The sequence below is a fragment of the Novosphingobium mississippiense genome, assembly GCF_044029535.1.
In the GTDB taxonomy this organism is placed as follows: domain Bacteria; phylum Pseudomonadota; class Alphaproteobacteria; order Sphingomonadales; family Sphingomonadaceae; genus Novosphingobium.
In genome coordinates, this window is record NZ_CP147001.1 from 2,501 (window position 1) to 60,171 (window position 57,671).

45 protein-coding genes, 1 tRNA gene and 2 rRNA genes (1 of these 48 cut by a window edge) are annotated in these 57,671 nt (G+C 64.9%); 26 read left to right on the forward strand and 22 right to left on the reverse strand.

Features of this window, described 5'->3' with window-relative positions; translation table 11 throughout:
- Nucleotides 1-55: 55 nt before the first annotated feature.
- The 8 genes from WBP06_RS00020 to WBP06_RS00055 all read left to right on the forward strand — a co-directional run bounded on the left by WBP06_RS00020 (nucleotide 56) and on the right by WBP06_RS00055 (nucleotide 10,491).
- Nucleotides 56-2,849, forward strand: a 23S ribosomal RNA gene (locus WBP06_RS00020).
- Between the two features lie 139 nt (nucleotides 2,850-2,988).
- Nucleotides 2,989-3,103, forward strand: a 5S ribosomal RNA gene (gene rrf / locus WBP06_RS00025).
- 110 nt (nucleotides 3,104-3,213) lie between these two features.
- Nucleotides 3,214-3,290 (forward strand) — tRNA-Met (locus WBP06_RS00030).
- 194 nt (nucleotides 3,291-3,484) lie between these two features.
- Complete coding sequence (locus WBP06_RS00035) at nucleotides 3,485-5,167, forward strand: M28 family metallopeptidase (protein WP_395330586.1); 1,683 nt, start codon at nucleotides 3,485-3,487, stop codon at nucleotides 5,165-5,167.
- Nucleotides 5,168-5,430: 263 nt separating this feature from the next.
- A complete protein-coding gene (locus WBP06_RS00040; RefSeq protein WP_395330588.1) occupies nucleotides 5,431-7,917 on the forward strand; it encodes a TonB-dependent receptor in 2,487 nt (828 codons plus the stop codon).
- Nucleotides 7,918-8,007: 90 nt separating this feature from the next.
- Nucleotides 8,008-8,352, forward strand: a complete 345-nt coding sequence (gene rpoZ, locus WBP06_RS00045) for a DNA-directed RNA polymerase subunit omega (RefSeq protein WP_395330590.1) — start codon at nucleotides 8,008-8,010, stop codon at nucleotides 8,350-8,352.
- A gap of 169 nt (nucleotides 8,353-8,521) precedes the next feature.
- The gene (locus WBP06_RS00050; RefSeq protein ID WP_395330592.1) at nucleotides 8,522-9,310 is read left to right on the forward strand and encodes a ParA family protein; all 789 of its coding nucleotides are present in this window, start codon (nucleotides 8,522-8,524) and stop codon (nucleotides 9,308-9,310) included.
- 131 nt (nucleotides 9,311-9,441) lie between these two features.
- On the forward strand, nucleotides 9,442-10,491 hold the full coding sequence (locus tag WBP06_RS00055; RefSeq protein ID WP_395330594.1) for a DUF3667 domain-containing protein: 1,050 nt from the start codon (nucleotides 9,442-9,444) through the stop codon (nucleotides 10,489-10,491).
- 522 nt (nucleotides 10,492-11,013) lie between these two features.
- On the opposite strand, the gene ftsH is transcribed toward WBP06_RS00055, so the two are convergent.
- The 4 genes from ftsH to WBP06_RS00075 form a co-directional block, all read right to left on the reverse strand.
- On the reverse strand, nucleotides 11,014-12,945 hold the full coding sequence (gene ftsH / locus WBP06_RS00060) for an ATP-dependent zinc metalloprotease FtsH (RefSeq protein WP_395330596.1): 1,932 nt from the start codon (nucleotides 12,943-12,945) through the stop codon (nucleotides 11,014-11,016).
- A 123-nt stretch (nucleotides 12,946-13,068) separates the two neighbouring features.
- The gene (locus WBP06_RS00065; RefSeq protein WP_395330598.1) at nucleotides 13,069-14,148 is read right to left on the reverse strand and encodes a sensor histidine kinase; all 1,080 of its coding nucleotides are present in this window, start codon (nucleotides 14,146-14,148) and stop codon (nucleotides 13,069-13,071) included.
- 117 nt (nucleotides 14,149-14,265) lie between these two features.
- Nucleotides 14,266-16,338: a hydantoinase/oxoprolinase family protein gene (locus tag WBP06_RS00070; RefSeq protein WP_395330600.1), complete on the reverse strand. Its 2,073-nt coding sequence runs from the start codon at nucleotides 16,336-16,338 to the stop codon at nucleotides 14,266-14,268.
- 158 nt (nucleotides 16,339-16,496) lie between these two features.
- Nucleotides 16,497-18,317 (reverse strand): hydantoinase B/oxoprolinase family protein, encoded by a 1,821-nt coding sequence (locus WBP06_RS00075; RefSeq protein WP_395330602.1) that lies wholly within the window; start codon nucleotides 18,315-18,317, stop codon nucleotides 16,497-16,499.
- 137 nt (nucleotides 18,318-18,454) lie between these two features.
- Between WBP06_RS00075 and WBP06_RS00080 the strand changes: the two genes are divergently transcribed.
- Nucleotides 18,455-19,681: an aminotransferase gene (locus WBP06_RS00080; RefSeq protein ID WP_395330604.1), complete on the forward strand. Its 1,227-nt coding sequence runs from the start codon at nucleotides 18,455-18,457 to the stop codon at nucleotides 19,679-19,681.
- A 202-nt stretch (nucleotides 19,682-19,883) separates the two neighbouring features.
- Here WBP06_RS00080 and WBP06_RS00085 read toward each other — a convergent pair whose 3' ends face one another.
- Entirely contained in the window at nucleotides 19,884-21,395 is a 1,512-nt protein-coding gene (locus WBP06_RS00085; RefSeq protein WP_395330606.1) for a replicative DNA helicase, read from the reverse strand.
- Nucleotides 21,396-21,684: 289 nt separating this feature from the next.
- On the opposite strand from WBP06_RS00085, the gene WBP06_RS00090 reads away from it, so the two are divergent.
- The 4 genes from WBP06_RS00090 to WBP06_RS00105 all read left to right on the forward strand — a co-directional run bounded on the left by WBP06_RS00090 (nucleotide 21,685) and on the right by WBP06_RS00105 (nucleotide 24,146).
- Entirely contained in the window at nucleotides 21,685-22,167 is a 483-nt protein-coding gene (locus WBP06_RS00090; protein ID WP_395330608.1) for a UPF0262 family protein, read from the forward strand.
- 13 nt (nucleotides 22,168-22,180) lie between these two features.
- The gene (locus WBP06_RS00095) at nucleotides 22,181-22,906 is read left to right on the forward strand and encodes a glycoside hydrolase family 25 protein (RefSeq protein ID WP_395330610.1); all 726 of its coding nucleotides are present in this window, start codon (nucleotides 22,181-22,183) and stop codon (nucleotides 22,904-22,906) included.
- A complete protein-coding gene (locus tag WBP06_RS00100) occupies nucleotides 22,903-23,346 on the forward strand; it encodes a cytidine deaminase (protein ID WP_395330612.1) in 444 nt (147 codons plus the stop codon). Before WBP06_RS00095 ends, WBP06_RS00100 begins: the two co-directional genes overlap by 4 nt.
- Before the next feature lie 167 nt (nucleotides 23,347-23,513).
- Entirely contained in the window at nucleotides 23,514-24,146 is a 633-nt protein-coding gene (locus WBP06_RS00105) for an RBBP9/YdeN family alpha/beta hydrolase (RefSeq protein ID WP_395330614.1), read from the forward strand.
- A 226-nt stretch (nucleotides 24,147-24,372) separates the two neighbouring features.
- Here the strand turns inward: WBP06_RS00105 and WBP06_RS00110 are convergent, their stop codons facing one another.
- From WBP06_RS00110 to WBP06_RS00120, 3 genes are all read right to left on the reverse strand, one after another.
- Nucleotides 24,373-25,521 carry a M14-type cytosolic carboxypeptidase gene (locus tag WBP06_RS00110; protein WP_395330616.1) on the reverse strand — a complete coding sequence of 383 codons (1,149 nt, stop codon included), beginning with the start codon at nucleotides 25,519-25,521 and terminating at the stop codon, nucleotides 24,373-24,375.
- A complete protein-coding gene (locus WBP06_RS00115; protein WP_395330619.1) occupies nucleotides 25,518-26,132 on the reverse strand; it encodes a DUF4136 domain-containing protein in 615 nt (204 codons plus the stop codon). The genes WBP06_RS00110 and WBP06_RS00115 overlap by 4 nt, the downstream gene beginning before the upstream one ends.
- Before the next feature lie 231 nt (nucleotides 26,133-26,363).
- Nucleotides 26,364-27,116, reverse strand: coding sequence for a hypothetical protein (locus tag WBP06_RS00120; RefSeq protein WP_395330621.1), 753 nt, complete (start codon nucleotides 27,114-27,116; stop codon nucleotides 26,364-26,366).
- A 251-nt stretch (nucleotides 27,117-27,367) separates the two neighbouring features.
- Between WBP06_RS00120 and ykgO the strand changes: the two genes are divergently transcribed.
- The 6 genes from ykgO to WBP06_RS00150 all read left to right on the forward strand — a co-directional run bounded on the left by ykgO (nucleotide 27,368) and on the right by WBP06_RS00150 (nucleotide 32,511).
- Nucleotides 27,368-27,493, forward strand: a complete 126-nt coding sequence (gene ykgO / locus WBP06_RS00125; RefSeq protein WP_029724010.1) for a type B 50S ribosomal protein L36 — start codon at nucleotides 27,368-27,370, stop codon at nucleotides 27,491-27,493.
- A gap of 92 nt (nucleotides 27,494-27,585) precedes the next feature.
- Nucleotides 27,586-28,230, forward strand: coding sequence for an HAD family hydrolase (locus WBP06_RS00130; RefSeq protein WP_395330624.1), 645 nt, complete (start codon nucleotides 27,586-27,588; stop codon nucleotides 28,228-28,230).
- A gap of 139 nt (nucleotides 28,231-28,369) precedes the next feature.
- Nucleotides 28,370-29,806: a circularly permuted type 2 ATP-grasp protein gene (locus WBP06_RS00135; RefSeq protein ID WP_395330626.1), complete on the forward strand. Its 1,437-nt coding sequence runs from the start codon at nucleotides 28,370-28,372 to the stop codon at nucleotides 29,804-29,806.
- A complete protein-coding gene (locus WBP06_RS00140) occupies nucleotides 29,806-30,753 on the forward strand; it encodes an alpha-E domain-containing protein (protein WP_395330629.1) in 948 nt (315 codons plus the stop codon). Before WBP06_RS00135 ends, WBP06_RS00140 begins: the two co-directional genes overlap by 1 nt.
- 16 nt (nucleotides 30,754-30,769) lie before the next feature.
- A complete protein-coding gene (locus WBP06_RS00145) occupies nucleotides 30,770-31,630 on the forward strand; it encodes a transglutaminase domain-containing protein (protein WP_395330631.1) in 861 nt (286 codons plus the stop codon).
- Nucleotides 31,631-31,695: 65 nt separating this feature from the next.
- Complete coding sequence (locus WBP06_RS00150) at nucleotides 31,696-32,511, forward strand: peptidase (RefSeq protein ID WP_395330633.1); 816 nt, start codon at nucleotides 31,696-31,698, stop codon at nucleotides 32,509-32,511.
- Nucleotides 32,512-32,531: 20 nt separating this feature from the next.
- Here the strand turns inward: WBP06_RS00150 and WBP06_RS00155 are convergent, their stop codons facing one another.
- On the reverse strand, nucleotides 32,532-34,412 hold the full coding sequence (locus WBP06_RS00155) for an FUSC family protein (RefSeq protein WP_395330635.1): 1,881 nt from the start codon (nucleotides 34,410-34,412) through the stop codon (nucleotides 32,532-32,534).
- Nucleotides 34,413-34,576: 164 nt separating this feature from the next.
- Between WBP06_RS00155 and WBP06_RS00160 the strand changes: the two genes are divergently transcribed.
- Entirely contained in the window at nucleotides 34,577-35,092 is a 516-nt protein-coding gene (locus WBP06_RS00160; protein ID WP_395330637.1) for a GNAT family N-acetyltransferase, read from the forward strand.
- On the opposite strand, the gene WBP06_RS00165 is transcribed toward WBP06_RS00160, so the two are convergent.
- The 5 genes from WBP06_RS00165 to WBP06_RS00185 all read right to left on the reverse strand — a co-directional run bounded on the left by WBP06_RS00165 (nucleotide 35,089) and on the right by WBP06_RS00185 (nucleotide 43,539).
- On the reverse strand, nucleotides 35,089-36,483 hold the full coding sequence (locus WBP06_RS00165; protein ID WP_395330639.1) for a mannitol dehydrogenase family protein: 1,395 nt from the start codon (nucleotides 36,481-36,483) through the stop codon (nucleotides 35,089-35,091). The two genes, WBP06_RS00160 and WBP06_RS00165, sit on opposite strands and share 4 nt — an antisense overlap.
- Complete coding sequence (uxaC, locus tag WBP06_RS00170; protein WP_395330641.1) at nucleotides 36,480-37,898, reverse strand: glucuronate isomerase; 1,419 nt, start codon at nucleotides 37,896-37,898, stop codon at nucleotides 36,480-36,482. The genes WBP06_RS00165 and uxaC overlap by 4 nt, the downstream gene beginning before the upstream one ends.
- A complete protein-coding gene (locus tag WBP06_RS00175) occupies nucleotides 37,898-39,550 on the reverse strand; it encodes a family 43 glycosylhydrolase (RefSeq protein ID WP_395330643.1) in 1,653 nt (550 codons plus the stop codon). Before WBP06_RS00175 ends, uxaC begins: the two co-directional genes overlap by 1 nt.
- Nucleotides 39,551-39,568: 18 nt before the next feature.
- Nucleotides 39,569-40,570 (reverse strand): alpha/beta hydrolase, encoded by a 1,002-nt coding sequence (locus WBP06_RS00180; protein WP_395330645.1) that lies wholly within the window; start codon nucleotides 40,568-40,570, stop codon nucleotides 39,569-39,571.
- Nucleotides 40,571-40,644: 74 nt separating this feature from the next.
- Complete coding sequence (locus tag WBP06_RS00185; RefSeq protein ID WP_395330647.1) at nucleotides 40,645-43,539, reverse strand: TonB-dependent receptor; 2,895 nt, start codon at nucleotides 43,537-43,539, stop codon at nucleotides 40,645-40,647.
- A gap of 277 nt (nucleotides 43,540-43,816) precedes the next feature.
- Here WBP06_RS00185 and WBP06_RS00190 point away from each other — a divergent pair, with 277 nt between their 5' ends.
- On the forward strand, nucleotides 43,817-44,251 hold the full coding sequence (locus WBP06_RS00190) for a hypothetical protein (RefSeq protein WP_395330649.1): 435 nt from the start codon (nucleotides 43,817-43,819) through the stop codon (nucleotides 44,249-44,251).
- Nucleotides 44,248-44,649 (forward strand): cupin domain-containing protein, encoded by a 402-nt coding sequence (locus tag WBP06_RS00195; RefSeq protein WP_395330651.1) that lies wholly within the window; start codon nucleotides 44,248-44,250, stop codon nucleotides 44,647-44,649. The genes WBP06_RS00190 and WBP06_RS00195 overlap by 4 nt, the downstream gene beginning before the upstream one ends.
- A gap of 175 nt (nucleotides 44,650-44,824) precedes the next feature.
- Here WBP06_RS00195 and WBP06_RS00200 read toward each other — a convergent pair whose 3' ends face one another.
- From WBP06_RS00200 to WBP06_RS00220, 5 genes are all read right to left on the reverse strand, one after another.
- Nucleotides 44,825-46,417 (reverse strand): carboxylesterase/lipase family protein, encoded by a 1,593-nt coding sequence (locus tag WBP06_RS00200; RefSeq protein WP_395330654.1) that lies wholly within the window; start codon nucleotides 46,415-46,417, stop codon nucleotides 44,825-44,827.
- Nucleotides 46,380-47,390, reverse strand: coding sequence for a sugar kinase (locus tag WBP06_RS00205; RefSeq protein WP_395330656.1), 1,011 nt, complete (start codon nucleotides 47,388-47,390; stop codon nucleotides 46,380-46,382). The genes WBP06_RS00200 and WBP06_RS00205 overlap by 38 nt, the downstream gene beginning before the upstream one ends.
- A 9-nt stretch (nucleotides 47,391-47,399) precedes the next feature.
- The gene (gene kduD / locus WBP06_RS00210) at nucleotides 47,400-48,155 is read right to left on the reverse strand and encodes a 2-dehydro-3-deoxy-D-gluconate 5-dehydrogenase KduD (RefSeq protein WP_395330658.1); all 756 of its coding nucleotides are present in this window, start codon (nucleotides 48,153-48,155) and stop codon (nucleotides 47,400-47,402) included.
- A gap of 112 nt (nucleotides 48,156-48,267) precedes the next feature.
- Nucleotides 48,268-49,104 (reverse strand): 5-dehydro-4-deoxy-D-glucuronate isomerase, encoded by an 837-nt coding sequence (kduI, locus tag WBP06_RS00215; protein WP_395330660.1) that lies wholly within the window; start codon nucleotides 49,102-49,104, stop codon nucleotides 48,268-48,270.
- 193 nt (nucleotides 49,105-49,297) lie between these two features.
- Nucleotides 49,298-50,350: a LacI family DNA-binding transcriptional regulator gene (locus WBP06_RS00220; RefSeq protein WP_395330662.1), complete on the reverse strand. Its 1,053-nt coding sequence runs from the start codon at nucleotides 50,348-50,350 to the stop codon at nucleotides 49,298-49,300.
- Nucleotides 50,351-50,480: 130 nt separating this feature from the next.
- Between WBP06_RS00220 and WBP06_RS00225 the strand changes: the two genes are divergently transcribed.
- The 3 genes from WBP06_RS00225 (at nucleotide 50,481) to WBP06_RS00235 (ending at nucleotide 54,235) form a co-directional block, all read left to right on the forward strand.
- Nucleotides 50,481-51,983 (forward strand): UxaA family hydrolase, encoded by a 1,503-nt coding sequence (locus tag WBP06_RS00225; RefSeq protein WP_395330664.1) that lies wholly within the window; start codon nucleotides 50,481-50,483, stop codon nucleotides 51,981-51,983.
- Nucleotides 51,984-52,065: 82 nt separating this feature from the next.
- Entirely contained in the window at nucleotides 52,066-52,869 is an 804-nt protein-coding gene (locus tag WBP06_RS00230; protein WP_395330666.1) for a 2-keto-4-pentenoate hydratase, read from the forward strand.
- A gap of 55 nt (nucleotides 52,870-52,924) precedes the next feature.
- Nucleotides 52,925-54,235 carry an MFS transporter gene (locus WBP06_RS00235; RefSeq protein ID WP_395330668.1) on the forward strand — a complete coding sequence of 437 codons (1,311 nt, stop codon included), beginning with the start codon at nucleotides 52,925-52,927 and terminating at the stop codon, nucleotides 54,233-54,235.
- A 37-nt stretch (nucleotides 54,236-54,272) separates the two neighbouring features.
- On the opposite strand, the gene WBP06_RS00240 is transcribed toward WBP06_RS00235, so the two are convergent.
- The 3 genes from WBP06_RS00240 to WBP06_RS00250 all read right to left on the reverse strand — a co-directional run bounded on the left by WBP06_RS00240 (nucleotide 54,273) and on the right by WBP06_RS00250 (nucleotide 56,490).
- Nucleotides 54,273-54,617: an ArsR/SmtB family transcription factor gene (locus tag WBP06_RS00240; RefSeq protein ID WP_395330670.1), complete on the reverse strand. Its 345-nt coding sequence runs from the start codon at nucleotides 54,615-54,617 to the stop codon at nucleotides 54,273-54,275.
- Complete coding sequence (locus WBP06_RS00245; protein WP_395330672.1) at nucleotides 54,614-55,129, reverse strand: SRPBCC family protein; 516 nt, start codon at nucleotides 55,127-55,129, stop codon at nucleotides 54,614-54,616. The genes WBP06_RS00240 and WBP06_RS00245 overlap by 4 nt, the downstream gene beginning before the upstream one ends.
- 83 nt (nucleotides 55,130-55,212) lie before the next feature.
- Nucleotides 55,213-56,490 carry a cytochrome P450 gene (locus WBP06_RS00250; protein WP_395330674.1) on the reverse strand — a complete coding sequence of 426 codons (1,278 nt, stop codon included), beginning with the start codon at nucleotides 56,488-56,490 and terminating at the stop codon, nucleotides 55,213-55,215.
- Nucleotides 56,491-56,671: 181 nt separating this feature from the next.
- On the opposite strand from WBP06_RS00250, the gene WBP06_RS00255 reads away from it, so the two are divergent.
- On the forward strand, nucleotides 56,672-57,671 hold the 5' portion of the coding sequence (locus WBP06_RS00255) for an amidohydrolase family protein (protein ID WP_395330676.1). Its footprint extends 269 nt past the window's final position; the window shows 1,000 of its 1,269 coding nt (coding positions 1-1,000); it begins with the start codon at nucleotides 56,672-56,674; its stop codon lies off the right edge, out of view.

The window sequence follows — 57,671 nt, forward strand, 5'->3', positions numbered from 1 at the left end:
GCACCTGTAAACAGTGCGGCCTCTATGCAGGGCTGTCATTGATGGTGTGGATTCTCAAGCGTGAGGTAAGAGCATTTGGTGGATGCCTTGGCATGTACAGGCGAAGAAGGACGTGGCACGCTGCGATAAGCGTCGGGGAGTTGTGAGCAAACTTTGATCCGACGATTTCCGAATGGGGAAACCCACCTTCACCATTTCTCTCGATAATCGAGCGATCGATGATTGAGTGAGGTGGATAAGGTATCACCTTAGTGAATATATAGCTTTGGTGAAGCGAACCCGGGGAACTGAAACATCTAAGTACCCGGAGGAAAAGACATCAACCGAGATTCCGTTAGTAGTGGCGAGCGAACGCGGACCAGGCCAGTGCCTCATCTTCAGTTAGCAGAACACTTTGGAAAGAGTGGCCATAGCGGGTGACAGCCCCGTATGCGAAAACGATGGATGAGGACTCGAGTAGGGCGGGACACGTGAAATCCTGTCTGAACATGGGGGGACCACCCTCCAAGCCTAAATACTCGTACATGACCGATAGCGAACACAGTACCGTGAGGGAAAGGTGAAAAGCACCCCGATGAGGGGAGTGAAACAGTACCTGAAACCGAATGCTTACAAGCAGTAGGAGCCTCTTTAGGGGGTGACTGCGTACCTCTTGCATAATGGGTCAGTGACTTAATGTACCATGCGAGCTTAAGCCGTTAGGTGTAGGCGCAGCGAAAGCGAGTCTGAATAGGGCGACAGAGTATGGTGTATTAGACCCGAAACCCGGCGATCTAGGCATGACCAGGTTGAAGGTGCGGTAACACGCACTGGAGGACCGAACCGGTGAATGTTGAAAAATTCTCGGATGAGTTGTGTTTAGGGGTGAAAGGCCAATCAAGCCGGGAAATAGCTGGTTCTCCGCGAAATCTATTGAGGTAGAGCGTCGGATATTTGCCGTTGGGGGTAGAGCACTGGATGGTTGCGGGGGTCGCGAGATCTACCAATACTAACCAAACTCCGAATACCAACGAGTCTAGTCCGGCAGACAGACGGCGGGTGCTAAGGTCCGTCGTCAAAAGGGAAACAGCCCTAACCTACAGCTAAGGTCCCCAAGTCATCACTAAGTGGGAAAGCATGTGGGAATCCCAAAACAACCAGGAGGTTGGCTTAGAAGCAGCCATCCTTTAAAGAAAGCGTAACAGCTCACTGGTCTAAATAAGGGTTCCTGCGGCGAAAATGTAACGGGGCTAAAGTGATGCACCGAAGCTTAGGGTTCAGATCTTTGATCTGAGCGGTAGCGGAGCGTTCCGTAAGCGAGTGAAGCGGGAGGGTAACCGACCGTGGACGTATCGGAAGTGCGAATGCTGACATGAGTAGCGATAAAGAGGGTGAGATGCCCTCTCGCCGAAAGACCAAGGGTTCCTGCTTAAAGCTAATCTGAGCAGGGTGAGCCGGCCCCTAAGACGAGCCCGAAGGGGGTAGTCGATGGGAACCACGTTAATATTCGTGGGCCTGGTGGTGTGTGACGGATCTCGTGTATTGTACAACCTTATTGGATTGGTTGTGCTTTGAAGAGGTTCCAGGAAATAGCCCCACCGTATAGACCGTACCCGAAACCGACACAGGTGGTCAGGTAGAGTATACCAAGGCGCTTGAGAGAAGTATCCTGAAGGAACTCGGCAAATTGCCTCCGTACCTTCGGAAGAAGGAGGCCCCGTCTATGCGCAAGCACTGGCGGGGGGCACAGGCCAGGGGGTAGCGACTGTTTAGCAAAAACACAGGACTCTGCTAAGTCGGCTTCAAGACGACGTATAGGGTCTGACGCCTGCCCGGTGCCGGAAGGTTAAGAGGAGGAGTGCAAGCTCCGAATTGAAGCCCCGGTAAACGGCGGCCGTAACTATAACGGTCCTAAGGTAGCGAAATTCCTTGTCGGGTAAGTTCCGACCTGCACGAATGGCGTAACGACTTCCCCACTGTCTCCAGGATATGCTCAGCGAAATTGAATTCTCCGTGAAGATGCGGAGTACCCGCGGTTAGACGGAAAGACCCCGTGCACCTTTACTGCAGCTTCAGAGTGGCATTAGGATAGAATTGTGTAGCATAGGTGGGAGGCTTTGAAGCACCGGCGCCAGCTGGTGTGGAGCCATAGGTGAAATACCACCCTGTTATGTTCTGATGTCTAACCTCGCACCGTTATCCGGTGCAGGGACCCTCTGTGGCGGGTAGTTTGACTGGGGCGGTCGCCTCCTAAAGAGTAACGGAGGCGCGCGATGGTAGGCTCAGGCCGGTTGGAAACCGGCTGCAAGAGTGCAATGGCATAAGCCTGCCTGACTGCGAGATTGACGAATCGAGCAGAGACGAAAGTCGGTCATAGTGATCCGGTGGTCCCTCGTGGAAGGGCCATCGCTCAACGGATAAAAGGTACGCCGGGGATAACAGGCTGATGATTCCCAAGAGCTCATATCGACGGAATCGTTTGGCACCTCGATGTCGGCTCATCACATCCTGGGGCTGGAGCAGGTCCCAAGGGTTTGGCTGTTCGCCAATTAAAGTGGTACGTGAGCTGGGTTCAGAACGTCGCGAGACAGTTTGGTCCCTATCTGCCGTGGGCGTCGATACTTGAGAGGAGTTGACCCTAGTACGAGAGGACCGGGTTGAACATGCCTCTGGTGTACCTGTCGTTCCGCCAGGAGCGCAGCAGGGTAGCTATGCATGGACGGGATAACCGCTGAAAGCATCTAAGCGGGAAGCCTCCCTCAAGATTAGGTATCTTCGAGTCGTGATAGACCATCACGTTGATAGGCCGGGTGTGGAAGTGCGGTAACGCATGGAGCTAACCGGTCCTAATAACTCTGTTCATGCTTGATGAATCCCACCATCAATGACAGCCCTGCCCAAAAGCAGCGCTCGTCAAAGATGATCGGACGATCATCCAGCCAGATATTCAGCTCTAACTTAGAGCAGCACGGGTACCATCGATTAAAAAACAGCACGCCGTCTCCATTGCTTGGTGACCATAGCGTCAGTGACCCACCCGATCCCATCTCGAACTCGGCCGTGAAACCTGTCAGCGCCAATGGTACTGTGGCTCAAGCCCCGGAAGAGTAGGACGTCGCCAGGCATTGTAGCCGGCGTGCTTAAAACCCATCACAATGACAAAGGGCTAACGCCCTCAAGCAGGGCCCCAAAAGGGCCCTGTTCGCGTTCCATAAGAGCGCAACACAACGGTGACGCGGGGTGGAGCAGCCCGGTAGCTCGTCAGGCTCATAACCTGAAGGTCGTAGGTTCAAATCCTACCCCCGCAACCAATCCAACACACTCCCCCAAAACCCATTCCAACAGTCGGCCTCACGCGGGCAGCATTCGCATATACCACGTGCCTGTCGAAATTATGTCGTATACCATCGACAACTCCTTCCAGATGGGCATCATCGGGCCCAGCGGATCGTCCTGATCCGACGACCTTTCCACGTCTGGCCGGCCTCAGAGCCAAGGAGTACCGATGATCTCCCCCATTCTTCGTTTCTCGCGCAAATCGTTCGGCCTGCTTGCGATCGGTGGCCTGTGTTCGGCTTCGGCCATCGCCATTGCGGCCGCTCCCGCCGCAGCGCCCAGCTTTGACATCGCGCGCGTCTCCAACGACATCAAGACGCTCTCCAGCGATGATTTCGAAGGCCGTGGCCCTGCCACCCGCGCCGAAGTGAAGACCATCGACTACATCGCCGCCCAGATGAAGGCGGCCGGCCTCAAGCCGGCGGGCGACAAGGGCACCTGGTTCCAGAACGTGCCGTTGCTCCAGTCCGACATCGTCGGCACGCCGTCGCTCTCGATGAGCATCGGCGGCACCGCCACGTCGCTGTCGCAGGGCGAGCAGATCGCGGTGCGCGCTGCCGAGAACGGGCAGTCGACGGTCAACTTCAAGGACCTGCCACTGGTCTTCGTCGGCTACGGCGTGAAGGCGCCGGAACGTGGTTGGGACGATTTCAAGGGCGTCGACCTCAAGGGCAAGATCATGGTCGTGCTCATCAACGATCCCGATTTCGAGGGCGGTGAGGGTGACTTCGGCGGCAAGCTGATGACCTACTATGGCCGTTGGACCTACAAGTACGAGGAAGCCGCGCGTCAGGGCGCGGCGGGCGTTTTGGTCGTCCATGAGAGCGAGCCGGCCTCCTATGGCTGGGCAACGGTCAAGAACTCCAACACTAACACTATGTTCGATATCGTGCGCGCCGATCCGAAGTCGGCACATACGCAGATGGAAGGCTGGATCCAGAAGGATCTGGCCGCGCAACTGCTGAAGGCATCGGGCGTCGATTTCGAGGCGGCCAAGGCCGCTGCGCGCAAGAAGGACTTCCAGCCGATCGCGCTGAAGGCGACGATGAGCGCCGACTATGCGGTGAAGTCGCAGGTCATCACCTCGCACAACGTGGCCGGCATCGTGCCGGGTTCGAAGTATCCGAACGAGACGGTGATCTACTCCGCGCACTGGGATCACCTGGGTGTCGGCGCGCCCGATGCCAAGGGCGATCGCATCTACAACGGCGCGCGGGACAATGCCTCTGGCACCGCGGCGCTGCTCGAACTGGCGCGCGCCTTTGCCAAGGGCCCCAAGCCGGAGCGTACGGTGCTGTTCCTGGCGGTGACGGCGGAAGAGAAGGGCCTGCTCGGCTCCGAATACTACGCCGACAATCCCCTGCGTCCGCTGGCGACGACGGCCGGCGTGATCAACATGGACGGTCCGCTCTCGATCTCCAAGACCACCAACTTCAGCATTTCCGGCGCGGCCAAGCTGGACCTGCTGACCGTGCTGACCGAGGAAGGCCAGAAGCTGGGCCGCCACTACACGCCCGATGCACGTCCGGAAGCGGGCAGTTTCTACCGTTCGGACCACTTCTCGATGGCCAAGCGCGGCGTTCCGGCGATCTCGTTCAGCCCGGGTCGCGAACTGGTCGACGGCGGTGATGCGCGCGGCAAGGAACTGTCCGATGCCTATACCCGCGACAAGTATCACCAGCCCGCGGACGAGTACGATCCGAACTGGGATACCAGCGGGTGGGCCAGCGACCTGACGCTGCTCTACAACACCGGCGCGCGCCTGGCGGACAGCCACGTCTGGCCGAACTGGTCGCAGGACAGCGAATTCCGCGCGACGCGCGACGCCACCGGGGCGCAGCGCAAGCCCTGATCGATCGCTGAAGATTCAATCCTTTCACGCCCCGGTGCCGCAAGGTGCCGGGGCGTTTTCCGTATCGGGCAAGCCGGTTCGCGTACTCGGACCATACACGATGCAGCATGCCTTGTTCCTTGCGGCACATCTGCTTGCCGAGCCGGCAAGACTTGCCTCAAACGGATTGATCGCGCCTTCGTGATTGCCCGACATTCCCTTGAAACGCACGCGGCTGCGCAAAGCGACCGCGAAAGACGAGATGTTCAGGGGAGGATCGGATCATGCTCAGCAGGAAAGCGGCATTGTGCCTTGCCGGCGCGCTTATCTTCGCACCGGAAGTAGTTCTGGCGCAGGAAGCCCCCGTTCCGGCGCCGGAGGACGCTGGGCAACCGAAGGCTGGCGAGATCATCGTCACCGCCCGCAAGCGGCAGGAATCGATCCTGCGCGTTCCGGTCGTGGAAAGCGTGCTGAGCGGGGAGACGTTGCAGCAACAGCAGATCACCTCGATCCAGGGCATGACGAGCCGCATTCCCGGCCTGATTCTGGGCAATTCGGTGCTGGCGGTGGGCTCGCAGATTTCGCTGCGCGGGGTGGGTACCAGCGCGCTCGATGCCGGGATCGACCAGTCGGTCTCGCTCAATATCGACGGGCAGCAGTTCAGCCAGGGCCTCTCGTTCCGTAGCGGGTTGTTCGATCTGGCGCAGGCGGAAGTGCTGAAGGGCCCGCAGGCGCTGTTCTTCGGAAAGAACAGCCCCGGCGGCGTGATCGCGTTGACCACCGCCGATCCGGGCCGGACTTTCGAACTGATCGCCCGCACCAGCTATGAATTCGAAGCGCGGGAGATGCGCGGGGAACTGATCCTCTCCGGCCCGGTATCCGATACGCTGGGACTGCGCCTGGCCGGCACCTGGTCCGATTCCGATGGTTGGTTTCGCAACAAGGCCGTGGCCTATCCCGGTACCGGCGCGGTCGATCCGCGCCAGCCGCGCACCGGCGGCAACGAGAACTACATCATTCGCGGCACCGCCGTGTGGGAGCCTGATCCCAGCTTCAAGGCCCGGCTGAAACTGAACTTCGCCAAGGACCACAGCGACAATCCGAACACGACGCAGAGCGTGTCCTGCCCCGACGGGATCGCCCCGGTGGTGAGCCCCACCAGCATCGGCTATCCGTTTCTGGTCAGCTGCAAGCAGAGCCGCGACGTCTACTTCGTCTCGATGGACCCGGCCGCCTTCACCGGCCTGCGCCGCGATGGCACGCCGGGGCTGCGCAACAATGGCGAACCCTTCACCAATATCGTCCAGAACTTCGGCGTGCTGGACATGACGTGGCGCCCGGCCACCGACCTCAGCCTCACCTCGACGACGACGTATTATCACAACGTCACCGATGCCGCGATTAACGGCACCGGCACCAGCGCGGCGGGGCCGACGCTGTTCGCGGACAACCATTTCAGGCGCAGGGACGTGACCGAGGAAATGCGCCTGGAATCCGACTGGCGCGACAGCCCGGTCAATTTCCTGCTGGGCGGCTATTACCAGAACGCCCGGGTCAACAACGATATCTTCGTCGGCGGCAATACCAGCGAACTGCTCTACGTGGGTGCCTATGGCATCTTCATCCCGATCCCGGCGGTACTCTCGGCCGGGACCCACGACATGCGGATCGAATCGACGTCCTTGTTCGGGCAGGTGCGCTGGAACCCGGTGAAGACGCTGGAACTGGCGCTGGGCGCGCGCTGGACCAGCGAGCAGCGCAAGGATGAGGCGGTTTCGCGCAATGCCCTGGGCGAATATGTCGATATCGACCTGCCGACGCCCAAGATTTCGTCCAAGAACCTGTCTCCCGAACTGACGGTGACGTGGACGCCCAGCGATGATTTCACGATGTTCGGTGCGCTGAAGCAGGGCTACAAGTCCGGCTCCTATTCGATCACCACCCCGGCGGTGGCGGGCGTCGACAACTCCTTTGGCGACGAGCGCGTGCGCGGCGGCGAAGTGGGGGTGAAGGCGCGCACGGCCGACCGTTCGCTCACCGCCAACGCGGCATTCTACTATTACCGCTACAAGGGATTGCAGGTGGGCACCAATGTGCCGGCGCTGAACGGCATTCCGGTGGTGCGGACGATGAATGCGGGATCGTCCAAGGTCTATGGCGTCGATTTCGATACGACATGGCACCCGCCGCAAGTGGAAGACCTGTCGCTGACGGCCGCAGTCAATTGGAACAAGGCTCGCTTCATCAGTCTGGACGGCGTGCCCTGCTATGGCGGGCAGACTTATGCGGGCGGCTGCAACCAGCTGCTCGATCCTTCGACCGGCCTCTACACCGGGCAGAGCGCATCGGGCGAGCCGCTGGAGCGCGCGCCCGAATGGCAGTTTTCGGCAGGGGCCGATTACGAACTGCCAGTCAGTTCCACGGCGCGCTTCGCGCTGGGCAGTTCGGTGCAGTATTCGTCCAGCTATCACGCCACGATCGGCCCGCGCGAGGATTACGTCCAGGGATCCTATGCCAAGCTCAACGCCTATCTGACGTTGAAGGGGGCGGACGATCGCTGGGAAGTCTCGCTGATTGCCAACAACCTCACCAACGTGATCCGCGCCGGATATTGCACCAATGGCAATTTCCAGAACGGCCAGATCCTGGGTGGGCAGGTGACTGGCAGCCCCACCAATGCGGCGGGGCCGGCGGGGATCGACGAGGTATCCTGCGTGCTCGATCCGGGGCGGCAGGTGTTCCTGAAGTTGACGCTGCGGCCGTTCGGATAAGCGGGGATCGCGCAGTTTTCTTGACTCTCATAGCTCCGCCGCTTATCGGGCGGAGTTTACCGATCCAGCGAATTTTTTCACGGAGTGCCCATGGCGCGCGTTACTGTCGAAGACTGTGTCGACAAGATCCCCAACCGGTTCGATCTCGTCCTGCTCGCCGCGCAGCGTGCGCGCGAGATTTCGGGCGGGGCCGAACTCACGCTTGAGCGTGACCGCGACAAGAATCCGGTCGTCGCCCTGCGCGAAATCGCCGAGCAGAACGTCAAGCCCACCGAGCTGAAGGAATCGCTCGTCACCTCGATGCAGCGCGTGCTGCCCGATGACGACGATGCGATGGACGAAGTCGGCTCGCTCAGCCAGTCGGCAGAGGCTCTGCGCATCACCGCTTCGGCACCGACGCGCAACACCTCGATCGGTGGCGACTACGACGGTTGATGCCTTCCTTGCGATCGCTCCGTAATGGCCCTGATGGCTTGACTACGGAGGGATCGCAGGCAACCATCCGTGGGTGGTTGCAGGAAAGCACAAATTGCCCCGCATAGCCGGGAGCGGCGGGTCGGCCCTGAAAAGGGTACGGCCCGTTGTCGCGTCTGGAAAAGGCGACGTGGGGGAGAGCGCTGGCGAGAGTGCAGCGGCACCGGATGCGGCTTCGCGCAGCGCCACGATCGCCATCTACAGCGTCAAGGGCGGGGTGGGGAAAACCACTTTTGCAGCCAATCTTGCCTGGTGCTCGGCGCAATCGACCGGCCGACGCACCCTGCTCTGGGATCTGGATGCGGCGGGCGGATCGGGCTTCCTCTACGGGCTGGAGCCGCAGGGATCGCGGCTTGCCGAGGAAGTGTTCACCAAGGACCGCCCGGCCACCAAGCTGATCCAGAAGACCGGCGATCCGCTGGTGGACGTGCTGCCGGCAGACGAAAGCATTCGTGCGCTGGATGCCCAACTGATCCGCATCGGCAAGCGCAAGCGGCTTGCCAAGCTGGCGGAAGAGCTTTCGGAGGACTATCCGCGCATCGTCCTCGATTGCCCGCCAGTGCTGAACGAGCTTTCCGCGCAAGTTGCCCGCGCGGCGGACCTGATCATCGTGCCACTGCCGCCGTCGCCGCTTTCGGCGCGTGCGCTGGAACTGGTGGTCCGGGAGATTGCCGGGACCACCAAGCGTCACCCGCCGATCCTGCCGGTGCTTTCGATGCTGGACATGCGCCGCACCCTGCATCGCCAAGTGCGCGAGGCTCAGCCGGACTGGCCGGCAGTGCCCTATGCCAGCGTGGTCGAACAATGCGCGGTGCAGCATCGCCCCGTCGGCGCGATCGCCCCCGGCAGCCCTGCGGCGCAGGCTTTTGCGATGTTGTGGCGCGCGATCGAGGCGAAGCTGGCCGAGAAGCGCCGTTGAGGTTTTTCGGCGGGCGACGGGCGCGGTTTCGTCCTTCGGAACCCGGTTTTCCTGCCGTGCACAATGGCTGTTCACCCGCCGCGTGACAGGGTAAGTTCCCCCGCCCGGTTTCGTTCGGGCGACAGGGGGCAATGGTGAGCGAACTAACGGAAAGTCTGGCGGAAATCGGGCAAGGCGCGATGGTGGCACGTGCGGCCGAGCCCTATGCGGGCGAGGCCGAGGATGGTCACACGCATGAAAGCGCCTGCCTGAACTGCGGCACCGGGTTGATCGGATCGCACTGCCATTCCTGCGGACAGGCGGCGCATGTGCACCGCACGCTGGGCGCTTTCTTCCATGACCTGATGCACGGGGTCTTCCATTTCGAGGGCAAGATCTGGCGCACGCTGCCGATGCTGGTGCGCCGCCCCGGCACGCTGACCCGCGAATATATCGACGGCAAGCGCGCCAGCTTCGTCTCGCCGATCGCGCTGTTCCTGTTCTGCGTCTTCCTGATGTTCGCGGTGTTCCATGCGACGCACGACGAAAGCGTGAAGGGCGCCCGGGCGGTGACCGACCCGAAGGAACTGGCCGCGGCCATTGCCGGCAACGACAAACTGATTGCCGACCTGAAGGCGCGGCGCCAGCAACTGGCGGCGGCGGGCAAGGATACCGACCGGATCGACAAGCAGATCGAAAACAAGGAAACCGCACAGGAAGCGCTGCGCGATACGCATGACGCCATTGCCGAAAACACCAGCGACGAGCAGTTGAGCGATTTCAAGCCGCTGCAGAAGGCCGTAGCGAAGTTCCGCGACGATCCGGATTTCGCGGCCTACAAGATGCAGAACTATGCGTACAAGTATAGCTGGACGCTCATTCCGATCTCGGTTCCGTTCCTTTGGCTGCTGTTTCCGTTCAGCCGTCGCTTCCACCTCTACGATCATACCGTGTTCGTCACGTATTCGCTGTGCTTCATGACGCTGCTGGCGGTGGTGGCGATGCTGCTGGGCGCGGTGGGCGCCGCCTCGCTGGAGGCTCTGCTGTTCTTCGTGCCACCGTTCCACATGTATGCGCAGCTCAAGGGCACCTACGGCCTTGCCCGCCGCGGGGCACTGTGGCGGACCGGACTGTTGCTGTTCTTCGCCTCTACCGCGCTGCTGCTGTTCTTCGTGGCACTCACGGCGCAGACAGGCAGCTGAGCAAGGCGGCTGGGCGTCGATTTATGGGGTGATGGGCGGAACGAGGTGCCGCTCAACGCCTCATTACAAGTCCGCCTGACGACCAACGGCCGATGTCCAACGGCCGATGTCCAATGGCCGATGTCCAATGGTCCCACACACCCAATGCTCAACGCCCATCCGACAATACCCGTCATCCCCGCGAAGGCGGGGATCCCGCTTTTCTTCTCAAGCGCGCAGAGGCGTGGAGAGGTCGGCGGGACGGCTCTGCGCCTTCGGGTCTCGAAAGCGGGACTCACGCCTCCGCGGGTGTTGATTTGATTTCGTCGCTGCAGTGCTCGCGATTACGCCGCCGTCGATAGCGCCAGAGCGGCTACGACACAGTTTCCGGTTTATGGCGACCCACTGCCGCCCATATCGCGAATAACTGCCGGCAGTTCCTTGCAAAGGCTAACAAAAAAGGGCGAGGACACCGCCGTCCTCGCCCTTTCCTGCATTCTTCCCCGAGGGGGAAGCCTTGTTCCGTCGAGGCCTTGTTTCGCGTCAGGCGCCCTGCGGCGTCGCGCTGCCGGAGAAGCGGCGGCCGGCCTTGGGGATCGACGATCCCGTCATCGGACGCGGCGTGCCGTTGCCGCGCGGCTCGCTCGGCCGGTCGACCTTGCCGTCGTTCAGCAACTGGTCGATCTCCTCGCCCGAAAGCGTCTCGTATTCGAGCAGGGCCTGGGCCAGCGCTTCCAGCTGTTCGGCATTGTCCCGCAGCAGCTGGGTCGCGCGCGCGTGGGCATCGTCCACTAGACCGCGGATCTCGCTGTCGATCAGCTTGTTGGTTTCGTCCGAGGCCATCAGGCGGTGCGAACCGCCCATGCCCAGGTAGCCTTCCTGCTGCTCTTCGTACTGCAGCGGGCCCAGCTTGTCCGACATGCCCCACTTGGTGACCATGTTGCGTGCAAGGCCGGTGGCATACTGGATATCCGACGAAGCGCCGGAGGAGACCTTGTCGTGGCCGAAGATCAGCTCTTCCGCCACGCGGCCGCCCATGGCGACCGAGAGGTTCGCCAGCATCTTGTCGCGGTGGTACGAGTAGCTGTCCCGTTCCGGCAGACGCATCACCATGCCCAGCGCGCGACCGCGCGGGATGATGGTGGCCTTGTGGATCGGGTCCGATGCCTTTTCGTGCAGCGAGACGATGGCGTGACCGGCCTCGTGATAGGCGGTCATCTTCTTCTCGTCCTCGGTCATGACCATGGAGCGGCGTTCCGCGCCCATCATGACCTTGTCCTTGGCGTCCTCGAACTCCTGCATGGCGACCAGGCGCTTGTTGCGGCGCGCGGCCAGCAGGGCGGCTTCGTTGACGAGGTTGGCAAGGTCCGCGCCCGAGAAGCCCGGGGTGCCACGCGCGATCACGCGCGGATTGACGTCGGGCGCCAGCGGCACCTTCTTCATGTGCACGGCCAGGATCTTCTCGCGACCCTCGATATCGGGCACCGGCACCACGACCTGGCGGTCGAAGCGGCCCGGGCGCAGCAGCGCGGGGTCCAGCACGTCGGGGCGGTTGGTGGCCGCGATGATGATGATGCCTTCGTTGGCCTCGAACCCGTCCATCTCGACCAGAAGCTGGTTCAGCGTCTGCTCGCGCTCGTCGTTCGAATTGCCGAGGCCGTGGCCGCGATGGCGGCCGACCGCGTCGATTTCGTCGATGAAGACGATGCAGGGCGCGTTCTTCTTGGCCTGTTCGAACATGTCGCGCACGCGGCTTGCGCCGACGCCCACGAACATCTCGACGAAGTCCGAGCCGGAGATGGTGAAGAACGGCACGCCCGCTTCACCGGCGATGGCGCGGGCGAGCAGGGTCTTGCCGGTACCGGGCGAGCCGACCAGCAGCGCGCCCTTGGGGATCTGGCCGCCCAGCTTGGAGAAGCGGGTGGGATCGCGCAGGAACTCGACGATTTCCTCCAGTTCCTCACGCGCTTCGTCGATGCCGGCAACGTCGTCGAAAGTGACGCGTCCCGAACGTTCGGTCAGCAGCTTGGCCTTGGACTTGCCGAAGCCCATCGCGCCCGAACCGCCACCCTTCTGGACCTGGCGCAGCGCGAAGAACGCGATGCCGACGATCAGCAGGAAGGGCAGGGTCTGCGCCAGGATATAGACCAGCACCGAACCCTCTTCAGGGTTCTGGCCGGCATAGCGCACGTCATGATCCTGCAGAAGCTGGGTCAGCGTGGTGTCGTTGGGCACCGGCACGGTGGTGAACGAATCGCCGTTCTTCAGCTTGCCATCGATTCGATCCTTGCCGATCTCGACCGTCTGTACGCTGCCTTCGGCAACTTTCGCGCGGAAGTCGGAATAGGCGATGTTCGGTCCGCTTTCGGCGCGGGTGTTGAACATCGACACAACCAGAAGGAGGGCGACAAAGATGCCACCCCATACGAGCAGGCTCTTGACCCAGGGATTGCCGCTAGGCTGGTCGTCGTTCATCGTCTGTTGAAACCGTCCTTTCGCCCGTCAATGTAGGGACGGGCGGTTGAATCGCAAGCGTGCGGAATGCGGACACTGTAATCGAAAGCGCCGCTCGCCGCGAGCCTTTCGCACAATCTTCGTTCAAGACGGGGCAGCGGTGCGGCAGGGCGGCAGAGTCAGCGTCATTCTGGCCCCTTGCGCAAGGGGTTGCGGACTTTCCGGCATGACCGGTCCCAGCGCATATTCGGCGCCGATCTGGCGGGCCAGTGCGCGCGAGATGCTGAGGCCCACCGAATCGCCCCGGTCCGGCCGGAAGCCCAGCGGCAGCCCGGCCCCGTCATCCTCTACGCTGAGGGCGATGCGCTCCCCCGTGCGCTGCAGGCCGACGCGGATGGTTCCCCGCGCGCGCTGGCCCAGCCCGTGCTGCAGCGCGTTGGCAATCGCCTCGTTCAGGATCATCGCTACGGGGACGGAGGCCTCGGGGTGAAGGATCAGCTTCGGTTCGGCAACGATGACCATGGCGATGCCTTCCCGCCCGCTCGATTCCATGACCTGGCTGGTCAGTTCCGCGATGAAGGTATCGAACGGCACCAGCGCGCCATCGCTGCGGTAGAGGCGGCGCTGGATGCGGCCGATCACATGCAGTCGCTCGGCCGCGTTGGTGATCGCGCGGCGGGCGATCGGCTCTTCCAGCCCCCGCAATTGCAGCGACAGTACCGCCGCGATCATCTGCAGGTTGTTGCCGACGCGGTGCTGCAGTTCCTGGAACAGCACGTCGGAACGGTCTGCCAGCTGTCCGCGCTCTTCCGCCAGCAGACGCACTTTCTCGCGCGCGGCGCGCAGGCGGACGTTGGCGCGCTGCATCAGGTGGACCAGGGCGATGTCGATGGTGACCACGCCGGCGTAGAAGGCCATGGCCACCAGGGTATGGTTGTCGAACGCGAAGGCGAAACGCGGCGGGATGATGAAGAACCACGCGCAGAGCCCGCAGATCAGGCCGGCCAAGATTCCCGATCGCACCCCGAACAGGAACGAGGACAGGGTGACGGCGGGAAAGAAGCTGACGAAGGGATAGCCCGGCGGAAAGGCGCCCTCCAGTTCCCAGCGTAATCCCAGCGCGGCAAGGCACAGGCACAGCGTGATGCCAAAGCCGATCAGCGGACGTTCCGGGATCATCGGCAGACGTTCGATGAAACGGGTGGACAGGGGGGGCAATCGCATCACGTCTTGCTTGTCACTCGCTTGCAAGCTGCGGAGAGATCGCGTCCGGCAGGCGCGTCCGGGCCGGGCGTCTCGAAAGCAGAGACGCGCGATCCGAGGCGCAAGTTCCCGTGTGTGTTATCTTACCAGCTGATAGTCTCCGGCTGTATCGATCTGGGCCACCCAGCCCGGATAGACGACGATGGTGGTGAACGTCTCCTCGATGATGGCCGGCGCGGGCACTTCCATGCCGGGGGCCAGGTCGGCGCCGCGATAGACCGGCACTTCGGCAAAGCCCTGGCCCAGATTGGCGCGCCGGTGGCGGTTGGGCTGCGGGCTTGCGCCGCTGGGCACGAACGCACCGCCGGCTGCAGGAGAGGGCGTTTCGACATGCGCGGCAAGGCGGACGCCGGACACTTCGGGCACCTCATGCTCGCGGATATGGCCGTATTCCGCCATGTGGCGGGCATTGAACAGTTCGATGGCGCGCGCGGCGAAGGCGTCGTCGATGAAGCCCAGGTCGCCCAAGGGGGTATCGGCGGCGAAATCGAACGAGAGCGAGAAGTTCTGCCCGGGATAGCGCATGTTCAGGCGATAGTCGGCGCGGATGTCCTCCGCACGGAACTGCGCGGCGGTGAAGAAGCGCGCGGCGCGCTCCGACAGGTCGGTCCAGAGCATGCGGATGCGTTCGACATCCAGCGCCGCGGCGGAGGCGATGTAGGAGCGTTCCTCGTCGATGGTCGGGTTCGCCACCAGCGTGCCCAGCGCCGAGAAGGTCGGCGATGCCTTGGGCACCAGCACGCGGGTGATGCCAAGGTCTTCGGCCTGGATCGCCGCGAAGGCGGGGCCGTTGCCGCCATAGGCCAGCATCACCAGATCCTTGGGATCGATGCCCTTGCCCGCGGTGGTGCGGCGCACGCCCTGGCTCATATGGGCATTGACCACGCGCCAGCAGTCGAAAGCGGCGCGTTCCGGATCATCGTGGCCGAGTTCCTGGGCGATCTTGCGGAACGCTTGCTCCACCCCGTCACGGGTGAGGCGGAAGCTGCCGCCGGCAAAGCCTTCCTCGGTGGAGAGAATGCCCAGCATGACAAGCGCGTCGGTCACGGCCGGCTCGGTGCCGCCGCGTCCGTAGCAGATCGGGCCGGGTTCCGACCCCGCCGAGCGCGGGCCGACTTCCAATGCGCCGTTGTTGACGTGGCAGATCGAGCCGCCGCCCGCGCCCAAAGTCTCCACTTTAACCATCGGCACGCCGACAAGGTAGCGGTGGTGCATGTTCCACCCCGCCTCTGCCGGCGCTTCTCCGTTCAGCACCAGCGCCATGTCGTAGCTGGTGCCGCCCATGTCGACGCAGAGCAGGTCCGGGCAACCCTTCGCGCGGCCGGCATGGGCCGATCCGACCACGCCGCCTGCCGGGCCGGAGGCGAGCACGCGGATCGGCGCGCCGTCGATATAGTCCTTGGTCATCACCCCGCCGGACGCCTGCATGACCATCAGCTGGCCCGGGTACCCGCCTTCGCCCAGCCGCTGCACCAGCCGTTCGAGATAGCCGGTGACGCGCGGGCCGACATAGGCGTTGACCACCGTGGTCGACGTGCGGTCGTACTCCGGCGCGCGCGGCAAGACTTCGTGGCTGGCGGAGACGTAGGCGTTCTGGATTTCCTGCCGCACGATCTCCTTGGCGCGGCGTTCATGCTCCGGATTGACGAAGGAGAACAGGAACGAGATCGCCACCGCCTCCACGTTCTGCAGCCGCAACTTGCGGCAGGCTTCGCGCAGCGCGCCCTCGTCCAGTTCCTTGTGGACCGAGCCATCGTGCAGCACGCGTTCGGGCACGGTCAGGCGGCGGCGGCGCGGGGTGATCTGGGTGGGTGCTTCGAGGCGGACGTCCCAGATGTCCTCCTTGTAGCCGCGGCGGTACTCGATCTCGTCGCGGAAACCCTCGGTGGTGATCAGGCCGGTGAGGGCGCCGTTCATTTCGATCAGGGTGTTGTCGGCCACAGTGGTGCCGTGGACGATCGCCTCGCAGCGGCCGAGGAAATCGGGGAGCGGCAGGCCTTCCTTCTCGGCCAGCTTGCCGAGGCCCTCCATCACGCCCAGCGAACGGTCCTCCGGGGTGGAGAGGTTCTTGTGCAGCACCACCTCGTCCCCCTTCAGGAGCGCGAAGTCGGTGAAGGTGCCGCCGATGTCGATGCCTACTCGGTACGTCATTCAGGTGTCTCTCCCGGTCGGGGCATTTCCGCCGACCTTCCCCCGTCGCCCCCGCGAAGGCGGGGATCCCGCTTCTTTTTTTCTTCGTCGCGCCCCGTCTCAGGAAGAAGCGGGGCCCCCGCCTTCGCGGGGGCGACGGATCATGGATTGTCCGGATGCTATTCCGCCGCCTCGGCCATGCTCGCCATCTCGGCCCGCAGCGCTTCGGTCGCGGCGTGATCCACCGCCAGCGAATAGTCGTCGAGGCTGCCGGTCAGCACCACGCCGTACTTGGCCCGCGCCGCCTCGACACTGACGTATTCGTCGAGCACATCCTCCTTCACCGCCTCCGGATCGCGCTGGAGCGGGCGGCCGAAGCCGGCGCCGCCACCGTGCTGGTAGGCGATCACCGCGCCCTCTGGCAGCAAGTCCTGCGCGGTGTGGAGAATGGCGCGCTCGTTCTCCGAACCCACCTCGAACCGGTTGGTATAGGGGATCGCATCGTCGCCGCCGCGCAGGCCCCGCAGGGGGTGCTCGGCCGAGACCATCCACGCCATCGCCGACGTCGGCCGCAACACCTGCTTGACGTTGAGCGAGCCCGGACACCCGCGCCATTGCCCGGCGCCGCCGCCATCGGTGGTCATCTCGCGGCTGATATTGAGGATCGGGAAGCGGCTTTCCGCGTCCTCCGCTTCGGACAGGATCAGGCTGCCCAGTGCGGAAGGGCACGAACCCCAACCATCCAGCCCCTCTACCGCCGAAACGTCCATCGACCGGCAGTCTACGCCCTGATCCATCCACATCATGCCGTTCTCGTCGAAGCCGACGACCATGTTGGGCATGCCGATCTTGTAGAGCTGGGGCTGAGACCGTTCGGGCGCGACGTTGGAAAGCGCGATGCAGACCGCCTCGGTAATCTCGCAGGCCGGGTGGAAAGATCCCAGCGCGGCGGGCTTGTTCGGCGGTGGCTGGGCGATGCAGCCTTCGGGGATCAGGATATCGACGGCGTTGAAGAAGCCTTCGTTCTTCACGATCGTTGGGTCCATTGCCGCGACCACCTGGCACATCACGTAGCTGCGCGAGTTGGCGAACGTGTTCCACACGCCCACAAGGTTCTGCCGGTCGTCGGTGCCGGCCAGATCGACGGTCAGTTGGTTGCCGGCGATGGTGCAGGCGACGTGGACCTTGATATCCTTGGTTCCCGCCGTGTCGTGGTCGATCCAGACGGTCGCCTCATGGCGGCCATCGGGCCATTTCGCCACTTCCTCGCGCACGCGGCGTTCGGTGTGTTCGATCGAGTGGTTGACTGCGGCCTTGACCGTCTCACCGCCCCACTTGCCCAGCAGGTCGTCCAGCATCCGCACTGCGTGCTGCACGCCGCCGATCATCGCCGCGATATCGCCCGCGAACGTCGCGAAGCGGTTGTTGCGCACCACCGTGTCGAACACGTCGCGGCGCAGCTCGCCCCGGTGCACCAGCTTGAGGCAGGGATAGATCACGCCTTCAGTGAAGACATCGGTGGCGTCGAGCGAGAAACCGCCCGGATCCTTGCCGCCGGTGTCGCCCTGATGCGCCTGCAGGGTCTGGATGCAGATCAACTCGCCCTTGTCGTCGTAGACCGGGCCGTAGATGCAGTAATCCGGCAGATGCCCGCCGCCGTGATCGGGGTCGTTGCCCAGGAAGACGTCGCCCGGCCCCCAGTCGTAGCGGTCCTGGTTCATTAGGCCCCAGCGCGTTTCCATCTGGTTCACGAAGGTCAGGTGCGGGGTGCCCACTGCACCCATGGCAAGCCGGCCGTGGGCATCGACGATGGCGGCGTTGCGCTCGTTCGACTGGTTGATGATCGGGCTGGAGGCGGCGCGGCCAAGGTAGGTGGCGGCTTCGAAACAGACCGTCTCGAACGCGCCGCGAATGATGTCGGCAGTGACGGGGTCGATCGCGGCCGTGGTCGGCAGCGGTTCCCGCCGCGCGGCGAGCCTGCGGTTCAGCTCGTAGGACACGTCTTGCTCTCCCTTGTGGTTTGTCCGAGGTAGGAGGGGAGGGGGCCGGCTTCTCGACAGCGAGCGCATCGGCCCATGCAGATCACGAAACTGTCGCGCCGGGCTTGTCCGTGAGCGCAAAGGGAGCCGTACCGGGAATGAAGACAGCCGGCCGAATCCATCCGGTCTACGCGGAAATGGAGCGCACCGTGTTCGACCGCATGTCGGCACTGGCGCGCGAACATGGCGCGATCAATCTGGGGCAGGGTTTCCCCGATGGCCCGCCGCCGCCCGCGCTGATCGAAGCGGCGAGCCGGGCCTTGCACGAAAAGTCGAACCAGTACCCGCCGGGTGCGGGCCTGATCGAACTGCGCGAGGCGATCTGCGGATACTACGCCCGGCGGCAGGGACTGGAACTGGCGCCCGAGCAGGTGACGGTGACTTCCGGCGCCACCGAGGCACTGGCCGCCGCCATCTTCGCTTTCGTGAAGCCGGGGGACGAGGTGATCCTGTTCCAGCCCGCCTACGATGCCTATGCCCCGCTGGTGCGCCGGGCGGGAGGCATCGCGATTTCGATCCCGCTTTCACCGCCGCATTTCCGCTATCCGGCCGAGGCGCTGGATGCCGCCTTGCAGGAGCGGTCCACTTTGCTCGCCCGTTCCGGCCTGCCCGATCCGGCACCGGTGAAGCCGCGCGTGCTGATGCTGAACGATCCGCTCAATCCGGCCGGCACGGTCGCCAGTCACGCGGAACTGGCGATGATCGCCAAGGCCTGCGTGGAGCATGACCTGATCGCGATCTGCGATGAGGTGTGGGAGGATGTGCGCTTCGACGGCGTGCCGCACCGCTCGCTGATGAGTTTTCCCGGCATGGCCGAGCGCACGGTGAAGATCGGTTCGGCGGGGAAGATATTCGGCCTCACCGGCTGGAAGGTCGGCTGGATGATCGCGGCGGGCCATCTGGCGACGGCGATTTCCCGCGCGCATCAGTTCCTGACTTATGCGACCGCCGTGCCGCTGCAATGGGCCGTGGCCGAGGGACTTTCGCTGCCCGATGCGGTGCTGGACGAGCAGCGCAACGGCTGGGCCGAAGCGCGCGCCCGGTTGAAGGCGGGGCTGACGCAGGCGGGCTTCGTGGTGCTGCCCAACGCGGCGACGTGGTTTCTTACCGTCGATCTTGTCGCTTCCGGCATCGCGTTAAGCGACCGCGAGTTCAGCGAGCGGACGGTGATCGAGGCCGGAGTGGCGAGCGTGCCGGTAGCAGCGCTCTATCAGGGTGAGGAAGCGCCCGAGCACTTGGTGCGGTTCTGCTTCACCAAGCCGACCGAGGTGCTGGACGAGGCTGTCGCGCGGCTGGCGCGGTTTCGCGAGACGCTGACGGGTTGATTGCCCGCAGGCCTTCCGGTCTCACGCAAATACACCAGCCCAACCACGTCCGTCATCCCCGCGAAGGCGGGGATCCCGCTTAATCTTCGCGTGCGTGGCGAAAAGAAAGCGGGGCCCCCGCCTTCGCGGGGGCGACGATATGTTTTCGGTCGTGGTCGGGTATTTGACCTTGAACTAACGCGAGCCGCGCCGCTTCGGGCAATCAGTCGCTTTCGAACGCCGCGCGCATATCGTCGTCGGCCAGATCCGAGAACTTGGTGATCCGCGCTTCGAAGCGCATGCGGACCTTGCCGGTGGCACCGTGACGCTGCTTGGCGATGATGAGTTCCGAAAGGCCGGTCACTTCTTCCATCTTCGCGCGCCAGGATTCCCACTTGTCGCGCACGTCGGGCGTGTCGGTGTCGCTGGGGAACTTCGGCTCGGTGGCCTTCACGTAGTAGTCTTCGCGGAACACGAACCACACCATGTCCGCGTCCTGCTCGATCGAGCCCGATTCGCGAAGGTCGGACAGCATCGGGCGCTTGTCTTCGCGCGATTCCACCGCACGGGAGAGCTGCGAGAGCGCGATCACCGGAACGTGCAGTTCCTTGGCCAGCGTCTTCAAACCACGCGAAATTTCGGAAATTTCGTTCACGCGGTTGTCGGTGGCGCGGCCCGAGCCCTGCAGCAGCTGCAAGTAGTCGATGATGACCAGGCCGATGTTGTGGCGGCGCTTCAGGCGGCGCGCGCGGGTGCGCAGGCCGGCGATGGTGAGGCCGGGCGTATCGTCGATGAACAGCGGCAGTTCGGCCAGTCGCTGCGAAGCGAAGGACAGCTGCTGGAAGTCCTCACGGCTGATCTTGCCCATGCGCAGCGCTTCGGAACTGATGCCCGACTGTTCGGCCAGAATACGCGTAGCCAGCTGGTCGGCGCTCATTTCCAGGCTGAAGAACGCGGTGGCCGCGCCTACCGACTTCTCGACCGGAATGCCGTCCGCCAGATCGCGCTGGAGCCGGTCGGACGCGTTGAACGCGATGTTGGTGACGAGCGAGGTCTTGCCCATGCCGGGACGGCCGGCAAGGATGATCAAGTCGGAATCGTGCAGGCCACCGATCTTGTTGTTGACCGAGTTGAGGCCGGTGGTCTTGCCCGAGATGTGGCCGCCCGAATTGAACGCCTTCTCGATCGCGCCGATCGCGGTGCGGGTGGCGGCGGCGAAGCTCTTGGCCTCGTTCGCGGTCGATGCGCCTTCGGCAACCTTGTAGAGTGCGGCTTCGGCGCGTTCCACCTGCTCCATCGGCTCCACCGATTCGGAGGTGTCCATGGCTTCGGCCACGAGGTTGCGGCCCACCGAAATCAGTTCGCGCAGCAGGGCCAGGTCGTAGATCTGGTCCGCCAGTTCGCGCGGGGCCAGCAGGCCCTGACCGTCCGCGGTCAGGCGGGCGAGGTAGGATACGCCGCCCAGCGCCTTCAGCTGTTCGTCCGCCTCGAAATAGGGGCGCAGGGTAACCGGGGTGACCACGGCCTTGCGATCGAGCAGCTGCAGGATGCGCTCATAGATGCGGGCGTGGACGGGTTCGAAGAAGTGCGTGGGCGAGAGCTGGGTGGGAAGCTCCTCGATCACGCGGTTGTCGATGAGCACGGCGCCAAGGAACGCAGCCTCCGCCTCGACGTTCGAGGGCAGACTACGGGCTTCGGCCGCGGGCTCGCGGGTGATGACGGCTTCTTCTGACATGAGGGATTTGACAATGCCCCAAGAGGCCCTGCGCCAGCAAGCGCGCGCATGGGGCATTTCTATCCACAGCCTGTTGATGGTTGGTGGATAGAAATCTTTCCAACCTTTCCGCGGCGCCAGCCCACTCCCCCGCCCGACCTCCCCTACGGGGTAGAATCCGGGAGGTCGGGCAGTAGAGTGGGCTGGCGCCGTAAGCCTTCGACGGATGTCGAAGGCGTACCAAACAAAGACTCTTCTTATCGCACGGGGTTGCCCGCTTATGCCGCAACCGCGTAAAGGCCCTCTGATCATGGCCGATCCGCGAATCTCGCATATCGAACTCGACGAGGCGACCATCCTGTGGCGCAACGCCGATATCGAGCAGGAACGGCGCATCGCGATATTCGATCTTATTGAAGACAATGTCTTCAAGCCCATGCGCGCCTTTGATGCAGGGCACGCGGGCCCTTATCGCCTGCGCCTTTCGGTGCGTGACGGCCGGCTCTCGCTGGACATTGCGGCAGACGGCGGCGATCCTATCGAGACGATGGTGCTGGGGCTTGCCCGCTTCCGCCGTCCGGTCCGCGAATACTTCGCAATCTGCGAAAGCTACTACCAGGCGATTCGCAAGGCTTCGACTCAAGAGATCGAGACGATCGACATGGCTCGCCGCGCTATCCACAACAATGCGGCGGAACTTCTGCTCGAACGGCTCGATGGCAAGGTGGAAACCGACTTTCCGACGGCGCGCAGGCTTTTCACGCTGATCTGCGTCCTGCATATCCGGGGCTGAAGGGGGCTTCACGATGGCAAGGACTGCATCGGGCGCGGTTTCGCGCAGGCGTCTGCATTGGCGTTTGGGCGCCCAGCTATTGGGCGCGTTGCTGCTGATCGCGATGATCGCTGGCGCCTGGGGCTGGTGGACGATGCGCCACTGGCAGCCTTCGCGCACGACCTTTCCCGTGCAGGGCGTGGAAGTGGGGGCGGGCGACGGCGATTTCGACTGGAAGTCGCTGAAGGCCATCGGCGCCGATTTCGCCTATGTCGATGCCAGCGCCAGTGCTTTCGCCCGCGATCCACGCTTTGTCGGCAACTTCGCGTCGGCGCGCGCGGCTGGCGTGCAGGTGGGGGCGGTGCATCGTTATGACCCGTGCCAGCCGGCACAGGCGCAATCGGCCAATTTCGTCACCACGGTGCCGCGCGATTCGCGTCTGCTGCCACCCGCCATCGATCTCGACATGCTGGCCGACGACTGCGCGACGCCGGTGTCCGACGCCAAGGTCGAGAGCGAGTTGATGACCTTCATCAACCAGATCGAGACGCATACCGGCAAGGCCGTGATCCTGAAGATCAGCCCCGCGTTCCAGTCGCGCTATCGCATCGCCGCCAAGTTCGACCGCAAGCTGTGGCTGGTGGGCGATCGCCTGCTGCCGGACTATGCCGGCCGGCCGTGGACGATGTGGACGGCCAACCAGTCCGCCGCCAACGAGATTGCGCAAGGGGGCCTGCGCTGGGTAGTGGTGCAGCCATGACCACCCATTTCAGCACCGAACAGCGCGATGCGCTGCTGGCCACCGCGCGCCAGGCCGCCGGCCGCGCCTATGCCCCCTATTCGAAGTTCCACGTCGGCGCCGCGCTGCTGATGGCCGATGGCTCGGTCGTCACTGGCGCCAATGTCGAGAATGCCAGCTACGGCCTGTCGCTCTGTGCGGAGACGGTGGCAGTGGCCGCGATCCTGTCTTCGGGAGCGCATGGCCAGCTTGAGGCTGTCGCGGTGACCGGCGGGGCGCCGGGCGCGCCCGGCGAGGGCGACGTGGTCAGCCCCTGCGGCCGGTGTCGCCAGATCCTGAACGAGATCGCCCAGCTTGGCGGCACCGACCCGCTGGTCTGGTGCGATGGCAAGGACGGCGTGATCGAAATGCGCCTGTCCGAATTGCTGCCCCACGCCTTCGGTCCGGCCAACCTCCTGTAATTCCGGGATATCGCGACGCGACACCGGCGCCCGCCGCACAAAGTGGCGCGGCAAGGTGTCGTTTCGTCGGAATCTTATTGTCAACCAAATTAGTTGAGTTATGGTGCGCATAGTCGGGACGTAGACAGAGTCGACCGGCGGTTTCCCAACCCTGTTGGAGCACCTCCATGACGCACTACCGCTATCCGCATGAACAGGACCATCTTCCCCTGATCCTTCTGGTTCCCGGCGGCCCGCTACGCGATGGCCACTGGATGAAGCGCTGGGCACAGTGGAGCGAACATTGCCGCGTGCTCGAACTGGGCATGTGGGACGAACCGCACCGCAACACCTGGGTCAACAAGCTGAACCTGGCGATCCGCCGCGCTGATCGGCCGGTGGTGATCGTGACGGACGACATTGCTGCGCTGGCGCTGGCGTGGTGGGTGGAATTCGAAGGCGTGGGGCCGGAAAACCCGGTGCTGGGCGCGATTGCCGTCAATCCACCGAACATGGACCTTCCTGGCGCCGATCCGCGCCTTTCGCGCTTTGGCGCCTGTCCCAGGCAGCCCTTGCCGTTCACGTCTTTCGTGGTGAGCGATCTGGACGCCACGGTGGCGCAGCAACGCTCGGTGATCCGCCTTGCCAAGGATTGGGGCGCTTCGCCGGTATGCGACGACACGCGCGGCGATTGGGCTTCCGGCTGGGTGATGCTGCAGAGCGTGCTAGGACTGGTGCCGGCGTCAGCGCTGACTCCGCGCTGGTCTCAGGACGAGAACCTCGCCGTGCGCGAGGCTCTGCGCCAATGGGCGGGGATTTGAGTGGAAACTGGAGGGAGTTCCGTTGCTCCTGAAGCTTCGCTGCACCCCACCTCGTCATCCCCGCGCAGGCGGGGATCCCGCTTCTTGAACGGTGCGTTTGGCACTGCGGCGCGAAGAAAAGCGGGGCCCCCGCCTTGAGGGTTGATAGGCACCGACCCAGCAGAACGAGTTGAGAGGTGGCGGGGGGCGAAGCGCTGGTTTACCGCGCTCACCCCCGCCGAAACTCTTACTTCGCCTCGCGCTCGACCAGCCATTCCAGCAGCGCGCCCATGCAGTCGGCGCCGAGCTGGGCGGAGCGTTCCGGGCTCCATGCCTGCGCCGGATCGGCGGCATCGTCGTGGTCCTTGAACGGCATTTCCAGCGTCATCGACACCGCGCCGAAGCGTTCGGCCAGCTGGTTGGTGGACATCGTCAGGTTCGCGCGGCCCGGCGCGGCGACGGCATAGCCCAGCTTGCGCTGGAAATCGGGCGTGCGGCGGTCAAGGATCTCGCTGAAGCGGTCGTACCCCGCCTGCTGCTCGGCCTTGATCGAGGGGATGCCCTGGAAACCGGCCATGAACACGGCCGGGATCGCCTCATCTCCGTGGACGTCCATGGCGAAGTCCACGCCCGTCTCGTCCATGGCATTGCGCACGGCGAGCACTTCCGGCGACTTTTCCGCTGTCGGCGTTTCCCATTCGCGATTGAGGTTCACGCCCGCGGCATTGGTGCGCAAGTGGCCGCGCACCGAACCGTCCGGGTTCATGTTGGGCACCACGTGGAAGCGGCAGCGCTTGCGCAGTTCGCGCCCGGTCGAATCGGCGGGATCGGCCAGCACTTCCAGCGCGCCTTCCATCCACCATTCGGCCATCGATTCGCCGGGGTGCTGGCGGGCATAGAGCCAGACTTGCGTGTCGCCATCGCCCATTTCCAGGCAGTCGAGCGGCTGGCCGTCCAGCGTCTGGCCCAGGCAGCGATAGGTGACGCCTTCGGTGGTCGCCAGATCGGCGATCAGGTCGTGGTGGCGTTCCATCGAATAGGGCGCGAAATAGGCGAACCAGGCCAGATCGCTTTCGGGCATGTAGCGGATCGTCAGCGTGCCGTTGTCCTCGGCCGCGTCCCAGGTGCTTTCCGCCAGCGCCCAGTACTGGCGATCTTCCGAAACGCGCGCGTTATAGTTGGGCCAGCCGCCGGGATAGGCCGATCCGTTGAGCCCGGTGATCTTCAGCACGAGTTCCTGTCCGGCAATGCCGTTCCCGCTGACGCGGAAGTGGAACCACTGCAGGAATTCGGAATCCTTGTCGCGCCGGATCGCGAGGCGGGCCGTCAGCCCTTCTGTGGAGAGGACTTCGATGTTGCCGGAATCGAATGCGGAGGTGATGTGGAGGGTGGTCATTTCACCAGGATAGTTTCGCCGGACTGGCCCGGAAAGCCCTTGAACAGCGCTTCGGCCATTTTTGCGGCGCCCAGAGAGGTTTGCGCCATCGGCGACTTGGAACTGACGGTGAAGGCAGCGCGGCCTTCCCACAAGGTGCGGCCACCCGGACGATCGCGGATCATCACCTGCATCCGGGTCTCCACCTGATCGGCGGGCCGGCCGGACAAGTTGATGCCGATGCCCAGGCCGACGCCCGAACCGTAGGAACCGGCGGTGCCCAGGCCGCCCACCGAAACGGGGTTGCTCTGATTCCCGACCTGCAGCGTGCGGCGATCCACCGTCAGCACGGCCACCTTGGTATCGGAAACCGTCTCGCCCGGAAGCGCCTGCCGGAAGCCGACGCGGGCCAGTTCCTGCCCGACGGCGGCAGCGTAGGCACGGAATTCAAGGCTGGACGCGTCCTGGCCGGGGCCGGCGTCGACGCGGATGACGCCGCTGTTCAGTGCAGGCGCATCGGGGGCGGTGAAGCGCGTGACTTCCACCGGCCCGACTTGCGCGGCGCATCCGCCAAGCGCGAGCGCGCCGGAAAGAAGCATCATGGCGACGAGGGGGCGGGCGTTGCGGAACATGTCTGGCTCTCTCCGGGGGCTAAGTGGTTCAGTGATAACCCTTGCCGCCGCCCGGAGCCAGAGTGTTGGAGCGGGTAGAAAAATGCCCGCGAGGGCATTTCTGTGGCGGCATCGGCCCACGCCCCCACCCTGACGCCCGCAGGATACTGCCGTTAGGTGGCAGGGCGGGGGCCGGGGACGTGGGCCGGGGACGGGGGCGTGGGCCGGTGCCGCGAAATTCGCCCTCGATCCTCAGCCGGCAGCGCCGGGAACCGGGTCCGCCTTCGGGAAACCGTCGAAGAGGGCACTGGCCAGCTTGCCGGCGATGCGGTCGTCCGGCCAGTTGTTGTCGCCTTCGCGCGTGGCGATCGTGGCGTAGCCTTCCCACAGCACCTTGCCGCTTGTCTTGTCGACGATGCGGGTGTCGAGGCGGGTGCTGATCAGCGCGCTGCGGGGCTTGGAAAGGTCGACATTGACGGCAAGGCCATAGGCCGAACCATGGTTGCTGACGCCCATCGCGGCGGTGCCGCTGACCGGGTTGCGCTTTTCTTCGGCCGGGGTGAGGACCTGGCGGGTGATCTTCAGCTCGACATCCTGCCCGCCGTTGTCGGCCTTGGCCTGGGTGTCGTAGCCGGCGCCGACGAGGGCGTCGATGATGGCCGCTTCATAGCGGGCACGTTCCGAACCGGCGATCCACGGACCGTCGCCCGATTCGGATGTGACGATGACGGCGCCGTGGCCCAGTTCGCCCGCTTCGGGGCCTTGTGCCACGAATCGGCTGACTTCGACTCGGCCCTCGCGCGGGTCCTTGCTGTTGGTGCGATAGGGTGAGGAGGTGGGGCCGCCCATCAACGGATCGTTCCAGCCGCCACCCCAACCGGAGCCGTATCCGCCGCCCCAGCGTGAACCCCATCCGGGCTGGGCCTGAACGGAAGAAGCGGCACCCAGAGTTGCAAGGGTAAGCGCCATGCCAGAGGCGAGAATCGCGGCTTTGAGCGTGTGCATCGGTGTTCTTGTGTCCGAAAGAATCGGTTGGGTCGCACCCGGTATTGCGCTATCGGCTCGTCGCGATTGCCCCGCGATGAACGGAGCCGATTGACGGAAAACCGCGCCTGACCGGAGCAAGTTCGAGCAGAAGGAATGGGCGCTCACGCTTGACTTTGCAAGCCACTGCCACTAACGGCGCCACTTCAAATTTCTGGCGGCGGCCCAGTTGCTGTTGGAACAACCGCCGAACCACCAAGACGAGACGAACCATGAAGATTGTGAACAGCCTGAAGTCGCTCAAGGGTCGCCACCGGGACAACCGCGTGATCCGTCGTCGCGGCCGCACTTACGTCATCAACAAGACCAACCGTCGCTTCAAGGCTCGCCAGGGCTGATTCGTCTTGCCTGCCCCCGCTGTAACGGCGGGGTATCGGGCAAGCGGTCATAGCGACGACAGTAGACCCCCGCCGCAAGCGGGGGTCTTGTCATGTCCGGAGCGCGCGTGAACATGCAAGGTAATGGGCCTGTAGACGCTGTCGTCTTCGACGTCGGCCGCGTGCTGGTGCAGTGGGACATGCGCGGCGCGCTGTTCGCCAGGCTGATCGACGATCCCGAGAAACTCGACTGGTTCTGTGCGAACGTCGTCACCGAACAGTGGCACTTCGCGCACGATGCCGGTGCCGACCTCGGCGAACTGGTCGCCGCCCGCAAGGCGGAGTTTCCCGGCCACGACGACCTGATCGACGCTTACGCCACGCGCTTCCTCGAAACGATTCCGGGCAATGTGCCCGGCAGCCACGAAATCGTGCGCGAATTGGCCGCGCGCGACGTGCCGCTCTACGCCATCACCAATTTCGCCAGCACCTTCTGGCGCGAATATCGCGCAAGCGAGCCGCTGTTCGATCTGTTCGGCGATGTCGTCGTTTCGGGCGACGAGAAGCTGGTGAAGCCGCATGCCGAAATCTACGAACTGGCCGCCCGCCGGTTCGGTCATGCACCGGACGCGATGCTGTTCATCGACGACAATGCCGACAATATCGCCGGTGCCGCCGCGCTCGGTTGGCAGGTTCATCATTTCCGCGATGCGGAAACCCTGCGGGCCGACCTGACCGCGCGGGGCCTGCTGGGCTGAAGTTGCCGCTCGACCGGCAGGGGCGACCGAATAGTTCGCCGCTTGCCCGGTTAAGGTAAAAATTTTTCTTCGCACTTGCAGCGTAACTTCTTGGCAAGTGCGAATCCTTGTTGCATCACTTGGTCAACAGGGAGTCACAATGTCGGCTGCGGGCAAAACGAACTTCGACGAAATGCTCAATGCGGACGGGTCTGTCAGGCCCGCCTATGCCGATCTCAGCCAGTGGTACGATTCGCAGGACAAGGCCTGGTTCAACCGCCAGCAGGTGGAGGCCGAACGCTTCTTCCGCCGCATCGGCATCACCTTCAACGTCTATGGTGACGAGGCGGCCGAGGAACGGCTGATCCCGTTCGACCTGATCCCCCGCATCATCACCGCGCGCGAATGGCGCAAGCTGACGCGCGGCATCGAACAGCGCGTGCGGGCGCTCAACGCCTTTCTGCAGGACCTGTACCACCGGCAGGAAATCGTCCGTTCCGGCCGCCTGCCGATCGAGGCGCTGCGCGACAATGTGGCGTTCCTGCCGCAGATGATCGGCATGACCCCGCCCGGCGGCGTCTATACCCACATCGTCGGCATCGACCTTGTCCGCACCGGGCCGGAAGAATTCATGGTGCTGGAGGACAATGCCCGCACCCCGTCCGGCGTCTCCTACATGCTGGAGAACCGCGAGACGATGATGGCGATGTTCCCGGAACTGTTCACCAAGGTTCCGGTGCGCCCCGTCTCCGACTATCCGCGCCGGCTGGCCCGATCTTTGCGCGCCTGCGCACCGCCCGCGTTCAAGGGATCGGGCCGGCCCACCGTGGCGGTGCTGACGCCGGGCATCTACAATTCCGCCTATTTCGAACACGCCTTCCTGGCCGACCAGATGGGCGCCGAACTGGTGGAGGGCAGCGACTTGCGCGTGGTCGATGGCCGCGTCGCCATGCGCACCACCACCGGGTACAAGGCGATCGACGTGATCTACCGCCGGGTGGACGACGAATACCTCGATCCGCTGACCTTCCATCCCGATTCGGTGCTGGGCGTCGCCGGGATCATGGACGTCTATCGATCGGGCGGCATCACCATCGCCAACGCACCCGGCACCGGCATCGCCGACGACAAGGCGATCTATAGCTACATGCCGGAGATCGTGGAGTTCTACACGGGCGAGAAACCGATCCTGCCCAACGTGCCGACCTGGCGCTGCTCTGAACCGGAAGCGCTGGCCTATGTGCTGGACAATCTGGCGGAGCTGGTCGTCAAGGAAGTGCACGGATCGGGCGGCTACGGCATGTTGATCGGGCCTACGTCCTCGAAAAAGGAACTGGCCGCCTTCGAAGCCAAGCTGCGCGCCAAGCCGCACAACTACATCGCGCAGCCCACGCTGTCGCTTTCCACCGTGCCGATCTTCACCAAGGCCGGCCTCTCGCCGCGCCATGTGGACTTGCGGCCCTATGTGCTGGTCTCTCCCGACGGGATCGACATCACGCCGGGCGGGCTTACCCGCGTCGCGCTGAAGAAGGGCTCGCTGGTGGTCAATTCGTCGCAGGGCGGCGGCACCAAGGATACCTGGGTACTGGACGAATAATGCTCGGACGTGCTGCCAACGGCGTTTACTGGATGAGCCGCTACCTTGAGCGGGCGGAGAATACCGCGCGGCTGATCGACGTGGGGTTCCACCTCGCCCTCACGCGCAGCGACAAGCATGCGCAGGAAGAGGAGTGGAAGTCCGTCCTTACCACCACCGGCCAGGTGGACGATTATGCCGCGCGCCATTCGGATTTCGGCGGGCCGCAAGTGTTCAACTACCTGCTGCGCGAGAAGGACAATCCCGCCTCCGTCCTGCGGATGATCGAGAATGCGCGAACCAATGCGCGCATGGTCCGCACCAGCCTGACCAACTCGGTATGGGAAGCCACCAATGAAGGGTGGATGATCCTGTCCGAACTGCTGTCGCGCCCGGTGCGCGAATCGAACCTGGGCGAAGTGCTCACCGCGATCCGTCGGCAGGGCACGCTGGTGCGCGGCGCGCTGGAAGGGACGATGCTGCGCAACGAGGTGTTCAACTTCGCGCGCATCGGCACTTTCATCGAACGGGCGGACAGCACCGCCCGCATCCTTGACGTGAAGTATTACGTGCTGCTGCCCTCGGTGGCATGGGTGGGATCGAGCCTGGACAATGTGCAGTGGGATACGCTGCTGCGCTCGGTGGCGGGCAACCGCGCCTATTCCTGGCTCAATGCCGGCGCGATGGACCCGCGCGGCATTGCCCGTTTCCTGATTCTGGACGGCCAGTTCCCACGCAGCCTGGTGTTCTGCTATGAAAAGCTGCGCAGCAATCTGGCCGGGCTCGCCAAGGAATATGGCGAGGAAACTTCCGCCCACGACCTGATGCGCGAGACGGGCGCGGCGCTGAACCAGACGACGATCGAACATATCTTCGAGACCGGTCTGCACGAATTCCTGCAGGACTTCATCGGCAAGACCAACCGCCTCGGCAACGCCATCGCCGCCGATTACCGTTTCATCGAGTAGAAAGGGACCGTTTCCCGTGCTGCTGACCGTGACCCACACCACCCGCTACACCTTCGACGCGCCGGTCACGCACGGTCTCCAGCGGTTGAAACTGCGGCCCAAGACCACGCATGGGCAGGAAGTGGTGGACTGGGCGATGGACCTGACCGGCGCCCGTGCCGAAGCGGAATATGACGATCACCACCACAGCCACACCGCGCTCGTTTCGATCGAGCCCGGGGCCGACACGGTGGTCGTCGCCTGCCGGGGCACCGTGCGCACCATCGACAACAGCGGCATTACCGGCAGCCACACCGGGCTGATGCCGCTCTGGACGTTCCTGCGGCCCACGCGCCTGACCAAGGCCGGAAGCCGCGTGCGCGCGCTGGTGGAGGATGTCGATGCCGACCGGCGCGATCCGCTGGAATTCCTCCACGCGCTGTCGCGGCTGGTGGCGGAACGGATCGACTATGTGCCCGGCGCCACCGATGCCAAGACCACCAGCGAAGAGGCGCTGGGCGCCGGCAAGGGCGTGTGTCAGGACCATGCGCATATATTCATCTCGGCTGGCCGCCTGCTCGATATCCCGATGCGCTATGTCGGCGGCTACCTGAAGATGAACGACCGGGAAGAGCAGGAGGCCGGCCACGGCTGGGCGGAAGCGCATGTGCCGGGGCTGGGCTGGGTGGGGTTCGACGTATCCAACGGCATGTCGCCCGACGAACGGTATATTCGCGTGGCCAGCGGTTGCGATTATAGTGAGGCGGCCCCTGTAACCGGAATCGCGGCGGGAGGTGGGGATAGCCGCCTTGAAGTGCGTTTGTCGGTGGGAGAGAAAGTGCTAGGTCAGCAGCAACAGCAGCAGTCCTCCACCGGGAGGCAGCAGCAAAGCGGCTAAGAGCCGTTTCCTCTCGCAAAAGGCAGGATGCGGGGGAAAGCGAATCGATCGGGGCGTAGAATTCCATGACCTATTGCGTGGGCATCATGCTGGACCGCGGGCTCGTGCTGATGAGCGACACCCGCACCAATTCCGGGGTCGACAACATTTCGACCTTCCGGAAGATGTACCATTGGCAGATTCCCGGCGAACGGGTGATCTCGGTGATGACCGCGGGCAACCTTGCCACCACGCAGGCGGTGATCAGCCAGCTTGAGGAACGCAACAAGGCCCCGGCGGAACGGCACAATTCGCTGTTGGAAGCGCCCACGATGTTCCAGGTGGCCACGATCGTCGGCAACCTGCTGCAGGACGTGATCGCGGAACGCGCGGCGGACAATGGCCAGACGGCGGCGGCGGGCACTTTCAGCGCGACGATGATCGTCGCCGGCCAGATCAAGGGCATGGAACCGCGCCTGTTCCTGATCTACCCCGAAGGCAACTTCATCGAAGCCAGCTTCGACACGCCGTTCTTCCAGATCGGCGAGACCAAGTACGGCCGCCCGATCCTGATCCGCGGCTACGAACGGGACATGAGCTTCGAAGCGGCGGTGAAGCTGCTCTGCGTGTCGTTCGATTCGACCGTGAAGGCAAATCTCTCGGTCGGAATGCCGCTGGACCTGCTGGTGCTGGAGACGGACACCTTCACCCCGCTGCACGAACGGCGGATCGAAGCGAACGATCCCTATTACCAGTCGATCTCGGCCAGTTGGGGCGAAGCGCTGCGCCAGGCGCTGGAGGGGCTGCCCGACTACACGATCGATTCCGACATCGATTCAGGCGCTAATGCAGGCGCCAATTCAGGCAGGGCTGGCAAGTCGAAAGGCGCCGCCGCCCGATAGCGGCCGGCAGCTGCCGCGCGCTAGGCTGAGTTTGCGGTCGTGCCCAGGCGGCGATGCCAGGCAATCGCCGCCTGGCCCGCGATGGTCCGAAGATCGCGCAGCGACGCCCCGCCGGGGGCCGACCCGGAGGCCGACAGGCTGAGGCGGCGCAGAATGCTGCCGACGTCGTGCAAGGCCACTTCGGCCTCCACGCTGGCCAGCCCGGCGCTGCGGCGCACGGCCTCCACCTCGGCGACCGGCCGATCGGCCTGCACCGCGTCGAAATAGGCGCGATTGGCTTCGATTCCTTCGCGGATGCGCTCCTTCAGCGATGCGCCAAGGTCGGGCCACAGCAGGAACACCGCCAGCAGTGCCGCCAGGCTGCCGATCACGTTGTCCAGCATCCGGGCCCCGGCGATGCCCGCCCCGGGCGAGAGCATCTCGGTAACGATCACGAAGAGCGCGGTCAGGAACACGACGAAGGCGGTGTAGTTCACCGAACGCAGCGCGATCGCCGTGCCGGCCAGCACCACGGCCAAGGCGGATAGCGCCAGCGTGCCGCTGCAGAGGAACAGCGCGCCCAGCGCTGCGAATCCGCCCAGCAGACTGCCGAGGATACGTTCCAGACATCGGGCCCAGGTCACGCGGGCGCCACCCTGCAGCACGACGATCACCGCCATCGCCGCCCAGTACGGATAGCCAAGGTGGAACAGGATCGCGGCGTAGTAGACCGCCACCAGCCCGGCGGATTGACGCAACGCCTGCCGCAGTGCCGCCTGCGAGATGGCGCGCGCCTGCACGGCTTTGCGTCCGGCGGCGGGCGGCGGCATCTGAAGCGGTTGAGACAGCTCGGCCTGCGCTGGTTTCGGCGCTGTCGCCAGCGCCGTTTCCAGGGCCAGCGTGCAGCCGGCAAACAGGGGGGCCGTCAGCGTTCCGCGCAGGCGCGCCAGTCGGTCCGCGGCCCAGGGCAGGGCGGCCGGGGCCCGGTCGCCGCGTTCGCTTGAGGCGAGGCACCAGGCCAGCAGGGCGGTCCTGCACGCGCGGGCCACGGCCACGCGCTCGCCGGTGGGGCCAAGGTCGTCGATGAAGGACTGATCGAGCGCGATCAGCGCGCCGAACATCGTTTCCGCCGCGTTCCGTACCCGTGCAAAGGGCCCCGCCGCAGCGGGATCGTCGGCATAGCGGTCGATCGTGCCGCGCAACCGTTCGATGGAGAGGCGCACGGTGCGTCGGTGTTCGGAATGCTCGCTATGCCAGCGGCGATCGCGATGCTGCCCTTCGCCCAGCGTGACCAGACTGTCGGCCATGTCCAGCAGGCGGACCCGCACGGCATCGCTCGCCCGCTCCAGCGGCAGCAGGGGATCGATCCGCCACAGGACGTTTATCAGCAGATAGGCCCAGATCGCGCCGAGGGAAAAGGCCGCGGCCTGAACGCCGGCCTGCGCCAGATGCTGGGGAAATCCCACCGCGACCACCGCGACTACGCTGAGCAATGTGCCCAGCAGCCCGCCGAACGGAATGCGCGCGGATGCCAGCACGGCGGCAAGGACCAACAGCGGGCCGATCACGAAACCCGCATTGGGCGCGGCGGAGGCGGCCCAGGAACCGGCCAGGCCGATGATCGCGCCGCAGCCGACGAAGATGGCAAGCAGGCGCCGGCGCAGGCGGTCCGGTCCCGGTGCATCGCAAAGGCAGGTCCAGAATGCGGCAAAGACCGCCCAACCCATTCCGGCATGTCCGGTGGCCACTGCCAACGCCAGCGGAAGCGCGACGGCCACGGCAGCGCGCAGCCCCTCCGCATGGATGAAGTGTTCGGGCACGAACCCGAAGGAGCGCAGTTCAAGCCGGCGCGCCGCCCATCTCAGGGTCGTATTGGCACGGCGTTTTCGGGGGCGGTTCGGTGCAACGGGGGCAAATGTCATGGCAATAGCGCGAATCTGCCGCCTGCAGCCGCGCGCAGCAACACTCTTTTGGCGGATGACGCGGATTGTCCCCTTATGTTTCGGGTCGCGCGCGGGAACGGGTTGATGCTGGCGACGCTGCCGCTAGCGTTCGATCAGAGCAGCAAACCGAGAGGCGCATGACGATGAACCTTCGCGACGCGGGGCCGGGTGACGTCGCGGGCATTACCGCGATCTACAACCATGCCGTGGCGAACACGACGGCGGTATGGAACGAAACGCCGGTGGACCATGCCAACCGCGCGGCGTGGCTCGTGGATCGGCAGGGTGCCGGCTATCCCGTGCTGGTGGCTGAGGACGCGGATGAAAGCGTGGTCGGCTATGCCAGCTTCGGCGATTGGCGTGCGTGGTCCGGCTATCGCCACACGGTCGAGCATTCGGTCTACGTTCGCGTGGATCAGCGCGGGAACGGCATTGGCAAGGCGCTGATGCTGGCGCTGATCGAACGGGCCCGCGCTTCCGGCAAGCATGTCATGGTCGCGGGGATCGAAGCCGGGAACACCGCCTCGATCGCCCTGCACGAGAAACTGGGCTTCGAATCGGTTGGGCTGCTGAAGCAGGTTGGCGCGAAGTTCGGTGGTTGGCTCGATCTGGCGTTCCTGCAACTCACGCTGGACCAGCGCGAGACGCCGGAACCCTAAGCGGTCGCCCGTGCCAGTCGCTCGGCCAGCGCGGCGAAGTCGGCCTCGCTGGCCTGCCAGGTCTTGGCGAACAGGCCGCCTTCGCCGAACAGTGCGCGCGGCGTGCCCTCCATGCCCTGTTCGCGCCAGATATCGGCAAGGCGCACGGCCATCGGATCGTCGACCGGGCCCCACTTGGCGGCATTGTCGCCCCGCACGTGGCGCAACCATGCCGCCAGCGCGGTGAGGATCGCCGGGCACTGCTTGTCTTTTGCCTGATTGGCGGCAAGCGTTTCCAGCCAGCGCTGCGGGATTTTCTGGCTGCCGTCCATCGCGATCTGGATCAGCCGGTGCTGCAGCGCGGGATTGGCGAAGCGGGCCAGCAAGGCATCGGCATAGGCCTGCAGATCCTGCGAAGGCGCGGCCTTGATGGTCGGCTGGGCTTCGTCGTGCATCAACCGCTCGATCAGCGGGCGGATCGCCGGATCGCCCACCGCCTGATGGACGAAGGCGTGTCCGTGTTCCAGGCCGAGATAGGCGAGCGCCGAATGCGCGCCGTTCAGCATGCGCAGCTTGGCCGCCTCATAGGGGGCGACGTCGCTGACCAGCTCGGCACCGACGTTTTCCCATTGCGGGCGGGCCCCGGCGAACTTGTCCTCGATCACCCACTGGCTGAACGGCTCGGTCATCACCGCGCCGTCGTCATCCAGCCGGGCGAGCGTGGCCACCATCTTGCGGTCGGCGGCGGTGGTGGCGGGGACGATGCGGTCGATCATTGCGCAAGGGAACGTGCATTCCGCCGCCACCCATGCGCGGAGATCGGCATCCTTCAGCGCGAGATACTCGCCCATCAGCCGCTCAAGCTGGCGGCCGTTGAGCGCAAGATTGTCGCACGAAAGCAGCGTCAGCCCCGGCAGCCCCTGATCGCGGCGGCGGCGCAGGCCGGCTTCGAGGAAGGCATAGATGCTGCCATGGTGGGCCAGAAACGGATCGAGCGATCCGTCGGCAGCGCGGCAATAGCCCTTTTCGGTGACGGTGAAGGTCACGATCCGCGTTTCCGGCGCGGCGATCTGGGCGATCACCGCCTCCGGATCCTCGCTGGCGACGATCACGCGCTGGATCGATCCGACCACGCGCATCCGATTGCGCTCCGCCGAACATTCGGTGAGCGTGTAGAGCCCGTCCTGCGGATTGAGCTGGCGCGCCACATTGGCCGATCGCAGCGAAACGCCCACGATGCCCCAATCGCGATCGCCCTTGGCCATCGCCCGGTCGGTATACCAGGCCTGATGGGCGCGGTGGAACGCGCCGATGCCGAAGTGGACGATGCCCGCCGCCTGCGCCGCGCGGTCATAGCCGGGGCGGGCGACGGATTCGGGCAGGCGGGACAGCGTTTCGCTGGAGAGTCTCACAGACGATAGGCCTTCTTGACGAGATTGTAGGTCAGGTCACGCGCCAGTTCGGCGGCTTCCCAATCCTCGATACGATGCTCCATTACGAGTTCGGCAAGGAACCCGCAATCGATCCTGCGCGCGACATCGTGGCGGGCGGGTATCGACAGGAACGCGCGGGTATCGTCATTGAAGCCCACGGTGTTGTAGAAACCGGCGGTTTCCGTGGTCATGCGGCGGAACCGGCGCATGCCTTCGGGGCTATCGTGGAACCACCACGCCGGGCCCAGCTTCAGGCACGGATAGTGCCCGGCCAGTGGTGCGAGTTCGCGGGCATAAGTGCTCTCATCCAAGGTGAAGAGGATGATCGAGAGGCCGGGCTCGTTGCCGTACTTGTCCAGCAGCGGCTTCAGATTGGCGACGTATTCGGTGCGCGAGGGGATGTCCGCGCCCTTGTCGCGCCCGAAGCGGTCGAACACGCGGGCGTTGTGGTTGCGGAACGCGCCGGGGTGGATTTGCATGACCAGCCCGTCGTCCAGGCTCATCCCCGCCATTTCGGTGAGCATCTGCGCGCGGAAGAGTTCGGCGTCTTCGGCGGTGAACGCGCGCTTGCTCACCTTGTCGAACAGCGCTTCGGCATCGGTGGGGGAGAGGTCCGCCGTGCGCGGCGTCGGGTGGCCGTGGTCGGTGGAAGTCGCGCCCATGTCCGCGAAGAAGCGGCGGCGCTGGCGGTGCGCGGCGAGGTAGCCGTTCCAGGTGAGGCAATCCTCGCCGGTGATTTCGGAGAACTTCGCCAAGTTGTCGCGGAAGCCTTCAAACTCCGGGTCCACGACGGGATCGGGGCGATAGGCGGTGATCACCTTGCCTTGCCAGCCGCCGGGGCGCGCATTCTCGGCGCGGATTGCGGCGTGGTATTCCAGCGTGTCCAGCGGGCTTTCGGTGGTGGCGATCGCCTCGATGCCATAGCGGTCGAACAGCGCGCGCGGGCGGAAATCGTTCGTCGCCAGCTTTTCGGTGATCGTGTCGAAATAGAGGTCGCTGGTTTCGGCGGACAGCTGCGCGCTGATCCCGAACGCTTCGGCAAAGACCCAGTCCAGCCACATGCGCGAAGGGGTGCCGCGGAATAGGAAGTAGTTGTCCGCAAACAGCCGCCACGCCGCGCGCGGGTCCGCCTTTGGATTGCGCACGCCCAGATCTTCCATGGCGATGCCCTGCGAATAGAGCATGCGGAAGACGTAGTGATCGGGGATCAGCAGCAGGTCGGTGGCGTTGCCGAAAGTCTCGTTGCCGGCGAACCAGCGCGGATCGGTATGGCCGTGCGGGCTGACGATCGGCAGGTCTGCGACATGCCGGTAAAGCTCGCGCGCGAGCTTGCGCGTGGCGGGATCTGCCGGCAGCAGACGGTCGGGATGAAGCTCAAGGGGGCGAATGGGCATCAGTCATCCAGGGCTGTGAAACGGAAATCGCGGAACGTCGCTTCGCCTTCTCCGGCAGCATATAGACCGGGACGCAGCATGAGGAACCCCCCACGAACATTGTGGTGGTATCCGGACACCTCCATGCCGCGATCAAATCGCTTCCACGTTTTCCCGCCATCGCCGGAGGTGTGGTAGGAAACGATGTGGCGGCGATTGGTCACGCGCATCTTCATGCGGCGGCCATGCGGGTTGGCGGGGCGGCCGCGCTCCATGCCGTACTGGTGGGTGACGAAGCGCTCTGAATCGAAGCCGAGCCCGGCGTAGAGCTTGTCGTCATAGAACAGCACCAGCCCGGCCGTACCGCCAGGCGGAATCTCGATATCGCATTCGAACTGGTAGCTGGTGTCGCCGGCGATCAGCAGCAGCGGCGATCCGCTCGACGGGGCGAGGCCCTTGCCCCTGAGATGCAGAGCGCCGCCTTCGACACGCACACGGCTGGCTTCGTCCGGGGCCGGGCGGAAGAACGACCACTTGGAGCCCATCGCCAGCGGTTTCGAGAAATCGTCCGACAGCGGCATGCCGTGGGGCAGCGGCTTCGCCACCCTGGGCACCGGCAACGGCTGCGACAGATCGCCGCCGGTCATCTTGAACCAGCCATCCGGCGTCCATTCGATGGTGTCGAGCAGGCACTGGCGCCCCAGCGTCCAGAAGCCGTTCTCGAACCCGTGGTAGAGCGTGTACCAGCGCTTGTCCGGCCCCTCCACCAGCGAGGCATGGCCGCGCGACCACCAGGCTTCCGATTGGTTCTCGGTGCGGACCAGCGGGTTGCCGGGGTGCTGTTCCCACGGGCCGTGGATCGATCGGGCGCGCGCGGCGATCACCATGTGGCCGGTCGGCGGGCCGGCGGTGCCACCCACGGCGGTGAGCATGTAGAACCAGTCGCCATGGCGGTGGATCTTGGGGCCTTCGGGCGAGAAGCCTTCGACATCCCACTCGTCCGGATAGTGCCAGGGATCGTAGACATGCTCGACCTTGCCGGCCAGCGAAAGGCCGTCTTCGGACAGGCGCACGCGGTCGCCGCCGGACAGGAACAGCCAGCGCGAACCGTCCTCGCCCACGGCGTGGCAGGGATCGATATGATCGTGCAGGCCCAGCGGTTTCGGATCGCTCCACGGGCCGTCGATATGGTCGGCCCAGATCACGTAGATCTCGTTGGGTTCGGCCTTAACCGGGATGTAGAGGAAATAGCGGCCCTTGTGCTTTTCCAGGCTGACCGCCCAGACCGAGCCGATATTGCGGGTGAGCGCGGGCTTCCTCGGTTGCCAGTTCACCAGATCGCGGCTGTGCCAGATGGTGAGGCCGGGATAGGAATCGAAGCTGGAGAAGGTGAGGTAATAGTCCTCTCCATCCTTCAGCACCGCCGGGTCGGGCCGGTCGCCGGAGAGCACCGGGTTGAGCATCGTGCCCCCAATGCCAATACCGCCCAAGTCGGAAATCCGCTGGTTGTCGAACCCGCGCCGCCATCGAACGGGAGCCGGGGCGGGCGGGGGAGGAGGTCCACCCACCCCGGGCTCCCTTGCTGCGGCGGCTTCCCCCTGAAGCCCTGCCGCTGCAAGTCCTGCGCCGCCGATCAGGGCGGCCTTTATCGCTTCACGTCTGTCCATGCTCATTCCGTCAGCCCGAGAAAGTTACGCCAGCCCCTTGGTCTGCGCCCATGCGCGCCAGAGGTCGGGCCATGCCTCCACCGGCTTGCCCATGGCCCGGCGCAGGCCGAAGCCGTGGCCGCCGTGTTCGAAGAAATGTGCCTCCACCGGGATGCCGCGCGCCTTCAGCGCGGCGCGCAGGCGCACGGTGTTCTCCACCGACACCGCGTCGTCATCCTCGGCATGGAGCAGCCAGTGGGGCGGGGCATCGGCGGGCACGGTGCGCTCGGGCGAATAGGCTGCCTCCAGTGCAGGCGTGGGGGCGGGGCCCAGCAGCAGATCGCGCGAACCGGCATGGGCGATCGCCGGGTCCATGGAGACTACCGGATAGATCGGCGCGGCGCAGAAGGGCTTGGCGGAAAGGCGGTCGGCCGCATCCACCGGCGCATAGACTTGCGCGGCGAAGCGGGTGGAAAGGCTGGCGCAGACATGGCCGCCGGCGGAAAAGCCCATGGCGGCAACGCGTTCGGGATCGATCGCGAAGTCCCGCGCGCGGTGGCGGATCAGGCGCATGGCGCGCTGCGCGTCGATCAGCGGGGTATCGGGGCCGCTGGCCCAACCTTCGCCGGGCAGGCGGTAGAACAGCACGAAGGCGGTGAAGCCGCGCGCGGTCAGCCAGCGCGCCATCTCGTAGCCTTCCTTGTCGACCACCACCCACTTGTAGCCGCCGCCGGGCGTCAGCAGTACCGCCGCGCCATTGGGGCGGTCGGGCCGGAACACCGCCATGCGCGGGCGGGTAATGCCATGGACGGCGCGATCGGTGACGAGGGTGTCGGCAGAGCGTTCGTCCACCGTTTCGATAAGGGCCTTCGCGGGCATGCCGGGGGCGCCCTTGGGCCAGAGGTCGATGGTCTCGGTCGGCTGGGGCAGGCCGGGCGCGCGGGGCTTGTCGGTCGCCACCGGAGGCGCGGTCTGCGCCATGGCGTCTCCGGCGATCAGGCCGGAAACGAGAGAGGCCGCCATGAACGATCGACGGTCGAAGGTCATGGCGGCACTCTCCAGTTTCAAGTCAGGTATTATTTCAAGTCAGGTATTCAGGGCCATCCGGCCGGTGTGCGGGATCAGTACTTGACCCGCGCGCCGAACAGGATGGTGCGCCCGAAGTGGTTGTTCTCGTAGTTGCGCTGGGCATCGACGTCGTTCCAGCGGTAGCGATATTCGTCGGTCAGGTTGTTGCCGTCCACCGAGAGTTCCAGCCAGTCGGTCGCCTGATAGCGCACGGCAGCATCGACGCTGGTGTACGAGCCATAGCCTTCGAACACGTTGCCGGTGGCGCTGCCCTGATCGACGAAGGGCCCGCGATAGCTGACCGAACCGCGAATGCTGAACTTGCCATCGTCATAGTAGAGCGTGGCGTTCCAGGCCCGCTTCGACACGCCGTAGAGCGTCGAGTTGTAGATCGCCGATACGCCGGTCAGGGCGCAGGCGCCGGTGGTGGCATTGCGTGTGCAGGCCGAAACCGCCGGGCCGGTCTGCTGGTAGTCGGCATCGCTCTTGATGAAGGTGGCATTGCCCTGGAAGCCGGTGTGGCTGAGGATGCCCGGCAGGAAGGTGAAGGGCATCTGCAGCGCCACTTCCACGCCCTTCAGCGTTGCACCCTGGCCGTTCACCTGCGACGAGACCACGTATTCCTGATTGGGATCGTAGTTGATGTAGGCAGGCGAGCTGGGCGTCAGCACCGATTTGTCGAGGCCCAGCTGCGGCAGCGTGGCGGTGTAGGTGCCGGAAACCGGGAAGCTTTCGATCTTCTTGATGAAGCCCGCCACCGACAGCAGCGCGCCCGGTGCGAAGTACCATTCGACCGACGCGTCGAAGTTGGTCGCCCGGTAGGGATCGAGGAACGGGTTGCCGTAAGTGACCTTGTAGTTGAACCCGTCGACCGAACCGCCGGGGTTCAGGTTGCCCAGCGAAGGCCGGGTGATCACCTTGGCCACCGCGCCGCGCACGATCACGTCATGCGTGGGATAGAAGGCCAGGTTCATCGACGGCAGCCAGTCGTCGTAGGTCCGCTCCACGGTGGCGGCGACGCCGGCGGTGTAGCCGGTCGACTGCTGGTTGGTGTGGGCATAGCGCATGCCCGCATTGCCCGCGAATTCCAGCCCGAAGATGTCACCCTTCACGTCGAACTGGAGATACCCGCCCGAGGTGGTTTCCTGAACGCGGCGGTTGCTGCCGAGATCCTCGACCGCGGTGCGCTGGTAGAGGTTGGTATAGTCGGCGGCGTTGTTGATGTTCGCCACCAGCCAGGAATCGGTGGTGCCGCTGGCCTGGCCGGCATCGCCCAGGTTGACCAGTTGCGAGATGTCGGAGGTGACGGGCAGGCCGTAGACGCTGGCCGAGCAGGTGGTGGTGCCCAGGATCAGGTCGGGCTTGCCGTTGCCGCTGCAGGCCACGGTGTCGCGCGTCCACAGCTGGGTGCGGAAGTTGTACCGCCGCCAGACCGCGCCGGCCTTCACGGTGAAGCCTTCGGTCACGTCCCATTCGCTGCGCAGCTGGCCGGTCTTGAACTGGTTCTTCACGTAGGAAGGACGGTCGCGGATTTCGGCGAGCTGGAAGGTTGCCGGGTTGGTCACGTCGATGCCGTAGCTGAGCACCGGCGACTTCATGTCCGAATAGTCGAAGTTGAAGCCATTGGCGCCCTTGGCGTCATAGGCGATGGTGGTTTCGACCGGGATCTTGGCGTTGGATTGCGAGATGCCGCCCAGCGCGGTGACGCGGAAGGTATCGGTGATATCCTGATCCAGCGTGGCGCCGATCTGATAGAATTCGGTGTCCGACTTGCGCAGGTAGCTTTCGGTGCGGACATAGGCGTTGTTGTACGTGCCGCTGACCATGTTGCCGTTGTCGTCATAGGTCGGGTCGACGACGTTGAAGCTGCGCTCGTTCGAACGGGCCAGCACTTCCAGCCACTGTTCGGCGCGCTTTTCCTTGAAGCGGGAATAGAGCCCGTCGATCGAGAGCTTGGTGCGGTCGGTCGGCTCGAACTGGATCGATCCGGTCAGGCCCAGGCGTTCGCGGTCATGCTCCACCTTGCCGTAGCGCGGAATGCGCGCGTGGAACGAGAGCGAGGCTTCGTCGCACGCGGCGGAGGGGCGGTAGTAGCCGCCCGAATTGACCGGGTTGCCACCGGTGGCGCCGGGCACCGAATAGAAGCAGGGCGTGCCATCCACCGAGTTGAAGTAGGCCTGCGCCCAGCGCACCGTGTTGTTGCCGGTTTCCAGCGTATCGGTGTGCGAATAGGCGGCCGACAGGTTTACGCCCAGCGTGCCGGCATCGTTCTTCCACGAAAGCAGGCCGGCGATGCGCGGGCCGACGTTCTTCGACAGGTCGTTGTACGAACCCTGCACGTTCAGCACGGCGGAAAGGCCGGTCTTGCCCGCCAGCGGATTGCCGGTGTTCAGATCGACCACCGCGCCCAGCGAGCCTTCGTCCAGGCTGGCTTCGGCGGTCTTGTGGACGACCAGGCTGCTGAACAGTTCGGACGCGAAGACGTTGAAATCGAACGAACGATCGCGGTTGGCGCTGGCGCCGTCGGAACTGGTGGCGATCGTTTCAAGGCCGTTCACGCGAACGCGGGTGAACTGGGCGCCAAGGCCGCGCACGGTGATCGAGCGGCCTTCGCCGCCGTCACGCTGGATCGAGATGCCGGGAATGCGCTGCAGCGATTCGGCCAGGTTCTGGTCGGGGAACTTGGCCATGTCCTCGGCCACGACGGCATCGACGGCCGACACCGAATCGCGCTTCACGCTGAGCGCGGCTTCCAGCGACTTGCGATAGCCGGTGACGATGATGGCTTCGGTCGGCGTGTCTTCGGTGCCAACGGTGCTGGCAGGCGCCGTGGACTGCGGTGCGGCGTCCTGTGCCGACGCGACCTGCGGCAGCGCCAGCGCACTGCCGGCGGCACCCAAAGTCAGGGCAATCTTGAACAGCGAAATCCTCGAAACATGCGATTGCATGATCACTCCCCCTCGCGGCCTTGTCGGCCTGTCTATGATACCGGTGTCATGGGGAGGCGCGGCAAGACCACGCATCCTTTCGTCCGGCATTCTGCTCCCTGCGCCTCACAGCGCACGCTCATGCACCGTTCGGTGCATTTCGGCGAGCCCGCATCTGCCCTTATGGACAATCTGCAGTCTGCACCCAGTCTTTCTTGCCGATCTTGGTAACCGGTGTCATGAACTATGACCGCAGGGACCCCACCCTGTCAAGAACCAGTGCAACGGGAGATGTACAGTGAAGAAATCGGCGGCGTTCAGCCGTTTGCTCATCACCTCCACGCTGGCTTTGGCGGCCCCTTCCACCGCTTTCGCACAAGCCTGGGATGCGACCACCGGAGGCGACGGCGGGCGAATCATCCGCGTCACCGCGCCGGTAACGGATGGCCCCGGATCGCTGCAGACCGTCGGCGCCCACCCGTGGGTCCGTTCGGCGGACGAGATCCGCATGCTGTTTGCCGTGGCCGAAGGCTGCGGCGAAGTGATCGATAACGAAAAGGTGGTGGGCGGTTATCCCCACCTGGCCGAAACCCGCGCGCCTTTTGTGGAGAAGGACTGGAACCCGATGACGATGACACCGAAACCTGACCTCTATCCGGGCGACCATGCCGGGGCGCAGGAAATGCTCTCCAGCCGTGACAAGGCCATGCGAGAAACAGGGGCGAGAAAGTGATCGCCGCGCTGCTGTTGATGGCCGCTTCCGCGCCGCCGATGGCCGTGATCGACGAGAAGGACACCGTGCGTGAGGAAGCCCCTCCGCACGGGTCCATCGGCATGAGCACCGCCTACCGCATCTCCGACGCCGCGCCGGCCCCGCGCGCGATGGAATTCCGCCGCCGTATCCTCCACAAGGGTGCGGCGATCGGCGAACATCCCATCGCGCACGATGAGGTGTACTACGTGCTCTCCGGCGAGGGCGAGGTGGTGTCGGATGGCCAGCGTGCCACGTTGAAGCCGGGGATGACGGCCTATCTCTACAACGGTGCGGTGGTCGGCATCTGGCAGAAGGGCGAACAACCGCTGTCGCTGATTGTCGCCTATCCCAATCCGCCGGTGCCCGCCGGCAAGTGAGGGGGGAGGGGCGGCCGACGGTTCGCCCCCACCATCACATAACTACCTTCGTCATCCCCGCGAAGGCGGGGATCCCGCTTCTTGAATGTTGCGGCTTACCGCTATGTGGCAGAAGAAAAGCGGGGCCCCCGCCTTCGCGGGGGCGACGGGATAAGGGGCGTGAGGGTGTGCTGGGTCACGTCCCCGGCTGGACGTACGGCGCCGTAGCCCATAACTCGCGCTGCCACCCACGCGGGTCGTTCTCGACGCGGACATTGTTTCCGAACACCATCGTCGTGCGCTGAGGCACCGTATAGGCCGCCCAGTCCGCGATGCCCGGCCGGCCGGTTTTCGCTAGCCCGGTGAACGCGCCCATCATCGCCTTGCTCAATGCTTGGGCCCCGGCATCGGTGCCCGAGAAACTGCCTTTCGCGTCCAGCGTACCGAACACATAGGGAATGTCGTCCGTATGCGCCGCGCCGCGCAGCGGATCGACCGGCGACGGGCGCTCAAGCTGATAGACCCACGTCGCCGCCGCGCCCGTTTTCGCGCGCTCGTCCGCCTCGATCACCTGCCCGGGCCAGGACCGGCCCGCCGTGGTTGCGGCGTAATAGACCTGCTCCACCGTCCAGCCCGGCTCGCGGGCGCGATACTGGTCGATCACCCATTGCGGGTCGATGTCGATCTTCACCTCGCGGCCCATGCGTTCGGCCACGTTGCTCCAGTCCAGGCCCTTGAGCTTGGGTCCACGCGGATCGAGGAAGGCGCGGGTCTCATCGTGGACGTTGCCGAGGATCATCGGCACCGCCAGCGACTGCGGCGCGGCGTCGGGCCAGAACGGATGGCGCGGCAGGTTGGTCATGTCGAGCACCGGACCGAAGTAGACCGGGCCGCTGCCCATCACCGGATCGATGGTGTCGAGCGCGGCGGTCAGCCGCTCCACCGGCATGGTGCGCAGCCCTTCGACATCGCCGGGCGCCAGCTTCAGCGCTGCCATCAGCGCCTGCGTGCGCGCCCATGCGTGCATCGGCCCGCTGGCCTGCACCTGCTGCCCGCTCATCGTCGCGGCGGAGTGGAACAGGCCCTTGGCGGCGGGCATGGCCATCAGCGTGGCGATCTTGGCACCGCCGCCCGATTGGCCGAACACCATGACCCGCGCCGGATCGCCGCCGAACGCGGCGATGTGCGCGCGAATCCACTGCAGCGCCAGGATCAGGTCCAACTGGCCGAGATTGCCGCTGTCCGCATACTTCGCGCCGAACGGCTTTAGCCAGGCATAGCCCAGCGCATTGAGGCGGTGGTTGACGGTGACGACCACCACATCGCCATCGGCCGCCAGTTTCGCGCCTTGCGTCAGCGGATCGGTGACCGATCCCGTCGTGTAGGCGCCGCCGTGGAAATAGACCATGACCGCCCGCTTGGCGGCCGGGTTCGCCTCGGGCGTCCAGACGTTGAGGAACAGGCAGTCTTCGGACTGCGGCTGGTCGTCCATGCCGCGCTGCGGGCAGATCGGCCCGAACTGCCGCGCGTCCACGCGCGGCCCGTCGAAAGGCTCGGCCACGGCGCGGGCAAAGCGGGTGGCCCGGCCATAGCGGATGCCCTTGAAGGCCATCACGCCCTGCTGGTTGAACCCCTGATAGCGGCCCACCACCGGCGCGACCGGCGAACGGGCGAGGGCCGGGGTGGCACCCGCAACAAGCGCGGCGGCGGTGCCGGCAAGCACCGTGCGCCGAGAGGTCAAGGGTGCGGTCCTAGCGGCGGACGTCACCTCCACTGGCGGAAAAGGCATCGAGTTCTCCCGGTCCGATCAGGCACATGTCTCCGGGCAGGGAGTGCTTCAGCACCGTGTAGGCCAGCCCGGCCTGCGCCATTCTTGTAATGTCCGCGCCTTCCAGCCAGCGGTGCAGCACGCCCACGGCAAAGGCGTCCCCGGTGCCGATGCGGTCGACGATCTGCGTCACTTCCACTTCATCGGTCTGGTATGCCGCCTCACGCGCGTCGATCCGTGCGGCGATGCGGTGGTGCGCGGCGTTGACCACGTGGCGCGCGGTGGAGGCGATGTACTGAAGCTTGGGGAAGGCGGCAAAGGCCGCCTCGGCCGCTTCGCGTCGGCGGTCTTCACCGTCGCCCGAGAAGTCCTTGCCCAGCAGCAGCGAGATGTCGCGATGGTTGCCGATCATCACCGTGGCGGCGGAAACCAGTTCGTTCAGGATCTCACGCGGGTTGCTGTCCCAGCTTTCCCAAAGCAGCGCGCGGTAATTGCCGTCGAAACAGATCGGCACACCCGCTTCCTGGGCCGCGCGCACCGCCGCCTTGGCGAGCGCCACGCCGCCGGGGCCGAGCGCCGGGGTGATGCCGGAAAGGTGCAGCAGCCGGGCACCGTCCAGCGCGGCGGCAAAGTCGAAGTCCTGCGGCGCGCTCTGGGCAAAGGTGCTGCCGGCGCGATCGTACGTGATGGCCGAAGGGCGCAGGCCCGCGCCGCTTTCGAGGAAATAGAGCCCCATGCGGCCGGGGCCGTTGGCGACGTGGCGCGTGTCCACGCCTGCCGCCGCCAGTGCCGAACGGGCCTTGTCCCCCAGCGGACTGGCGGGCAGCCGCGTGACCATGCCCACGGCGTGCCCCAGCGAGGCAAGGCCGGCGGCGACGTTGGCCTCGGCCCCGCCCACCACCATGTCGAGCGCGTCGCACTGCACCATCAGGCGGTGGGAAGGGGTGGCGAAGCGCAGCAGCACTTCGCCGAAGCAGGTGATATGTCCGGTCATCCGCTGGGCCTAGCGCGCCAGCCAGCCGCCGTCGACGGCGAGAACGTGGCCGGTGACATAGTCGGATGCGGGCGAGGCCAGGAACACGGCAGCCCCGGCGATATCCTTGGGATCACCCCAGCGGCCGGTCGGGATGCGCTCCAGGATCTGGCGGTTGCGCGTCTCGTCGCCCTGCAACGCGGCGGTATTGTTGGTGGAGATGTAGCCCGGGGCGATGGCGTTCACCTGCACGCCCTTGGCGGCCAGTTCGTTGGCCATGGCCTTGGTCACGCCGCCCACGCCGGACTTTGCCGCCGCGTAGCTGGGCACGCGGATGCCGCCTTGGAAGGTGAGTAGCGAGGCGATGTTGACGATCTTGCCGCCCCCTAATTCCACCATGCCCTTCGCCGCTGCCTGGCTGAGGAAGAACAGGGTCTTGAGGTTGGTGTCCATCACCGCATCCCAATCCTCTTCGGAGAACTGGAGCAGGTCGTCGCGGCGGATGATCCCGGCATTGTTGACCAGAATGTCTACTTTGCCGAGGCCGGCCACCGCCTCATCGATCACGCGCTGGACGGGTTCGATCGAGGAGAGGTCCGCCTTGATGTTCACGCACTTGCGGCCGGTCGCTTCGATCAGCGCGATCGTTTCGGTGGGTTCGCTGCGGCCGGCAAGGGCAACGTCCGCGCCCGCTTCGGCCAGCGCCACGGCAATGGCCTGCCCGATCCCGGTGTTGGCGCCGGTCACCAGCGCGGCCTTGCCTTCTAGGCTGAAGGAAATCGCCATAAGTTACGTCCTGTCCCAATCGCGTCATTCAGGGCGGCACGAAGCGATCCGAAGTCTCTCCCCCGGATCGCTTCGCCGCTGTGCTTCCCCTGGTTCGGGGAAAGAGCGCGCCTTACTGAAGCTGGCAGATATCCAGCACGTTCATGTCGGTATAGTCGAGGTTTTCCCCGCCCATGGCCCAGATGAACGCGTACTTCTTGGTGCCCGAACCCATGTGGATCGACCACGGCGGGCTGATCACGGCCTCTTCGTTGGCGATCACGATGTGGCGCATCTGGTCGGGCTCGCCCATGTAGTGGAAGATGCGGTCGTTCTCTTCGGGCAGTTCGAAGTAGAGGTAGATCTCGCTGCGGCGGTCATGCAGGTGCGGCGGCATGGTGTTCCACACCGAACCTTCTTCCAGCACGGTAAGGCCCAGCAGCAGCTGCGCGCTCTCGCAGACGCCGGGGATGACGAGCTGGTAGATCGTGCGCTGGTTCGAATTGGCCAGATCGCCGCGCGCCAGCGGGTTCGCTTCGGCCAGCGTGATCAGCTTGATCGGGCAGGCCTTATGCGCGGGGACCGATGCGATGTAGAAGCGCGCGGTCTCACCCTCGAAGATCACCTCGTCCGAACCCATCGGCACGTAGAGGCATTCCTTGTTGCCAACCTCGAAGCGCTGGCCATCGACCGTGATCGCGCCCGGGCCGCCGATATTGGTGATGCCGGCTTCGCGGCGCTCAAGGAAGGGCTTGCCTTCCGCGCTCTTGGGAACGGTCTGCGCGGGCAGCTTCAGCGGGCCCTTGCTGGGCACCGCGCCGCCGATCACGAAGCGTTCGTTGTGCGAGTAGTTGAGGTTGACCTTGCCGTCCTCGAACATGCCGCCGACGAGGTAGCGATCACGCAGTTCCTCGTTGGAGACGCACTCCATCATGTCAGGATGGGTGGCGTGGTAGGTCTTGCAGAACACGGGTCTCTCTCCCTTTGGAATTCAGTTCCGTATAGTGGGACATTATTGCATTTATGGTCAAGTCCTATCCGGCTCTTATCCAGCTTTGGTAACCGGTGTCAATGGTGGGTAAAGTGGATCGGGGTCTATTTGGAAAATGCCCGAATGGGCATTTTCGGCGCGGCACCGGCCCGCGGCGGATTTTCAAACAATATCAGCTTTCCGGCGGAGCTACCGAGGCGCGGCGCACCAGGTCGGACAGGAACAGCGCCTGTCGCGAATGGGCGTCGCCCGGCTCGATCAGCTTGTGCGCGGCGGCGGCGGCCATCGACAGGATCGGCCAGCGCACGGTGGTCAGCGGCGGCCAGATATGCGCGGCGATGGCGGTATCGTCGAAGCCGATGATCGAAAGCTGCCCCGGCACCTCGATCCCGCGTTCGCGCGCGGCGTGGAGCAAACCGGCGGCCATCTCGTCGTTGCTGGAGAAGACCGCCGTGGGACGCGGAGATGCGTCTAGCAGGCGCTGCCCGGCCTCATAGCCCGATTCGAACTTGTAATCGCCGCGCGTGGAGATCGCCGGATCGGGCGAAAGCCCCGCTTCGGTCAGCCCTTCGGCAAATCCCTGCTCACGCTCGGCGGCGGAGCGGAAGCCGGCGGGCCCGGCGATGAAGCCGATGCGTCGGTGGCCCAGGCTGGCCAGCCACGCCACCGCCTCCCGCACCGCCTGCCGGTCGTTCGATGCGACCAGATGCGCCTCGTCGTCCAGCGGGGCGGAGCCCATGCGCACCAGCGAGCAGCCGAGTTCGCGGCATAGCGCGGCCAGTTCGTCGTTTTCGGAAATCGGCGGCAGCAGCAGCACGCCATAGAGCCGCTGCTGTTCGATGAAGTGGCGAATATCGTCCAGCAGCCTGGGCGAATGACGGTCCACCGGGCGCACGACCAGCGCGAATTCGGTGTCGCGGATCGTCTGGAGGATGCCCTCCTGTACCCCCAGCACCATCTGCGCGTTCGGGTTGTCGTGGATCAGGCCGATCAGGAAGTTCCGCCGCAGGGCCAGCGCGCGGGCCTGCAGATTGGGCACGAAGCCCAGTTCGGCGATCACCGCCTCCACCTTTTCGCGCGTGGTCTGGTTCAGCAGGGGGGACTTGTTGATGACGCGGCTGACCGTTTTCTTCGAAACGCCGGAAAGACGCGCGACGTCGTTGATCGTGGGTTTCCCCGCAATCTGGCCCGTCGTTTGCGCATCGCGCTTGGATTCCTTCGGCATTCTCGCCCCTTCTGTCATTCGCCCGTCTGTTCTCAAGAGGTGCGGTTGACACCGACTTGCCTTCTGATCGTCGCAAAGGCAAGATGACACCGGTTTCCAAAACAGGGAAGCCCGGATAAACGGGCCATCAATGACGAACACGATTCCTTCCGCCATTCGCATCCACGCCGCCGACGATGTGGCCGTGGCGCTGCGCCCCCTAGCCGCCGGCGAACAGGCCGAGGGCGTGACCCTGCGCGACGATGTGGCACGCGGGCACAAGTTCGCTTTGCGGAACATTGCCGCAGGCGACATGGTGGTGAAGTATGGCCAGTCCATCGGCCGGGCGACGCAGGCGATTGCGGCGGGCGAGCATGTCCACACGCACAATCTGGCCACCGCGCTGGCGGGGGAACTGGCCTATTCGCCGCACCTGGGCGCGGTGGAAATTCATGCGGAAGCGGACAAGGCAGGCCCCACATGGCGCGGCTATCTGCGCGCCGATGGCCGCGCGGCGACGCGGAACGAGATCTGGATCCTGCCCACCGTCGGCTGCGTCGGCATGACCGCCGAACAGGTCGCGCGCGAAGCGCAGGCGCGGCACGCGGACTTGATCGCGGATGGCCGGATCGACGGCGTCCACGCTTTCGCCCACCCCCACGGCTGTTCGCAACTGGGTGACGATCTGGACGGCACGCGCGCCGTGCTGGCGGGGCTGGCGGCCAGCCCGAATGCGGCAGGCGTGTTGCTGCTGGGGCTGGGCTGCGAATCGAACCAGTTGGACGCACTGGTGGAGGCGGTGCCGGTCTGGGCGCGGTCCAAACTGCGGGTGCTGTCCAGCCAATCCGCCGGCAACGAAATCGCGGAAGCGGGCCAACTGATTGATGAGCTGGTGGCCGAAGCGGCCAAGGCCGAACGGACGGAACTGCCGCTTTCCGCGCTGACCATCGGCCTGAAATGCGGCGGGTCGGACGGGTTTTCCGGCCTCACCGCCAATCCGCTGCTCGGCCGCCTGTCGGAAACGATGGCGCAGGCCGGCGGCAAGGCGATCCTCACCGAAATTCCGGAGATTTTCGGCGCCGAACAGGCACTGCTGGATCGTTCCACCTCGCGCGCGGTGTTCGAAGCGGCGGCGGGTTTGGTGAACCGTTTCAAGCGCTATTATCTCGACCAGGGCATGCCGGTTTCGGAGAATCCCTCGCCCGGCAATCTGGCGGGCGGGATCACCACGCTGGAGGAAAAGTCGCTGGGCGCGGTGCAGAAGGCGGGCCATGCGCCGCTTTGCGACGTGATCGATTACGGCGGGCAGGCCAGCGTGCCGGGCGTCACCCTGCTGGAAGCGCCGGGCAACGACGCGGTGTCTTCCACTGCATTGGCGGCATCGGGCGCGACCTTGGTGCTGTTCACCACCGGGCGCGGCACGCCGCTGGGCTTTCCGGTGCCGACGATCAAGGTCGCGTCCAACCGCACGCTGGCCGAATCGAAGCCGCACTGGATCGACTTCGACGCCTCCATCGCGCTGGACGAAGGGCAGGGCGCGGCGGACACCGCTTTTCTGGCCCGAATCCTCAGCTTTGCCAGCGGCGAGCGGACCGCCTCCGAACGCGGCGGCCAGCGCGCCATTGCCGTCTGGAAAAGGGGCGTAACCCTTTGACATCCATCGTCATGGCCAATTGCGTTTGCTTATGACACCGGTTTCCTATAGCGATCTGATCAACGAGATATTGGGGTAAGGGATGAGTTTGACCGAACAGGCGAAAACGATCGCGGGAGCATTCGTGGCGGCGCGGCGCGAGAAGCGCGCGCTGGCTAGCTATCCCGGCGAAACGCCTTCCAACCTCGACACCGCCTATGCGATCCAGAACCTGGCGCTTGAACTGGACGGACGTGCGGTGGTCGGCTGGAAAGTGGGCAAGATCAATGTGCCCGACGATGCGCGGCTGGGCGCCAACCGGCTTTCGGGACCGATCTTCGCGGACAGCGTGATCGATGCCCCCAACGGCGAAGTGCCGGAAATGCCGGTGTTCGCCGATGGCTTCGCGGCGGCGGAGGCGGAATTCCTGCTGCACGTCGCGGCCGGCTGGAATGGCGTGGTTCCGGCGGACGATGCCGGCACGCTGGCGGTGCTGGATGCCGTGCACATCGGCCTCGAAATCGCCAGCTCGCCCTATCCGGGCATCAATGCCGATGGCCCGACGGTGACGATTTCCGACTTCGGCAACAATGCCGGCATGGTGATCGGCCCCGTGCTGGAAGGCTGGCAGAGCGCAGACTTCAACGCGATCACCGTGCGCTTCGATATCGACGGCGCAACGGCGGGTGAGGCGACCACGGCAACGATGCTGGACGGGCCGCTGGGCGCGGTGCGCTTCCTGCTGGGCAACCTGGTTGCGCGCGGGATCGATTGCAGCGCGGGCACCTGGGTTTCCACCGGCGCGGTAACCGGGGTTCATCCGGTCGTGCCGGGGCAGACGGTGATGGCCTCCTTCGCGCAGCACGGTACCGTGCGTTGCACTATCGCGGCGGCGGTGCCCGCCTGAACAGACGAGACGGTCCGGCAGGCCTAAAAGGGCCGCCGACAAAGGGAGCAGGGAAATGGATGCAGGCACCACAAGCATCGGGATCGGCGGCGACGTGAATCGCGCCGTTCCCGCCGCTCCGGTGAAATCCGGGCGCCATCGCTGGGTGGTGGTCGCGCTGCTCTTCGCGGCGACCGCGGTGAACTATATCGACCGTCAGATGATCGGCGTGCTGAAGCCCACGCTGGCGGGCGAATTCCACTGGACCGAGAGCGATTTCGCGGGAATCGTCTTCTGGTTCCAGCTGGCCTACGCGATCGGCTACCTCTCGTTCGGCAAAGTGGTGGACGTGCTGGGCGCGCGGCTGGGTTACACCATCGCCATCGTGATCTGGACGATCAGCCACATGGCGCACGGTTTCGCCACCGGCGTCGTCTCCTTCGCGGCGGCGCGCTTCGGCCTTGGCATCGGCGAATCGGGCAATTTTCCCGCCGGCATCCGCGCCGTCACCGACTGGTTCCCCCAGAAGGAGCGCGCCTTCGCCATCGGCCTGTTCAATGCCGGGGCGAATGTGGGTGCGATCATCACCCCGCTGCTGGTGCCGCTGCTGGTGCTGTGGTTCGACTGGCGCGCGGCCTTCTTCGTTACCGGCCTGTTCGGTGTGGCCTGGCTGGTGGCGTGGTGGGCGATCTACCGCCACCCCAGCGAGCATGCCCGCGTCACGCGTGAGGAACTGGACTGGATCCGCCAGGACCCGGCCGACCCGGTGGAGAAGATCGGCTGGGGCCGCCTGCTGACGGTGAAGGAAACCTGGGCCTATGCCCTGGGCAAGTTCCTGATCGACCCGATCTGGTGGTTCTTCCTGTTCTGGCTGCCGGGTTACCTGTTCGAGCGCTACGACCTTGACCTGAAGAGCTTCGGCCTGCCGCTGGCGGCGATCTACCTGATCTCCGACGTGGGCAGCGTGGCGGGCGGCTGGCTTTCGTCCAAGCTGATCAAGGCGGGCCGCACGCCCAACTTCGCCCGCAAGGTGACGATGCTGATCAGCGCGCTCTGCGTCCTGCCGATCTGGTTCGCGCAATCGATCGACAGCGTCTGGATGGCGGTGCTGATCATCGGGCTGGCAACGGCCGCGCACCAGGCGTTCTCGGCCAATCTCTACACCCTGCCTTCGGACATGTTCCCGCGCGGCGCGGTGGGTTCGGTGGTCGGCATCGGCGGCACCGTGGGCGCGCTGGGCGGCATGGGCATGGCCCTGTTCGCCGGCTACATCCTCGACGCCACCCACAGCTATCAGGTGCTCTTCGCGATCTGCGCGAGCGCCTATCTGCTGGCGCTGGCGGTGGTCCACTTGCTCAGCCCGAAGCTGGGACAGGCACAGGTCTGACCGATAGACGGCGGGGGCCGGAAGTGGCCTCCGCCGTCTATTCTTCCACGAATATGCGCAGCCGTTCGATGCGCGCATCCCACTCTGCCGAGACGCGGTCCAGATAGAGCCGGACCGTCTCCAGCCGATCGGGCCGCAATTGCCACTGGCGATCGCGGCCGACGCGGAAGCTTTCCACCAGCCCGGCATCTTCCAGCACGCGCAAGTGCTTGGTCAGGCCCTGCCGCGAGACGGCCAGATCGGCGCTGTTCAGCCGCATGGTCGAAAGCGGCCCCTCCGCGCCGAGCCGGGTCACGATCGACAACCGGCACGCGTCCCCCAGCGCTGCGAAGATCGGAACCGCGCCCTGAATCTGCGCGAAGGCCTGGTTTCCGCCGATCACGATCCGCCCGCGCCCTCCGCCCGATCCAGATAGAGGGCGATCAGCCGGCTCTGATGCTCCCACCCGCCGCTGTTGGCCTTGAAGGCAGCTTCCCGCCGGTCGGCAGCTAGCTGCGCGAAGCCGGATTCGGTGATCGTCAGCCGCACGCCGCCGTCGGCATCCTCAAGCTCGAACGTGACGAGGGTCATCGGCTCGTCGTCGTAGTTCCGCGCGGGATCGATGGCGAAGGGATGCCAGCGGAACGCGAACAGGGTCATCGGCTCGATCCGTTCGATGCGGAACAGCGCAGGCTTGCCGCGATGCGGCTCCTGCATTTTCGCGACTTTGGAATCGACTTGCGTGGGCACGATCCGGCCGGTCGCGTCCTGCCCGGCGACGAAAGGCCCGTCGAACTCCATCCCGAACCACGCGCCGAAGCGGGCGGAATCGCTGATGGCGTTCCACACCCGCTCCCGGCTGGCGCGCAGCACCACGGTCTTTTCGATACGATCCTGATGGGTAGCCTGAGTCATGAGCAACCTCCTGGTTGCTCCTCACGTACCATGCGGCGGCATGAGGAGCAACCGAATGGTTGCGTATTTACGCCCGCCCGGTGTTACTTCACATCCCAGACGATCGGCAGGTTGCGGATCGACAGCAGGCCCGGGAATACCGAAGTGTCCGCCCCCGGCTTTACGCGGAATTCGGGAATCCGCTTGAACCATTCCTCCAGCAGCACGCGCAACTCGCGCCGGGCAAGGTGCGCGCCCAGGCAGATGTGCACGCCGCCCACGAACGTAAAGTGGCGGTTGGCCTTGCGCTCCGGATCGAATTCGCGCGGGTTCTCGAAGCGGGCGGGGTCGAAGTTGCCGGCGGGGTTGAGGCAGGAAAAGCTGTCGCCCTTGCGCACCTGAATCCCGTGCCATTCGAAATCCCTGGTGGCGGACCGGGCGCTGGAGAGGATCGGCTGCGTGCGCAGGAATTCCTCGACCGCCGAATTGATCAGTTCCGGATTCTCGCGGATGCGCCGTTGCAGGTCGGGCTGCAGCGCCATGCGGCGGAACATCTGCGCGATGGTGGCGGCCACGGTGTCCAGCCCGCCCAGCCAGAGGAACCAGACCATGCCGATCTTCTCGTCATCGGTGGGCGCGCGGCCTTCGATCGTGCCGTGGACGATGGAGGAGACGAGATGCTCGTCCGGGTTCTGCTCCTTCTCGGCGATGAAGGCGCGCAGGAAATCGAGCACGCCGCGCAGCGCCGCCTGCATCTTTTCCAGGCTGCCGGAATGCAGGATATCCCACTCCCAATCCAGAAACTGGTCGAACTTCTCGTCCGGGAAGCCCATCAGGCCCATGAAGATCCGCACCGGGAATACCCGCGCGAAATCCCAGGCCATGTCGACCTCACCCTTCTTTTCGATGGCGCCGATCATCTCGTCCACCACCTGGCGGATGCGCGGTTCCAGATCGCGGGTGATCCGCGCGGGGCTGAAATAGGGCATCAGGTAGAGCCGGTACTTCTGGTGGTCCGGCGGATCGATGGCCAGCGGGATGGACTTGAACGTCTCCCCGATCAGGCGCTGGAATTCGGCGGTGCCGGCGTTGGAAAAGTGGTCGTTATCCGAATAGACGCGCTCGATATCCTCGTAATGCGTCACCACCCAGTTGCCGCGCCGGTTGCCGCTGATCGCGCCAAGGCCGTGCATCATCGGCGGGTTGTAGAGCAGGCGGGGAATGTCGTCCCCGGCCAGCCAGCCGCAGGGTTCGTAAGGGTCCACCAGATCGTTCGGCACGGTGCCCATGGCGAAGCCGAGATCGACGATCCGGTCCTTCGGCACATTGTCGGGGGCGTCGAAATCGACACGGATATCGTCGAGCGTCTGCATTTGTGGCATGATGTTCTCTCCCGAGAGCATGGATGCCCGGCCGGCCCCTTCGCGGCAAGACGAAGTGAGACTGCTGTATCATAGCGGCCGGGCCAAAGACCATTCATCGTCTCGGCGTTGGGCTCATCGATTGATTGCGGCCCCGTGGGTTGCGACATGAGTCCCCAATACGTTTTTGGGAGATACGGCCATGGCCGACGCAGACACCAAGGAAATGAAGGACTCGGCGCGCAAGTACTGGTCCTCCGAAGGCTACACCAAGGGCGGCGTGATCCGCGAGGTGGACTATGCCACGCAGTCCGGCGGGCTCGACCCGTCGCTGGAAGGCATCAAGATCGTCGATACCGATACCCACCTCAGCGAACCGCCCACGCTGTTCACCGACCGCGCGCCGATCGGCCTGAAGAGCAAGATGCCGTTCGTGAAGCGCGATGCCGATGGCGTCGATCGCTGGTACATCGGCGATCGCAACTGCGGTTCGCTGGGCGGCAACGTGATCCGCAAGGACAACAACAAGCTGCTCGGCCGCTTGGCTTTCCCGACGCTGGAAGAAGCGCATCCGGGCGGTCACGAGATTGCCCCACGCCTTCAGGCGATGGACGACATGGGCGTCTATGCGCAGATCTGTTTCCAGAATTCCGGCGTCACCCAGGCCGGCATGCTGATGACGCTGGGCGACGACGATCTGGCCGTCACCATCATGAAGACGTTCAACGATTTCAACGCCGACTATCAGCGCGAATCGGGTGAACGCCTGTTCCCGATGGCGCACCTGCCGTTCTGGAACAAGGCGGAGATGGAGAAGGAAGCCCGCCGCTGCATCGACATGGGCCTGCGTGGCTTCGTGCTGCCCGATACGCCCGAGCGTGTGGGCGTACCCAGCTTCAACCACGAATACTGGACGCCGTTCCTGGAAATGATCGACGCCGAAGGCATCTCGCTCAACTTCCACCTGAACGCTGCGATCGACCCGAACACGTTGACCTGGGAAGGCTTCCAGTTCGAACAGACGCTGTCGGTGGTCGCCACGATGTTCTCGATCGGCAACGCGGCGACGCTGGGCAACTGGATGGTCTCGGGCCGTCTGGACCGCCACCCGAACCTCAAGATCGGCCTGATCGAAAGCGGCATGGGCTGGGTGCCTTTCGCGGTGGAAGCGCTGGAGCACCAGTTCCAGGAAATGCTGCCCA

Coding starts and splice junctions, on each gene's coding strand:
- WBP06_RS00040 (WP_395330588.1), top strand. CDS start 5,431: ATGCTCAGCAGGAAAGCGGCATTGTGCCTTGCCGGCGCGCTTATCTTC.
- WBP06_RS00135 (WP_395330626.1), top strand. CDS start 28,370: ATGTCGGCTGCGGGCAAAACGAACTTCGACGAAATGCTCAATGCGGAC.
- ftsH (WP_395330596.1), bottom strand. CDS start 12,945: ATGAACGACGACCAGCCTAGCGGCAATCCCTGGGTCAAGAGCCTGCTC.
- kduD (WP_395330658.1), bottom strand. CDS start 48,155: ATGGCGATTTCCTTCAGCCTAGAAGGCAAGGCCGCGCTGGTGACCGGC.
- WBP06_RS00090 (WP_395330608.1), top strand. CDS start 21,685: ATGGCCGATCCGCGAATCTCGCATATCGAACTCGACGAGGCGACCATC.
- WBP06_RS00245 (WP_395330672.1), bottom strand. CDS start 55,129: ATGACTCAGGCTACCCATCAGGATCGTATCGAAAAGACCGTGGTGCTG.
- WBP06_RS00070 (WP_395330600.1), bottom strand. CDS start 16,338: ATGACGTACCGAGTAGGCATCGACATCGGCGGCACCTTCACCGACTTC.
- WBP06_RS00180 (WP_395330645.1), bottom strand. CDS start 40,570: ATGACCTTCGACCGTCGATCGTTCATGGCGGCCTCTCTCGTTTCCGGC.
- WBP06_RS00220 (WP_395330662.1), bottom strand. CDS start 50,350: ATGCCGAAGGAATCCAAGCGCGATGCGCAAACGACGGGCCAGATTGCG.
- WBP06_RS00120 (WP_395330621.1), bottom strand. CDS start 27,116: ATGCACACGCTCAAAGCCGCGATTCTCGCCTCTGGCATGGCGCTTACC.
- WBP06_RS00175 (WP_395330643.1), bottom strand. CDS start 39,550: ATGAGCATGGACAGACGTGAAGCGATAAAGGCCGCCCTGATCGGCGGC.
- WBP06_RS00110 (WP_395330616.1), bottom strand. CDS start 25,521: ATGACCACCCTCCACATCACCTCCGCATTCGATTCCGGCAACATCGAA.
- uxaC (WP_395330641.1), bottom strand. CDS start 37,898: ATGCCCATTCGCCCCCTTGAGCTTCATCCCGACCGTCTGCTGCCGGCA.
- WBP06_RS00085 (WP_395330606.1), bottom strand. CDS start 21,395: ATGTCAGAAGAAGCCGTCATCACCCGCGAGCCCGCGGCCGAAGCCCGT.
- WBP06_RS00100 (WP_395330612.1), top strand. CDS start 22,903: ATGACCACCCATTTCAGCACCGAACAGCGCGATGCGCTGCTGGCCACC.
- WBP06_RS00150 (WP_395330633.1), top strand. CDS start 31,696: ATGACCTATTGCGTGGGCATCATGCTGGACCGCGGGCTCGTGCTGATG.
- WBP06_RS00225 (WP_395330664.1), top strand. CDS start 50,481: ATGACGAACACGATTCCTTCCGCCATTCGCATCCACGCCGCCGACGAT.
- WBP06_RS00065 (WP_395330598.1), bottom strand. CDS start 14,148: ATGCGATTGCCCCCCCTGTCCACCCGTTTCATCGAACGTCTGCCGATG.
- WBP06_RS00140 (WP_395330629.1), top strand. CDS start 29,806: ATGCTCGGACGTGCTGCCAACGGCGTTTACTGGATGAGCCGCTACCTT.
- WBP06_RS00095 (WP_395330610.1), top strand. CDS start 22,181: ATGGCAAGGACTGCATCGGGCGCGGTTTCGCGCAGGCGTCTGCATTGG.
- WBP06_RS00035 (WP_395330586.1), top strand. CDS start 3,485: ATGATCTCCCCCATTCTTCGTTTCTCGCGCAAATCGTTCGGCCTGCTT.
- WBP06_RS00115 (WP_395330619.1), bottom strand. CDS start 26,132: ATGTTCCGCAACGCCCGCCCCCTCGTCGCCATGATGCTTCTTTCCGGC.
- WBP06_RS00155 (WP_395330635.1), bottom strand. CDS start 34,412: ATGACATTTGCCCCCGTTGCACCGAACCGCCCCCGAAAACGCCGTGCC.
- WBP06_RS00055 (WP_395330594.1), top strand. CDS start 9,442: ATGGTGAGCGAACTAACGGAAAGTCTGGCGGAAATCGGGCAAGGCGCG.
- WBP06_RS00185 (WP_395330647.1), bottom strand. CDS start 43,539: ATGCAATCGCATGTTTCGAGGATTTCGCTGTTCAAGATTGCCCTGACT.
- WBP06_RS00200 (WP_395330654.1), bottom strand. CDS start 46,417: ATGCCTTTTCCGCCAGTGGAGGTGACGTCCGCCGCTAGGACCGCACCC.
- WBP06_RS00250 (WP_395330674.1), bottom strand. CDS start 56,490: ATGCCACAAATGCAGACGCTCGACGATATCCGTGTCGATTTCGACGCC.
- WBP06_RS00230 (WP_395330666.1), top strand. CDS start 52,066: ATGAGTTTGACCGAACAGGCGAAAACGATCGCGGGAGCATTCGTGGCG.
- ykgO (WP_029724010.1), top strand. CDS start 27,368: ATGAAGATTGTGAACAGCCTGAAGTCGCTCAAGGGTCGCCACCGGGAC.
- WBP06_RS00160 (WP_395330637.1), top strand. CDS start 34,577: ATGAACCTTCGCGACGCGGGGCCGGGTGACGTCGCGGGCATTACCGCG.
- WBP06_RS00105 (WP_395330614.1), top strand. CDS start 23,514: ATGACGCACTACCGCTATCCGCATGAACAGGACCATCTTCCCCTGATC.
- WBP06_RS00130 (WP_395330624.1), top strand. CDS start 27,586: ATGTCCGGAGCGCGCGTGAACATGCAAGGTAATGGGCCTGTAGACGCT.
- WBP06_RS00080 (WP_395330604.1), top strand. CDS start 18,455: ATGAAGACAGCCGGCCGAATCCATCCGGTCTACGCGGAAATGGAGCGC.
- WBP06_RS00235 (WP_395330668.1), top strand. CDS start 52,925: ATGGATGCAGGCACCACAAGCATCGGGATCGGCGGCGACGTGAATCGC.
- WBP06_RS00205 (WP_395330656.1), bottom strand. CDS start 47,390: ATGACCGGACATATCACCTGCTTCGGCGAAGTGCTGCTGCGCTTCGCC.
- rpoZ (WP_395330590.1), top strand. CDS start 8,008: ATGGCGCGCGTTACTGTCGAAGACTGTGTCGACAAGATCCCCAACCGG.